At 64.8% G+C, this 52721-nt stretch carries 62 protein-coding genes, 1 tRNA gene, 3 pseudogenes and 1 riboswitch (1 of these 67 running past the window's edge); of the genes and pseudogenes, 29 read left to right on the forward strand and 37 right to left on the reverse strand.

From position 1 onward, the window contains the following. The 5 genes and pseudogenes from WFP44_RS06695 to WFP44_RS06715 form a co-directional block, all read left to right on the forward strand. Positions 1-531 (forward strand): annotated as a pseudogene (locus tag WFP44_RS06695) (zinc ribbon domain-containing protein); the annotation flags it as partial. Further along, positions 528-908 carry a hypothetical protein gene (locus WFP44_RS06700; protein ID WP_336925653.1) on the forward strand — a complete coding sequence of 127 codons (381 nt, stop codon included), beginning with the start codon at positions 528-530 and terminating at the stop codon, positions 906-908. The pseudogene WFP44_RS06695 and the gene WFP44_RS06700, both read left to right, overlap by 4 nt. Before the next feature lie 91 nt (positions 909-999). Next, positions 1000-1974: an arsenic resistance protein gene (locus WFP44_RS06705; protein WP_336925654.1), complete on the forward strand. Its 975-nt coding sequence runs from the start codon at positions 1000-1002 to the stop codon at positions 1972-1974. Beyond that, complete coding sequence (locus WFP44_RS06710) at positions 1971-2699, forward strand: sulfite exporter TauE/SafE family protein (RefSeq protein ID WP_336925655.1); 729 nt, start codon at positions 1971-1973, stop codon at positions 2697-2699. The genes WFP44_RS06705 and WFP44_RS06710 overlap by 4 nt, the downstream gene beginning before the upstream one ends. 39 nt (positions 2700-2738) lie before the next feature. Continuing rightward, a complete protein-coding gene (locus WFP44_RS06715) occupies positions 2739-3407 on the forward strand; it encodes an NADPH-dependent FMN reductase (protein ID WP_336925656.1) in 669 nt (222 codons plus the stop codon). Between the two features lie 296 nt (positions 3408-3703). Here WFP44_RS06715 and WFP44_RS06720 read toward each other — a convergent pair. After that, a tRNA-Ser gene (locus WFP44_RS06720) sits at positions 3704-3794 on the reverse strand. Between the two features lie 80 nt (positions 3795-3874). Here WFP44_RS06720 and WFP44_RS06725 point away from each other — a divergent pair. From WFP44_RS06725 to WFP44_RS06735, 3 genes and pseudogenes are all read left to right on the forward strand, one after another. After that, positions 3875-4279, forward strand: coding sequence for a metallopeptidase family protein (locus WFP44_RS06725; protein WP_336925658.1), 405 nt, complete (start codon positions 3875-3877; stop codon positions 4277-4279). Between the two features lie 4 nt (positions 4280-4283). Next, positions 4284-4460, forward strand: a pseudogene (locus WFP44_RS06730) (peptidylprolyl isomerase); the annotation flags it as partial. Next, positions 4457-4780, forward strand: a pseudogene (locus WFP44_RS06735) (DUF1905 domain-containing protein). The pseudogenes WFP44_RS06730 and WFP44_RS06735, both read left to right, overlap by 4 nt. Here the strand turns inward: WFP44_RS06735 and WFP44_RS06740 are convergent. Further along, positions 4777-6858, reverse strand: a complete 2082-nt coding sequence (locus WFP44_RS06740; RefSeq protein ID WP_336925659.1) for a RelA/SpoT family protein — start codon at positions 6856-6858, stop codon at positions 4777-4779. The pseudogene WFP44_RS06735 and the gene WFP44_RS06740 sit on opposite strands and share 4 nt — an antisense overlap. Positions 6859-6994: 136 nt before the next feature. On the opposite strand from WFP44_RS06740, the gene WFP44_RS06745 reads away from it, so the two are divergent. The 3 genes from WFP44_RS06745 to WFP44_RS06755 are packed head-to-tail and all read left to right on the forward strand — an operon-like array spanning position 6995 to position 8552. Continuing rightward, positions 6995-7288 carry a hypothetical protein gene (locus WFP44_RS06745; RefSeq protein WP_336925660.1) on the forward strand — a complete coding sequence of 98 codons (294 nt, stop codon included), beginning with the start codon at positions 6995-6997 and terminating at the stop codon, positions 7286-7288. Then, the gene (gene gntA, locus WFP44_RS06750; RefSeq protein ID WP_336925661.1) at positions 7285-7968 is read left to right on the forward strand and encodes a guanitoxin biosynthesis heme-dependent pre-guanitoxin N-hydroxylase GntA; all 684 of its coding nucleotides are present in this window, start codon (positions 7285-7287) and stop codon (positions 7966-7968) included. Before WFP44_RS06745 ends, gntA begins: the two co-directional genes overlap by 4 nt. Then, on the forward strand, positions 7968-8552 hold the full coding sequence (locus tag WFP44_RS06755) for an urea carboxylase-associated family protein (RefSeq protein WP_336925662.1): 585 nt from the start codon (positions 7968-7970) through the stop codon (positions 8550-8552). Before gntA ends, WFP44_RS06755 begins: the two co-directional genes overlap by 1 nt. Here the strand turns inward: WFP44_RS06755 and WFP44_RS06760 are convergent. Both WFP44_RS06760 and hemF read right to left on the reverse strand, forming a co-directional pair. Next, positions 8549-10462, reverse strand: coding sequence for a M1 family metallopeptidase (locus tag WFP44_RS06760; RefSeq protein ID WP_336925663.1), 1914 nt, complete (start codon positions 10460-10462; stop codon positions 8549-8551). The genes WFP44_RS06755 and WFP44_RS06760 overlap by 4 nt on opposite strands. A gap of 87 nt (positions 10463-10549) precedes the next feature. Beyond that, positions 10550-11407 (reverse strand): oxygen-dependent coproporphyrinogen oxidase, encoded by an 858-nt coding sequence (gene hemF, locus WFP44_RS06765; RefSeq protein ID WP_336925664.1) that lies wholly within the window; start codon positions 11405-11407, stop codon positions 10550-10552. 45 nt (positions 11408-11452) lie between these two features. On the opposite strand from hemF, the gene pdeM reads away from it, so the two are divergent. The 3 genes from pdeM to WFP44_RS06780 all read left to right on the forward strand — a co-directional run bounded on the left by pdeM (position 11453) and on the right by WFP44_RS06780 (position 14318). Next, positions 11453-12178: a ligase-associated DNA damage response endonuclease PdeM gene (gene pdeM, locus WFP44_RS06770; protein ID WP_336925665.1), complete on the forward strand. Its 726-nt coding sequence runs from the start codon at positions 11453-11455 to the stop codon at positions 12176-12178. Positions 12179-12294: 116 nt separating this feature from the next. Next, positions 12295-12816, forward strand: a complete 522-nt coding sequence (gene infC, locus WFP44_RS06775) for a translation initiation factor IF-3 (protein WP_336925666.1) — start codon at positions 12295-12297, stop codon at positions 12814-12816. Between the two features lie 44 nt (positions 12817-12860). Further along, the gene (locus WFP44_RS06780; protein WP_336925667.1) at positions 12861-14318 is read left to right on the forward strand and encodes an SLC13 family permease; all 1458 of its coding nucleotides are present in this window, start codon (positions 12861-12863) and stop codon (positions 14316-14318) included. A gap of 4 nt (positions 14319-14322) precedes the next feature. On the opposite strand, the gene WFP44_RS06785 is transcribed toward WFP44_RS06780, so the two are convergent. Both WFP44_RS06785 and WFP44_RS06790 read right to left on the reverse strand, forming a co-directional pair. Further along, complete coding sequence (locus WFP44_RS06785; RefSeq protein ID WP_336925668.1) at positions 14323-15174, reverse strand: sensor histidine kinase; 852 nt, start codon at positions 15172-15174, stop codon at positions 14323-14325. Between the two features lie 90 nt (positions 15175-15264). Further along, positions 15265-15798, reverse strand: coding sequence for a J domain-containing protein (locus WFP44_RS06790; protein ID WP_336925669.1), 534 nt, complete (start codon positions 15796-15798; stop codon positions 15265-15267). A 201-nt stretch (positions 15799-15999) separates the two neighbouring features. On the opposite strand from WFP44_RS06790, the gene WFP44_RS06795 reads away from it, so the two are divergent. Next, positions 16000-16188 carry a hypothetical protein gene (locus WFP44_RS06795; protein WP_336925670.1) on the forward strand — a complete coding sequence of 63 codons (189 nt, stop codon included), beginning with the start codon at positions 16000-16002 and terminating at the stop codon, positions 16186-16188. Position 16189: 1 nt separating this feature from the next. Here WFP44_RS06795 and pal read toward each other — a convergent pair whose 3' ends face one another. The 14 genes from pal to hisB form a co-directional block, all read right to left on the reverse strand. Then, positions 16190-16711 carry a peptidoglycan-associated lipoprotein Pal gene (gene pal / locus WFP44_RS06800; RefSeq protein ID WP_336920098.1) on the reverse strand — a complete coding sequence of 174 codons (522 nt, stop codon included), beginning with the start codon at positions 16709-16711 and terminating at the stop codon, positions 16190-16192. 91 nt (positions 16712-16802) lie between these two features. Then, a complete protein-coding gene (gene tolB, locus WFP44_RS06805; RefSeq protein WP_336925671.1) occupies positions 16803-18173 on the reverse strand; it encodes a Tol-Pal system beta propeller repeat protein TolB in 1371 nt (456 codons plus the stop codon). A gap of 3 nt (positions 18174-18176) precedes the next feature. Further along, positions 18177-19070: an energy transducer TonB gene (locus WFP44_RS06810; protein ID WP_419716503.1), complete on the reverse strand. Its 894-nt coding sequence runs from the start codon at positions 19068-19070 to the stop codon at positions 18177-18179. Between the two features lie 25 nt (positions 19071-19095). Further along, positions 19096-19557, reverse strand: a complete 462-nt coding sequence (locus WFP44_RS06815) for an ExbD/TolR family protein (RefSeq protein WP_336925672.1) — start codon at positions 19555-19557, stop codon at positions 19096-19098. 1 nt (position 19558) lies between these two features. After that, positions 19559-20275 (reverse strand): protein TolQ, encoded by a 717-nt coding sequence (gene tolQ / locus WFP44_RS06820; RefSeq protein ID WP_336925673.1) that lies wholly within the window; start codon positions 20273-20275, stop codon positions 19559-19561. Next, positions 20272-20727: a tol-pal system-associated acyl-CoA thioesterase gene (ybgC, locus tag WFP44_RS06825; protein WP_336925674.1), complete on the reverse strand. Its 456-nt coding sequence runs from the start codon at positions 20725-20727 to the stop codon at positions 20272-20274. Before ybgC ends, tolQ begins: the two co-directional genes overlap by 4 nt. Positions 20728-20793: 66 nt before the next feature. Continuing rightward, positions 20794-21174 carry a histidine triad nucleotide-binding protein gene (locus WFP44_RS06830; protein WP_336925675.1) on the reverse strand — a complete coding sequence of 127 codons (381 nt, stop codon included), beginning with the start codon at positions 21172-21174 and terminating at the stop codon, positions 20794-20796. Further along, positions 21174-21491: a phosphoribosyl-ATP diphosphatase gene (locus WFP44_RS06835; protein WP_336925676.1), complete on the reverse strand. Its 318-nt coding sequence runs from the start codon at positions 21489-21491 to the stop codon at positions 21174-21176. Before WFP44_RS06835 ends, WFP44_RS06830 begins: the two co-directional genes overlap by 1 nt. A 58-nt stretch (positions 21492-21549) precedes the next feature. Next, a complete protein-coding gene (locus WFP44_RS06840; RefSeq protein WP_336925677.1) occupies positions 21550-21750 on the reverse strand; it encodes a PEP-CTERM sorting domain-containing protein in 201 nt (66 codons plus the stop codon). Positions 21751-21848: 98 nt separating this feature from the next. Continuing rightward, complete coding sequence (gene hisF / locus WFP44_RS06845; RefSeq protein ID WP_336925678.1) at positions 21849-22607, reverse strand: imidazole glycerol phosphate synthase subunit HisF; 759 nt, start codon at positions 22605-22607, stop codon at positions 21849-21851. Next, complete coding sequence (gene hisA / locus WFP44_RS06850; RefSeq protein ID WP_336925679.1) at positions 22607-23335, reverse strand: 1-(5-phosphoribosyl)-5-[(5-phosphoribosylamino)methylideneamino]imidazole-4-carboxamide isomerase; 729 nt, start codon at positions 23333-23335, stop codon at positions 22607-22609. Before hisA ends, hisF begins: the two co-directional genes overlap by 1 nt. Further along, a complete protein-coding gene (gene hisH / locus WFP44_RS06855) occupies positions 23332-23958 on the reverse strand; it encodes an imidazole glycerol phosphate synthase subunit HisH (RefSeq protein WP_336925680.1) in 627 nt (208 codons plus the stop codon). Before hisH ends, hisA begins: the two co-directional genes overlap by 4 nt. Positions 23959-23968: 10 nt before the next feature. Continuing rightward, entirely contained in the window at positions 23969-24256 is a 288-nt protein-coding gene (locus tag WFP44_RS06860; protein ID WP_336925681.1) for a YciI family protein, read from the reverse strand. Continuing rightward, positions 24257-24850, reverse strand: coding sequence for an imidazoleglycerol-phosphate dehydratase HisB (gene hisB / locus WFP44_RS06865; RefSeq protein WP_336925682.1), 594 nt, complete (start codon positions 24848-24850; stop codon positions 24257-24259). It lies immediately after the preceding gene. A gap of 106 nt (positions 24851-24956) precedes the next feature. Between hisB and WFP44_RS06870 the strand changes: the two genes are divergently transcribed. From WFP44_RS06870 to gmk, 3 genes are read left to right on the forward strand one after another with little or no spacing between them, the layout of a single operon-like run. Next, positions 24957-25451: an SspB family protein gene (locus WFP44_RS06870; protein WP_336925683.1), complete on the forward strand. Its 495-nt coding sequence runs from the start codon at positions 24957-24959 to the stop codon at positions 25449-25451. Between the two features lie 60 nt (positions 25452-25511). Further along, the gene (locus tag WFP44_RS06875; protein WP_336925684.1) at positions 25512-25874 is read left to right on the forward strand and encodes a hypothetical protein; all 363 of its coding nucleotides are present in this window, start codon (positions 25512-25514) and stop codon (positions 25872-25874) included. A gap of 51 nt (positions 25875-25925) precedes the next feature. After that, entirely contained in the window at positions 25926-26588 is a 663-nt protein-coding gene (gmk, locus tag WFP44_RS06880; protein ID WP_336925686.1) for a guanylate kinase, read from the forward strand. A gap of 2 nt (positions 26589-26590) precedes the next feature. On the opposite strand, the gene WFP44_RS06885 is transcribed toward gmk, so the two are convergent. Continuing rightward, on the reverse strand, positions 26591-28975 hold the full coding sequence (locus tag WFP44_RS06885) for a S8 family serine peptidase (protein ID WP_336925688.1): 2385 nt from the start codon (positions 28973-28975) through the stop codon (positions 26591-26593). Between the two features lie 233 nt (positions 28976-29208). Between WFP44_RS06885 and dapD the strand changes: the two genes are divergently transcribed. From dapD to WFP44_RS06900, 3 genes are all read left to right on the forward strand, one after another. Further along, on the forward strand, positions 29209-30048 hold the full coding sequence (gene dapD / locus WFP44_RS06890) for a 2,3,4,5-tetrahydropyridine-2,6-dicarboxylate N-succinyltransferase (protein ID WP_336925689.1): 840 nt from the start codon (positions 29209-29211) through the stop codon (positions 30046-30048). A gap of 31 nt (positions 30049-30079) precedes the next feature. Beyond that, complete coding sequence (locus WFP44_RS06895) at positions 30080-30532, forward strand: ion channel (RefSeq protein ID WP_336925690.1); 453 nt, start codon at positions 30080-30082, stop codon at positions 30530-30532. A 75-nt stretch (positions 30533-30607) separates the two neighbouring features. Continuing rightward, positions 30608-30757 carry a hypothetical protein gene (locus WFP44_RS06900; protein WP_336925691.1) on the forward strand — a complete coding sequence of 50 codons (150 nt, stop codon included), beginning with the start codon at positions 30608-30610 and terminating at the stop codon, positions 30755-30757. On the opposite strand, the gene WFP44_RS06905 is transcribed toward WFP44_RS06900, so the two are convergent. Continuing rightward, a complete protein-coding gene (locus WFP44_RS06905) occupies positions 30750-32015 on the reverse strand; it encodes a dipeptidase (RefSeq protein WP_377923069.1) in 1266 nt (421 codons plus the stop codon). The genes WFP44_RS06900 and WFP44_RS06905 overlap by 8 nt on opposite strands. Before the next feature lie 146 nt (positions 32016-32161). Further along, on the reverse strand, positions 32162-34126 hold the full coding sequence (locus WFP44_RS06910) for a YadA family autotransporter adhesin (RefSeq protein WP_336925693.1): 1965 nt from the start codon (positions 34124-34126) through the stop codon (positions 32162-32164). A gap of 410 nt (positions 34127-34536) precedes the next feature. Here WFP44_RS06910 and WFP44_RS06915 point away from each other — a divergent pair, with 410 nt between their 5' ends. Continuing rightward, entirely contained in the window at positions 34537-34938 is a 402-nt protein-coding gene (locus WFP44_RS06915; protein WP_336925695.1) for a hypothetical protein, read from the forward strand. Between the two features lie 63 nt (positions 34939-35001). Here WFP44_RS06915 and WFP44_RS06920 read toward each other — a convergent pair whose 3' ends face one another. Together WFP44_RS06920 and WFP44_RS06925 are read right to left on the reverse strand one after the other, a co-directional pair. Further along, entirely contained in the window at positions 35002-36270 is a 1269-nt protein-coding gene (locus WFP44_RS06920) for a gallate dioxygenase (protein ID WP_336925697.1), read from the reverse strand. A 160-nt stretch (positions 36271-36430) separates the two neighbouring features. Beyond that, on the reverse strand, positions 36431-37690 hold the full coding sequence (locus tag WFP44_RS06925) for a gallate dioxygenase (protein WP_336925698.1): 1260 nt from the start codon (positions 37688-37690) through the stop codon (positions 36431-36433). A gap of 210 nt (positions 37691-37900) precedes the next feature. Between WFP44_RS06925 and WFP44_RS06930 the strand changes: the two genes are divergently transcribed. After that, positions 37901-38731: a MipA/OmpV family protein gene (locus tag WFP44_RS06930; RefSeq protein WP_336925699.1), complete on the forward strand. Its 831-nt coding sequence runs from the start codon at positions 37901-37903 to the stop codon at positions 38729-38731. A 305-nt stretch (positions 38732-39036) separates the two neighbouring features. Here the strand turns inward: WFP44_RS06930 and WFP44_RS06935 are convergent, their stop codons facing one another. Together WFP44_RS06935 and WFP44_RS06940 are read right to left on the reverse strand one after the other, a co-directional pair. Next, entirely contained in the window at positions 39037-39288 is a 252-nt protein-coding gene (locus tag WFP44_RS06935; RefSeq protein WP_336920063.1) for an SWIB/MDM2 domain-containing protein, read from the reverse strand. 62 nt (positions 39289-39350) lie between these two features. Then, positions 39351-39956, reverse strand: coding sequence for a YbhB/YbcL family Raf kinase inhibitor-like protein (locus WFP44_RS06940; RefSeq protein WP_336925700.1), 606 nt, complete (start codon positions 39954-39956; stop codon positions 39351-39353). A 304-nt stretch (positions 39957-40260) separates the two neighbouring features. On the opposite strand from WFP44_RS06940, the gene WFP44_RS06945 reads away from it, so the two are divergent. Continuing rightward, positions 40261-41721 carry a S41 family peptidase gene (locus WFP44_RS06945; RefSeq protein ID WP_336925701.1) on the forward strand — a complete coding sequence of 487 codons (1461 nt, stop codon included), beginning with the start codon at positions 40261-40263 and terminating at the stop codon, positions 41719-41721. A 12-nt stretch (positions 41722-41733) separates the two neighbouring features. On the opposite strand, the gene WFP44_RS06950 is transcribed toward WFP44_RS06945, so the two are convergent. From WFP44_RS06950 to WFP44_RS06965, 4 genes are all read right to left on the reverse strand, one after another. Beyond that, positions 41734-42168 (reverse strand): COG3650 family protein, encoded by a 435-nt coding sequence (locus tag WFP44_RS06950; RefSeq protein ID WP_336925703.1) that lies wholly within the window; start codon positions 42166-42168, stop codon positions 41734-41736. 189 nt (positions 42169-42357) lie between these two features. Next, positions 42358-42570: a cold-shock protein gene (locus tag WFP44_RS06955; RefSeq protein WP_336925704.1), complete on the reverse strand. Its 213-nt coding sequence runs from the start codon at positions 42568-42570 to the stop codon at positions 42358-42360. Between the two features lie 220 nt (positions 42571-42790). Further along, entirely contained in the window at positions 42791-43249 is a 459-nt protein-coding gene (locus WFP44_RS06960) for a DUF3429 domain-containing protein (protein WP_336925705.1), read from the reverse strand. A 92-nt stretch (positions 43250-43341) separates the two neighbouring features. Further along, positions 43342-43908, reverse strand: coding sequence for a fasciclin domain-containing protein (locus WFP44_RS06965; RefSeq protein WP_336925706.1), 567 nt, complete (start codon positions 43906-43908; stop codon positions 43342-43344). 123 nt (positions 43909-44031) lie between these two features. On the opposite strand from WFP44_RS06965, the gene WFP44_RS06970 reads away from it, so the two are divergent. Continuing rightward, entirely contained in the window at positions 44032-44343 is a 312-nt protein-coding gene (locus WFP44_RS06970; RefSeq protein ID WP_336925707.1) for an alkylphosphonate utilization protein, read from the forward strand. A 75-nt stretch (positions 44344-44418) separates the two neighbouring features. On the opposite strand, the gene WFP44_RS06975 is transcribed toward WFP44_RS06970, so the two are convergent. Next, complete coding sequence (locus tag WFP44_RS06975; RefSeq protein WP_336925708.1) at positions 44419-44769, reverse strand: HPF/RaiA family ribosome-associated protein; 351 nt, start codon at positions 44767-44769, stop codon at positions 44419-44421. Positions 44770-44881: 112 nt separating this feature from the next. Next, positions 44882-45427, reverse strand: a complete 546-nt coding sequence (locus tag WFP44_RS06980) for a DUF3833 family protein (protein WP_336925709.1) — start codon at positions 45425-45427, stop codon at positions 44882-44884. Between the two features lie 238 nt (positions 45428-45665). Between WFP44_RS06980 and WFP44_RS06985 the strand changes: the two genes are divergently transcribed. Continuing rightward, positions 45666-45800, forward strand: coding sequence for a hypothetical protein (locus tag WFP44_RS06985; RefSeq protein ID WP_336925710.1), 135 nt, complete (start codon positions 45666-45668; stop codon positions 45798-45800). 36 nt (positions 45801-45836) lie between these two features. On the opposite strand, the gene WFP44_RS06990 is transcribed toward WFP44_RS06985, so the two are convergent. The 4 genes from WFP44_RS06990 to WFP44_RS07005 form a co-directional block, all read right to left on the reverse strand. Continuing rightward, positions 45837-45992: a hypothetical protein gene (locus tag WFP44_RS06990; protein WP_336925711.1), complete on the reverse strand. Its 156-nt coding sequence runs from the start codon at positions 45990-45992 to the stop codon at positions 45837-45839. Beyond that, complete coding sequence (gene thiC, locus WFP44_RS06995) at positions 45992-47851, reverse strand: phosphomethylpyrimidine synthase ThiC (RefSeq protein ID WP_336925712.1); 1860 nt, start codon at positions 47849-47851, stop codon at positions 45992-45994. The genes WFP44_RS06990 and thiC overlap by 1 nt, the downstream gene beginning before the upstream one ends. 38 nt (positions 47852-47889) lie before the next feature. Further along, a riboswitch (TPP riboswitch) is annotated at positions 47890-47998 on the reverse strand. Positions 47999-48044: 46 nt separating this feature from the next. Then, entirely contained in the window at positions 48045-48443 is a 399-nt protein-coding gene (locus WFP44_RS07000) for a hypothetical protein (RefSeq protein ID WP_336925713.1), read from the reverse strand. A 114-nt stretch (positions 48444-48557) separates the two neighbouring features. Continuing rightward, positions 48558-49694, reverse strand: coding sequence for a glycoside hydrolase family 5 protein (locus WFP44_RS07005; protein ID WP_336925714.1), 1137 nt, complete (start codon positions 49692-49694; stop codon positions 48558-48560). A gap of 109 nt (positions 49695-49803) precedes the next feature. On the opposite strand from WFP44_RS07005, the gene WFP44_RS07010 reads away from it, so the two are divergent. The 3 genes from WFP44_RS07010 to WFP44_RS07020 all read left to right on the forward strand — a co-directional run. Next, positions 49804-50436 (forward strand): SOS response-associated peptidase family protein, encoded by a 633-nt coding sequence (locus WFP44_RS07010; RefSeq protein WP_336925715.1) that lies wholly within the window; start codon positions 49804-49806, stop codon positions 50434-50436. 52 nt (positions 50437-50488) lie between these two features. Then, a complete protein-coding gene (locus WFP44_RS07015) occupies positions 50489-50881 on the forward strand; it encodes a DUF6152 family protein (RefSeq protein ID WP_336925716.1) in 393 nt (130 codons plus the stop codon). A gap of 68 nt (positions 50882-50949) precedes the next feature. Next, positions 50950-52721, forward strand: partial view of a S9 family peptidase gene (locus tag WFP44_RS07020; protein ID WP_336925717.1) — the 5' portion only. The gene runs 292 nt beyond the window's last position; the window shows 1772 of its 2064 coding nt (coding positions 1-1772); the start codon lies at positions 50950-50952; its stop codon lies beyond the right edge, outside the window.

A 52721-nucleotide genomic window follows, 5' to 3' on the forward strand; every position in this document is an offset into this window, starting at 1 on the left:
CAGGTCCATGCCATCCTGAAGGAAAGCCCGCGTCAGCGCGCGGCCAACACCCGCACCCACACCCCGGCGCTGCTCAAAGGTCTGATCTTCACGGATCGCGGCATCGCCATGACGCCAACTGTCACAAAGAAGGGCAGCCGGCATTACCGCTACTACACCTCGATGGATGCGATCCGGAACCGAGCGTGCGAAGGCCGGGAGAGCTTTGTCCGGCTCAATGCCGGCATGGTCGAAGGCGCTGTTGTCCAGCACATCCGGTCGCTGCTGCGCACGCCGGAAATTGCGGCGCGGGCGATGGAGGCAGCGCGCCGGACTGCACCGGACATGGACGAGCAGGATGTGGTCACCGCGCTGACGGGCTTTGATGGGCTGTGGGAGTCTCTGTTCCCGGCCGAACAGGCCCGCATCGCCCGCCTGCTGATCGAGCGGGTCACGGTCAGCGCCGATGGCCTCGCGGTGGATCTGCGGACCGAAGGTCTCGGATCGCTCATCCGCGAGATGGTCACTCCCGAACGGAGACAAGCAGCATGAGCGCGCCCACCACCATACGGGTGTTCATCCCGCTCACCATCCGCAAGCGCAACGGGCGGCCGAAGATCGTGCCGCCAGCCGACATGGCACAGGACACCAACGGGGTGGATCCGCATGTGCTGAAGGCGATTGCCAAGGCGTGGAGCTGGCGGCGGAAGCTGGAATCCGGCGCGGCGGCAACCCTCGCGGACATCGCCATGGCCGAGAATGTTACGCCCGCCTATGCTGGTCGGATGCTGAAACTGGCCTATTTGGCGCCGACCGTGCTCGATAAGCTACTGATTGCACGCGTCCCGCCGGCGGTGTCGGTGAAGGAACTGGCGGCAGCGGCCGAGTTGCAGTGGTACAAGCAAGAGGCAATCGTGTTCGGTAATTGAAAGCTTCAACAGACGGGCGGCAACCGCCGAAACTTACTGCCACTTCAAAACTCCCCTTGTTGCCAAAAGATGCATCTGCGAACTGGAGGGCATGACACGGCAGAAACTGGAGCAACATCAAGTCTGGATCTACCTCGTCGCGATCCTCGCGGGTCTTGGTATCGGCAGCGTTGCGCCCAATACGGCTTCGGCGTTTGAAGCGGTACTGTGGCCGGTGTTGGGTCTACTCCTTTACGCGACCTTCACACAGGTCCCGCTGACCAACCTGCCCGAGGCGTTTCGCGACCGGCGCTTCATGGGCGCCGTTCTGGCTGGCAACTTCCTCCTGATCCCCTTGCTCGTCTGGGCCTTGCTGGTCTTGTTGCCTGACGATCCCGCCATCCGCCTCGGCGTGCTGCTGGTCCTGCTGGTTCCTTGTACTGACTGGTACATCACATTTACCCATCTGGGCGGCGGCGACAGTCGGCGCGCCATTGCCGCAACGCCGGTCAACCTGATTGTCCAACTGTGCCTTCTGCCAGTCTATCTCTGGGTGTTTATGGGCAATGCGTTCCTTGAGCTGCTGGCGGCTGACCGGATCGCATCTGTATTTCTTACCCTTATCGTTCTGCCGCTACTTGCAGCCTGGCTGACCGAGCGCTGGGCTGAGCGGCGACAGGACGGAGAAAAAATCGTCGGGCAGATTGGCTGGCTGCCGGTTCCACTGCTTGGTGTTGTGGTTTTTCTTATCGCAGGGTCACAGGTGCAGGCCGTAGCGGGGGCGCTGCCGGTGCTGGGGCAGGTTACCGGGGTGTTTGTCGTCTTTCTGGTCGCCGCTGCACTGATCGGGCTCGCCCTGTCGAAGATACTCCGCCTGCCGGTTGGCTCCTCGCGCGCGCTGGTGTTCAGTCTTGGCACCCGGAACTCGTTTGTCGTTCTGCCGCTTGCCCTGGCGCTCGCACCGCAATGGCAGACCGCAACCGTGGTCATCGTCTTTCAGTCGCTGGTCGAACTGTTCGGCATGGTCGCCTACCTGTGGTTGGTGCCCAGAATGTTACCGGCAGCACGAACCTCAGTAGCCGCTTGATCGAGCCGCTGCTCTGGATCCCGCTGCTGGCGGTGGCGCTGGTTGCCGGGACAATCGGCGGGGTGGTTGGTTTTGGCAGCGCGGTTATCCTCCTGCCGGTTTGCGCCTATGTTTTCGGAGCCGAACGGGCCGTGCCGATACTCACCGTCGCGGCGCTGATCGGCAACCTGTCCCGCGCGACCTTTTCCTGGCGCGACACGGATTGGGCTGCGGTTCGCATGTACGTGACCGGTGCCGTGCCGTGTGCGGCAATCGGAGCCTTCATATTCATCGAACTCGATGTGCAGCTGATCCAGCGTTTGCTGGGGGCCTTCATTCTGCTGATGATCCCGGCACGGCGTTGGGCCACACGCCGCGAGATGACAATCAAACGATGGCACCTCTTGCCGCTGGGCGCGGTTATGGGATTGCTATCCGGGATTGTGGGCACAGTGGGGCCGATCAACGCACCGTTCTTCCTTGCTTATGGCCTGGCAAAGGGGGCCTATCTGGCGACCGAAGCGCTCGGTGCCGCCGCCGTGCATCTCACCAAGTCTGCTGTCTATGGGCGGTTCGCAGTGCTCGATCTCGAAACGATCATGTACGGCATCGCAATTGGCTTTGCTCTGATCGCAGGGTCATGGGCTGGCAAGCGCATCGTAATGCGCCTCGATACGCCGGCCTTCATCCGCACGGTCGAGGTTCTTCTGGCCGCGTCTGGTCTGGCGATGGTGCTAGGAATCTGAATTTACTCGTCTGAGTCAAAATTGGTGGAGTCGAAGGCTGTGCAGAAATTCCTGATATTCCTCGGGTCAGCCCGTGACAGCGCGCCTCCGCGCCCGGTCAGGCTTGGCCTGCGTGTTGCCCTGCAATGCGAGAAGCATCTTGAAGCAATGGGCCATGCCGTAGAATTGATCGATCCATTGTCGATCGAGCTGCCGACCGTGTTCAAGCCTCACTTTGCGTATGCGAAGAGCGCAGCCCCGGAGGCTCTCGATATCTTGGCTGCCAAGATCGAAGCGGCAGATGGCTATGTTATGGTCAGCCCCGAGTACAACCATTCCATGAGCCCCGCATTGGCGCACCTGCTGAACCATTTCGGGAGCTCGCTCTTTTCGTACAAGCCCAGTGCCATAGTGACCTATTCGGCTGGGCAGTGGGGTGGCGCCCGCGCAGCGGTAAACATGCGCACATTTCTGTCGGAGCTTGGATGTCTGCCGGTCTCGGCAATGATCCACCTGCCGAAAGCACAGGATATCCTGACCGACGCGGGGGATTTTGCCGATGGCGTCGATGCCATGTCCTGGCGGGGCTATGTTGGACGCACCCTTGCCCAGTTGGAATGGTGGGGTGAGGCCGCCCGGGCGCAGCGGACAATGGAAGGCATACCAGCCGCAGCGCCTGCGTTCAGCCGGGACCCTTCACAGCGCAATGCCCCTGAGATATCTCAATAAGGGGAACTGCGATTGCAGCACATAGGTGTATACCTTGCATTCTCACACAATATCGCCGGCCGGATTAAAGCTGAAAAGGCATAACAAGATGCGAGGCAAAAAAGCCCGGAAATCCGTCACTTTCTAGGCCGATACCTTCCACGACAAGGTTTAGGTGAAAAGAGACAAAAGCCGATCAGAGACCGATTTTGGCCGTCCCGGAAGTCTCCGAGGTTTGGTCGCAATTAGCAAAACCGCCCAAAAGCTGGGGTTTTCTGGCCCGTCTGGGCTCATCTCATTGATTCGCATTGAGATGTTGGCGGAGCGGGAGGGATTCGAACCCTCGATACGGTTTTGCCGTATACACACTTTCCAGGCGTGCGCCTTCGACCACTCGGCCACCGCTCCGTTGCCTCTTCAGGCGAGGCGGCTCCCTAGCTGCCCCTGCGGCAGATGACAAGCACAAGCGCCACGCCTATCTGGGCCCCATGACACGTGCTTTCGGGGAAGCCCCCTCTGCCGCCGAGATGGAAGCGCTGGCCCGTGCCGCACTCGCCCGCTTGCCAGCGCAATTCCGCGCGCATCTGCACGATGTGGTGATCGCGGTGGAGGAATTTGCCGAGGACGCGCTGCTGGACGAGATGGGGATCGAAAGCCCCTTCGACCTGACCGGCGTCTACGAAGGCCTGCCAGTGGGCCAGCGCAGCATCGACCATTCGGGCACCCTGCCCGATCGCATCCGCCTGTTCCGCCTGCCCATCCTGCTCGAATGGTGTGAGCGCGGCGACGAGACGCTGGAGCATCTCGTTACCCATGTGCTGATCCACGAGATCGGCCACCACTTCGGCCTGTCCGACGAGGATATGCACGCGCTGGAGGAGATGGCGGGGTAGGGCAAGGCTCGCCAGCGATCTGCCCGATCCGCCCGCGTTCGAATATCTGTCCAGCGAAAGCGCCAGCTTTGCCCGCTATGTCGCCAGCCGCGCCAACCGCAATGATGCCTTCTACACCGTGCCGGCAGGCGGGGTAGACATCTGCAATGTGCAGGTGCCGATCCGCCGTGTGAGCGCGTGAGCGAGACCACCCGTTGCACGGGCCCGCTGTGGCGCTGGGCGGGGGCAGACGGGTCGGGAAGCTGGCATTTCCTCGCCATGGATGGCGCTGTTGCCCAGGCCATTGCCGCGCACGAAGCAAGGCGGCGGTTGGAACTGGGGAGCGGGCGCGGCTTTGGCTCGGTCAGGGTCGAGGCGCGCATCGGGAGCACGCGCTGAGCCACCAGTGCCTGTCCCAGCAAGGAGAGCGGCGGCTGGCTGCTTGTGGTGAAGCAGGCGGTGCGCAGGGCCGAGGATCTGACGGCGGGAGACGAAATTGAGGTGGAACTGGCGCTGCTCTAAACCCGCTCCGCCTCGGCCACGCTGTCACTGGCGCGCAGGGACGACACGATGCGCGTGATATGCGCCAGGTCCTGCACTTCCAGATCGACCGCATAGGTGTGGAACGGATCGTCGCGCTGGGTGAGCACGATGTTCATCACATTGGCGTTGTTGCGGGCAAAGGTGCCCGCCATTTCCGCCAGCGTTCCGGGCCGGTTATACAGCGTGACATTCAGCCGGCCGACAGCTCCGCGTGAATGTTCACCCCATGACAGGTCAACCCAGTCGGCATCCTCGCCATTGGCGAGTTCGCGGCAATCGATGGCGTGCACTTCCACCCCCTGCCCGCGCCGGCGCAGGCCCACGATCCGGTCGCCCGGCAGCGGGTGGCAGCATTCGGCCAGCTGGAACCCCATGCCCGGCGTCAGCCCCTTGATGCTGATCGCGCGGGCCATATGCGGTTCGTCGGGCAGATCGGCGGTGGAGCCGGGGACAAGCGCTTCCATCACTTCGCGGTCGGACAATTTGGCCGAACCGATGGCGACCATCAGGTCTTCCTCGTCCTCCATCTCCAGCCGCTTCACCGCATCCTTGATGCCCTTCTTGCCGACCTTGGCAGGCAGGCGTTCGACGATATCCTCGAACAGCTTGGCGCCGATCTCGGCAATTTCGGCGCGTTCCTTCTGCCGCACCGCGCGGCGGATGGCGGCGCGCGCCTTGCCGGTCACGACAAAGGCCAGCCACGACAATTGCGGGCTCGCCGTGGTGCTCTTGATGATTTCCACCACATCGCCATTGCCCAGCGGGGTGCGCAGCGGCACGTGGCGGCCGTTGATCTTGGCCCCCACGGTCTGCGCGCCCAGATCGGTGTGCACGGCAAAGGCGAAATCGACCGCGGTCGCCCCGCGCGGCAGCTGGAACAGCGCGCCCTTGGGAGTGAAGGCGAAGATGCGATCCTGATAGATCGCCAGCTTGGTATGTTCGAGCAGTTCCTCGGCATCGTGGCTGGCATCGACAATCTCGATCAGGTCGCGCAGCCAGCCCACCTGCCCGTCGGGCCGCCCTTCCTGCTTGTAGGCCCAATGCGCCGCCAGCCCGAATTCGTTGGTGCGGTGCATTTCGCGGGTGCGGATCTGCACCTCCACGCGCATGGACCCGGCATGGATCAGCGTGGTGTGCAGTGATTTGTAACCGTTGGATTTGGGGGTGGAGATGAAATCCTTGAACCGCCCCGGCACCATCTGCCACGTGGTGTGCAGCACCCCCAAAGCGCGGTAGCAGTCCTCCACACTGTCGGCCAGCACACGGAAGGCCATGATATCGGTAATCTGTTCAAAGGAGACATGGCGTTCGGCCATCTTCTTCCAGATCGAATAGGGGTGCTTTTCGCGGCCCCAGACCTCCACCTGCAATCCCGCTTCGGCCAGAGCCTGCTTGATCTTGAGCGCGATGGCATCGACCTGGCCCGTATCGCTTGACCGGATCTGTTCCAGCCGCCCGGTAATGGTGGCATAGGCTTCGGGCTCCAGCTGCTCGAAAGCAAGCAACTGCATCTCGCGCATATATTCATACATCCCCACCCGCTCGGCCAGCGGGGCGTAGATATCCATCGTCTCGCGCGCGATGCGCTGGCGCTTTTCGGGCGATTTGATGAAATGCAGCGTGCGCATATTGTGCAGGCGATCCGCCAGCTTGACCAGCAGCACGCGGATATCCTCGGACATGGCGAGGAGGAACTTGCGCAGGTTTTCCGCGGCGCGTTCATCCTCGGGCATCTGTTCGATCTTGGACAGTTTCGTCACGCCATCGACCAGCCGCGCGACATCAGGGCCGAATTTCAGCTCGATATCCTCGATCGTGGCGAGCGTATCCTCCACCGTATCGTGCAGCAGCGCGGTGACGATGGTTTCCTGATCCAGCTTCAGATCGGTCATCAAGCCGGCCACTTCGACCGGATGGCTGAAATAGGGATCGCCGCTGGCGCGCTTCTGGCTGCCGTGTTTCTGCACCGTGTAGACATAGGCGCGGTTGAGCAGCGCCTCATCCGCATCGGGATCATAGGCCTTCACGCGTTCGACGAGTTCATACTGGCGCAGCATATGGCCCAAGATAGGGGGAAAATCGGGCAATTGCAGCCACGGATTTGCGCGTGGCTGCAAATCGCCCCGGCTGGCTGGAGGGAACCTGCGCGGCGCTGGCGGGTTGCCACCCCATCACGGGGAAGGATTCAGGACCATGCTGACACAGCTAAACCCTCCGCTTCCGGTCCACATCCTTGATCGCGGCGCAGGACAGGCCTTGGCGGTTATCGATTACGGGCCCGAACATCATCTGGTCTGGGTGACCGCGCTCGACAACGGGGGCGAAATCTGGTGCGCACCCAATCCGCGTGTGCGGGTGCAGGCAAACTGGACCCTGGGGCGCACAAAGGGTTCGCCCGGGCACCAGTGGGCGCAGCCCCTTCCCGCCGAAGCGCGTGCCGCAGCAACGCCCTGCTCCTGCGGGCTTGAGGAGGCGGCACTGCCATGAGCCTGACCCTGCTGCAACCGACGGATTCGCTGGACAAGGAACTGCACGACTGGATTGCCGACAGCGGCTTTCCTTGCGTGGGCGCGAAATCGGCACTTGCCAAAGGCACGCTGAAGGTCGTGTCCGCGCTCGACATGACCAGCGCGTGGAATGACGTGCAGATCCATGATGCGCTGCTCAACTGGGCGTGGGAATACCGCGACAATCCGGGCGGCCTGCGCAGCCTGGCGGTAGTGTTCGAAGGGCCGCTCGACCTCACCGAAACGCAGTTCGAGGTGCATTTGTGGGACCGCCTGCAATCGCTGGCGGACAAGGATCACTGGCGCGGCCAGCCCTATGACGGGCGGGTGAGCGCCGATCCCGACAGTCCGCATTTCTCGCTCAGCTTTGGCGGAGAGGCCTTTTTCGTCGTGGGCCTACACCCGCACGCCAGCCGCCCCGCGCGGCGTTTTGGCCGCCCGACACTGGTGTTCAACCTGCACGACCAGTTCGAAAAGCTGCGTGAGGAGGGACGCTACGAAAAGATGCGCGCCGCCATTCTGGAACGCGACCGCAAGCTGGCCGGCGACATCAACCCCATGCTGTCGCGCCATGGCGAGGCGAGCGAGGCGCAGCAATATTCGGGGCGGCAGGTCGATCCCGATTGGTCTCCGCCCTTTTGCGACAAGCGGGCACGCTGATGCTGGAGCGAATCCCGCCGCGCAGCGGCACTGCCTTTCGTCTGGACCAGGGCCAAGTGCTCGAAGTCACCGATCTGGAAGGGTGCCAGGTCGCCGACCTGATCGCCTTTGCCGCCGATGATGTGCGCGAGGCGCTGTCGAACGGGCGCACCTTCGATTACGAGGAGACGCTGAAACTGACCACGGGGAACACGCTGTGGTCGAACCGTTCCAACCCCATGCTCACACTCGTGCATGACGATGTGGGGTGCCACGATTTCCTGCTCACCCCATGCAGCGAGGCGACCTTTCGCCACTTCTATCCCGAACACCCGGTGCATCGCGGCTGCTTCGGCAATCTGGCAGAGGCGCTGGCCCCCTATGGCGTGGAACCCGACAGGATCGGCACCGCCTTCAACCTGTTCATGAATGTGCCGTTCGACGGGGCAAGCGGGCGCATCCGCGTGGAGCCGCCGCCCTCGCGCGCCGGCGATTGCCTGCGGCTGGAGGCGCGGATGGACCTCGTCATCGGCCTCACCGCCTGTTCGGCCTATGCCTCGAACGGGGGCAGCTTCAAGCCGATCGGCTGGCGCATCCTGAGCTAGGACGCGCCACCAACTCCCAACACGCCGTCGACATTGCCGCGCGTCATGGCATGATATCCCGGACGTGTCCGCTCATATAGCGGGCGTGCAATCGCCATCCCCCATTCGCCCTGCCCCTGCATCGCGCGGTAGAGCGGGCTGACGAACTTGTTGCGGCCCACGCGCGTCAGGAACTCCTCGGCTTGGGGAACGGCGGGCTGGTAGCGGTTCTTCAGCGCCAGTTCGAGCCACAGGAAGCGGATCTCGTTATTGCCGGTGGCGGACAGGCCAAAGGCCTCGTCCAAGGCGGCAAGTTGCGCGGCGCTGCGTTGCTGCGGCGCCCTTTGCAGGAAGCGCATCCGTTCCGCCGTGCTCCAGCCGTTCCATGCGGCGGCATTCAGCGTGCCATTGGCCGCGTAGGCATCGGCTGCCGCGTCCACTTCGGCAAAGGCTGCCGGATTGGGCCGCGCGGCATTGGCAGGCAGGCCCGTGCCATACACCCATTCCTCCAGCATCAGCGCCTCGTCCAGCACCGCGTCATCGCCCACCAGCTTTTCGCGCAGATCCGCGATGAACATCTCTGACGTGGCGGGCTGGAAGGCGTGGGTATCGAACCACTGGCGCAGCCACGGATCGAAGCGGTCGCGCCCGATAATGGCCTCCAGCGTGTGCAGGAACAGCGCACCCTTGTCGTAAATGATGGCCGAATCGTATTCGAGCGGGTTCAGCCCGTCGGGCGTGCGCAGCGATGTGATCGGCGCATCCGCCCCGTGGGTGCCCAGCGCGTCCTCGATTGCGGCAAAGGACAGCGCACGCTCCTGCATGGCCCTTTCCGGCCCGAACACCGCCTCGGAAATGCGGCTTTCGATATAGGAGGTGACGCCTTCGTTCAGCCAGCCGTCGCGCCAGCTGGCATAGGTGACCAGATTGCCCGACCAGCTGTGCGCCAGTTCATGCGCAACCAGGCCCGTCAGGCTGCGATCGCCCGCGATGAAAGTGGGTGTGAGGAAGGTCATCACCGGGTTTTCCATGCCCCCATAGGGGAAGGACGGCGGCAGAACGATCATGTCATACCGGCCCCAGCGGTAATCGCCGTAAAGCTCCTCCGCCGCGTCGATCATCGCTTCGGTATCGACCAGTTCGGCCTTTGCCGCCTCAAGCATGGCGGGCTCGGCCCAGACGCCCGAACGCGGGCCCAGCTCGGCAAATTCGATATTCCCTGCCGCAATTGCGATGAGATAGGGGGCGACCGGCTTGTCCATCACAAAGCGGTAGGTGTGCTGCGCGGTGCCATCAGGGGCGGCTTGCGCCTCCTCCGCCTCGCCCTGGATAATGCCGCTCATCACCGCTTTCAGATCGGCGGGAAGCGTGATGCGCGCCTCCCATGTCTGGCGGATGCCGGGGCTGTCCTGCGTGGGGATCCAGCTGCGGTTCAGGATCGCCTGACCCTGACTGAACAGGAAGGGATGCGTCCCGTTCGCGGTCTGCTCCGGGCTCAGCCATTGCAGCGCCTCAGCCCCCGGCGCGGCGGAATAGGTGACCGTGATCTGCCGCACATCGCCAATCGCCACGGTCAGCGGCTCGCCCTTGCCCTCGACCCGCGCGCCCATTTCCCAGTCCAGCGCGCTGCCATCGGGCGCGGTGATGCTGCCGATTTCCAGCCCGTCGGAATCAAGGATGATCTCGTTCGCGTCATTCGCGGCTTCGATGTCCAGCGTGGCGGTGCCCGAAATGTCCTGCGCGGCGAAATCCAGCGTCAGATCAAGCGCCACATGGGTTACGCGCGCCACCTGCGGCTGGGCGAAGGTGTAATCGTCAAACGCCTGCTCTGTCGTCAGGATGGGGGCAACCATCCGCTCTTCCGGCGCGGACGAACAGGCGGCGAGTGTGGCAAGGAAAATGGCGGCGATGGCGACAAACGGGCGCGTCATGATGGCTCCGGACACGAAGGAAAGCGGGCTGGTTACCGTTGCAACGAATTTCGCGCAAGGGTGCGCGCACGGCTCACCTGCGGTCGATCAGCTCCAGGTCACTTCGGGCGGCAGGCTCATCAGGATGGCGTCGATATTGCCGCCGGTCTTCAGGCCGAACAGCGTGCCTCGATCGTACACCAGATTGAATTCGACATAGCGCCCGCGCCATTCCTTCTGCTGGGCCTTTTCCGCCTCGGTCCATTCCTGCCCCATCCGGGCGCGCACCAGACGCGGGAAGACATCCAGAAACGCCTCGCCCACATCGCGGGTGAAGGCGAAGTGGCGTTCGAACGCGGCCACATCCTCGCATTCCAGATGATCGTAGAAGATGCCGCCCACCCCGCGCGCCACATTGCGGTGCGGGATGAAGAAATACTCGTCCGCCCATTTGGAAAAGCGGTCGTAGTAAGTCGGGTTATGCGCCATGCAGGCTGCGCGGAAGCGGGCGTGGAAGGCTTCGGTATCCTCGGCATAGGGGATCGGCGGGTTCAGATCGGCCCCGCCGCCGAACCAGGCGGCCTGCGTGGTGAGGAAACGGGTATTCATGTGCACCGCCGGCACGTGCGGATTGGCCATGTGCGCCACCAGCGAAATGCCGGTGGCGGTAAAGCCGGGATGCGCCTCGCTCGCGCCGTTGATCGTTTTCGCAAATTGCGGCGCGAACTCGCCGGTCACGGTGGAGACATTGACCCCCACCTTCTCGAACACGCGGCCCTTCATCACCCCGCGCACGCCGCCGCCGCCGTCCGAGCCATCCTCGGTCTCGCGATTCCACGGGATATAGTCGAACGCGGCGTCCGAACCCGCCTCGCGCTCGATCGCCTCGAAAGTGGCGCAGATGCGGTCGCGCAGGCTCTCGAACCAGTGGCGGGCAGCAGCGGTCTGGGCGGTCCAATCGGTCATGCAAACTCCCTTGCCAAAGCTGGGCGATCACGGCAAGTGCAGGCCATGGTTCCCGTTTCGTTCACATTCGGATTCTGCGGGGAGGAGTTCGTCCTCCTTCCCTGCGCACAGGGTGGCACGGCAGGGTCGCGGGCGCTGTTCTGGCCGCGCGAGAATGCGCTGCTGGTGGCCGATCTGCATCTGGAAAAGGCCAGCTTCTTTGCCCGCACGGGGCAGTTCCTGCCGCCTTATGACAGCCGCGAAACGCTGGAGCGGCTGGCGGCGGCGATCAAGGCAACCGGCGCACGGCGCGTCTATACGCTGGGCGACAATTTCCACGATGCCGGCGGGCCTGCGCGGCTGGAAAGCCACGCGGCCGGGATGCTGGATGCGCTGACCCGCGCGTGCGAATTCGTCTGGATCACCGGCAACCACGACAAGGGGCCGTCCGCAGGCATTGGCGGCACCTTTGTGGAGGAGCTGGAGATTGCGGGCATGGTGCTGCGGCACGAAGCCAAGGCGGGCGAGGTGCGGCCCGAACTGTCCGGCCATTTCCACCCGCGCCTGCAAATCCGGGTTTCGGGCCGCCACATCCGCCGCCACTGTGCGGTGCAAAGCACGGATGCAATGGGCGCGGGCCGCGTGATCCTGCCTGCTTTTGGCGCGCTGACGGGCGGGATGGATGCGGCCGATCCGGCGATTCTGGCGGCGCTGCAACCCGCCCGGAAGATCGAGGCGCTGGTGCCTGCGGAAAAGAAATTGGCCCGCTTCACCCTGTGGCAGGCCCAATAGGCGCACCAATTGCCGACCCGCCAAGTGGCCACTAGCGCGACGGCCATTTCGCCTCTACATAGCGCGCTTCACACAACCATTTCAGGAGCACGCCCATACCTCGTCCGCCCCGCCGCATGATGGCACCGCCGGTCAAATCCGGCCCGCGTTTCGACCAGCTGATCCAGTCCGACAAAGTTCGCGTCATTGACGAGAACGGTGAGAATATCGGCGTCATGTACACCAATGAAGCCATCGACCAGGCCGCAAGCCTGGGGCTGAACCTGGTGGAGGTGTCGCCCAATGCCGACCCGCCCGTCTGCAAGTTCCTCGATGTCGGCAAATATCGCTACGAAGCGCAGAAGAAGGCCAACCTCGCCCGCAAGAGCCAGAAGACGCAGGAGATCAAGGAGATCAAGGTGCGTCCCAACATCGATGATCACGATTACGATGTGAAGCTCAAGGCGATGCACAAGTTCATCGACAATGGCGACAAGGTGAAGGTGACGCTGCGTTTCCGCGGCCGCGAAATGGCGCACCAGCATCTGGGCGCGGAATTGCTGCGCCGGGTGCAGGACGACATGGCCGAAACCACCAAGGTGGAAAGCTTCCCGCGTCTGGAAGGTCGCCAGATGGTCATGGTGCTGGCGCCCAAATAGGCACCATATTCCGAGGGAATCGCGCGGAAAAGGGGGAGCGCTCAATGACGGCCAGCCGCATCGGTTTCTGGATCGGGCTGGCAGGTTTTGCCGTAACTCTCCTGCTGCCCGCCCCCGGCACCATGCCCGCTTCGGCATGGATCGTGGCCGGCCTTGTCTGGTGGATGGCGGCGTGGTGGATGACAGAGGCGGTGCCGCTGACCGCCACTGCCCTCATCCCCTTCCTCGTCCTGCCCTTTGCCGGAATATCGAGCGCGGCGGAAACCGCCTCCACCTATTATTCGGACATATTGTTCCTGATTTTGGGCGGGGCATTTCTTGCGCTGGCGATCGAACGCACCGGCCTGCACCGCCGCCTGTCGCTGGCTATCCTGCGCGGCGTGGACCGGGGTGGGGAATCCCCGGCAAGGGGAGGCAGCGGCGCGCGGCTGCTGCTCGCCTTCATGGCCAGCGCCGCGCTGCTTTCGATGCTGATATCCAACACCTCCACCGCGCTCATCATGATGCCGATGGCGCTGGCGGTGCTGGCGGCGGGCGGATCGGGCCTGTCTGGCCCCGCTGACGACGCGGAAGGCCCGCCCACCGGGCTGGGCCTCGCGGGCGCGCTGCCCATCGGCATTGCCTTTGCCGCCAGCATTGGCGGGCTCGGCACGATTGTCGGATCGCCAACCAATGCGATTGCGGTGGGCCTGCTCGACACCACGATTGGCCTGCGCATCAGCTTTGCCCAATGGAGCGCGTTCGGCCTGCCCATCGTGCTGCTGGGCGTGCCGCTGGCCGCGTTCATCATCCACAAAGTGTGCCGCGTGGGCGAACACCGTTTCGATGTGCACGCCGCGCGTGCCGCGATCGATACGCACAGCGCCTGGACGACGCCCGAAAAGCGGTTGGTGCCGCTGGTGGCGCTCACCTTCATCGCCTGGCTGGTGCAGCCGCTGCTGACCCCGCTGCTGCCCGCAGGATCGCTGAGCGATGGCACGATTGCGGTGATCGCAGGCCTTACGCTGTTCCTTTTGCCCGATGGCACGGGCCGCCCCCTGCTGGTGTGGAAGGAAGCCGACCGCGCGCCGTGGGGCGTTATCATGATGTTCGGCGGAGGGCTGGCGCTGGCCGCCGGCATGACCAAGAGCGGGCTGGCCGCATGGCTGGGGCAGGCGCTGCTGCCGCTGGCAGGCGTGCCCATGGTGCTGGTGGCCTGTGCGCTGGTGGCGCTGGTAATTCTGGTGACGGAGTTTGCCAGCAATGTCGCCACTGCCAGCGGCATCATGCCGGTGGTGGCCAGTCTGGCGCTGGCGCTGGGCGGCGATCCGATGCTGCTGGCCATGCCCGCCGCGCTGGCGGCCAGCTGGGGCTTCATGCTGCCTGCTGGCACCGGCCCCAATGCAATTGCCTGGGCCACGGGCCAGGTGCGGCTTGCCAATATGGTGCGCGCAGGGGTGCTGCTCGATCTGGCGGGGGTTTTCCTGATCGTGGGCGTGTGCTGGGCGGTCGCCGCGCTTTAGGGCTTCATGCCGCGCGCCGATCAGGGGGCGCGCACAGGCGCTGCGGCGCGGCCGGATGATCCAGCACGCGCACGGGCAGATGCACGATGAAGCTCGATCCCGCGCCTTCGCGCGACACGGCATCGATCCACCCGTCCATCAGCCGCACCAGTTGCGCGCAGATGGCAAGACCCAGCCCCGCGCCGCCATGACTGCGCGCAATTCCGGCATCCGCTTGCCGGTAGCGTTGGAAGATATGCCGCATCGCCGCCGGCGCGATGCCGATGCCGGTATCGGCCACCTCGATCGACAGCTGCGTTGACAGCACGCCGGGTTCCGCACGGGCCTGCACATGGACTTGGCCGCAATCGGTGAACTTTACCGCATTTCCAATGATGTTGAGCAGCACCTGCCGCAGCCGCAGCGCATCGCCCGCGATCAGCACGGGCACGGCGGGATCGATCGTGCAGGTGAGCGCAATCCCCTTTTCCGCAGCGCGCGGGGCGAACATCGCGGTGCAATAGGCAAGTTCGTCATGCAGGCGCACCTCGCCCTGTTCCAGCGTCATCCGGCCCGCCTCGGCACGGGTGAAATCGAGAATGTCGTTGAGCAGACGCACCATCGTCTGCCCGCTTTGCGCGATATGTTCCAGGCTGGCGGCTTGCGCAGGCGTCAGCGCGCCCTGCCGCCGCAGCAGATCGGCAAAGCCGATCACGCCATTGATGGGGGTGCGAATGTCGTGGCTGATGTTGGCGAACAGATCGGCGCGGGCCTCCGCGTGCCGGCGCACCTGCCTGAGCAGCAGGCCGAGCGGGACGCCGGCAGCCGCCATGCCGCCCAGAAACAGCGCGATGGCCAGAAGTGGATCGTCAATCATGCGGAAACTATCCCCAGACGCGGGGCGTGGTAAACGAACAGGGTGAAGCAGGTCTGCCCCGGTGTTTCCGTAATTCTGCCTAAGGCGCGCTCACCCGCGCCATTCGCGGCGCTCCTCGGCCTGGCGCAGCACTTCATAGGCGACCTGCACCGCCTGAAACGCCCTGGCCGCTTCCTCGTCGCCGGGCCGGACATCGGGATGCAATTCCTTGGCGCGCGCGCGCCAGGCCTTCTTCACATCTTCGAAACTGGCATCCACTTCCAGCCCCAGCACGTCGAGCGCGCGCAGCTCGTCGCGGCTGCGCGTGCCATCGCCGCTGCCGCCCCAGCCGTAATGCTGCGCCTCGGCATAACCGGCATTGTCGCGCGCTTCGGCGCGGGCGCGCTGTTCGGCCTCTTCCTTGTCGAGCCCCTGGAAATAGTCCCAATTGCGGTTGTATTCAGCCGCATGCGCCTGGCAGAAATACCAGCGATCGCGGCTGTTGGGGCTTTTGGGCGCGGGGCAATCGCCCTTTTCGGTGCAGCCATGCCGATCGCACAGGCGCACTTCCACCGCCTCGCGCGACGAGCCATAGCCACGCCAGCGGGGAAAACCCCAGTCCATCGACCGGCCGCCGCGCGCCATCAGTTGAGCGATCCTGCTGTCATCCGCTGCCTATAGCCGTCCAGCCCGCGCGATGAAACCGCCCAAAGGCCATGCTGCACCGCACAAAGGACAGGAAGCCGTGCCGGTGTGACTGCGATACAATTGAAGACGCAAATCTGGTTGCAATACGAAACCCAATGCCTATCTGCTGCGGGTCAGAGCAAGGACAAGGTATTTCCCATGAGCAAGCAACTGGCCGTTTCCGCCGCGTTCAGCGTGTTCGCCATGGCTGCTTTTGCCCTGTTTGCCACTCCACTGACAGGATTTGGGCTGACCGGGCTTGGCGGGAACGAAAAGGGCGCGCCAGCCTATGCCAGCGCGCCCCTTGATGGCGCAAGCCAGACAGCTTCCGCCCTGATCAACCGCTAGATCAGTTGACCATGATCGTAACCGCGCGGCGGTTGCGCGCCCAGGCCTGCTCGTTCGAAGCGGTGGCCACCGGGCGTTCCTCGCCATAGCTGACAGTGCGCAGGCGGCTTTCGGGCACGCCCAGGCTGACGAGGTAGTTCTTCGCCGCATTGGCACGGCGCTCACCCAGCGCGAGGTTGTATTCGCGCGTGCCGCGTTCGTCCGCATGGCCTTCGATCGTGGCGCGGGCGGCGGTGTGCTGCAGCAGGTAATCGGCCTGCGCGCGCAGGGCGGCGGCGTCTTCGTTGTCGATGTTGAAGCGGTCGGTATCGAAATAGATCACGTCGCGCCCGTTCATCGCGGCAGCGAAATGCGCCTGAGATCCAGCGGCCGGGCCAGCCGGGGTGACCGGTGCGGGCGTCGGGGTCGGCGTGGTGGGACGCGCCACTTCCTGCGGCGGGGGCAGTTCTTCCACGCGATTCTTGGAGCAGGCCGATACGGTCAAAGCGGCTGCAACAACGCCGAACAGGGCAATCTTTTTCATGTCAGACTCCTCTTTATGCAGTGTTCAAGAATCACTTCGTCGCTCATTAGCAACGGCTTGTCGCCGTTAAGACAGGCTAAATGCGGCAACTTCATGGCAAAACCGGCCCCCAGGCGGGATCGGATGCGCCAACCGGCGTATTCAGCCGGCGTTCGTTGCGCCCGGTCAGGTCAACCTGCCAAATCGCTGTTTCGCCGGAATTTCTTTCGGTACGGAAGAACTGCACGATGCGGCCATTGGGCGCCCAGGTGGGGCCTTCATCATGCCAGGCATCGGTCAGGTGGCGCATATTGCGGCCATTGGTGTCCATCACCGCGATGCGAAAATTGCCGACAATGTGGGTAAAGGCGATCTGATCGCCGCGCGGGCTCCATTCCGGCGTGGCGCAGCGCCCGCCAAAAAAGCTGATGCGCCGCTGGTTCGACCCATCGGCATTCATGATATAGCATTGCTGGCTGCCCGACTGGTCGCTTTCATACACAATGAAACGGCCATCCGGCGAATAGGAGCCGCCCACCTCGATGCTGGGGCTGCTGGTCAGCCGCTGCGGAGTGCCGCCGGTGGAGGGCACACGGTAGATGTCGGTATTGCCCGCCACCGCCATCGAATAGAGGATATAGCGGCCATCCGGGCTCCAGCGCGGGGCGAAGGTGGGGTTGGCGCTCTGCGTCACCAGCGTCTGCCGTCCGGTGCCTAGATCATAGACATAGATGCGCGGGTTGCCATCCGAATAGGAGAGGTAGGCGATGCGCGAATAATCGGGCGAATAGCGCGGGGTCAGCGCGGTGGACTGGCCGTTGGTAATGAAGCGGTGATTGGCCCCGTCGCTGTCCATGATGGCGAGGCGCTTGACCCGGTTATCCTTGGGCCCCGTTTCCGCGATATAGGCGATACGGCTGTCGAAGAAGGGGCTTTCGCCCGACAGGCGCGAATAGATGAGGTCTGAACAGCGATGCGCGGCGCGGCGCCAGTCGGCGGGCTCGACCACCCAGCCATCGCGCACCAGTTCATCCTGCAAGACCACGTCGTACAAGTAACAGCCCACCGTCAGCCGTCCGTCAGAATTGGCACGGACATAGCCTTGTACCAGCATTTCGGCATTGCGCCCCCGCCAGGTGGCCCAGGCCGGATTGGTGATCTGCGGATAGGTCGGGCGCGGCAGCGCATCCGGCCCAACCGGGCGGAACAGGCCATTATTGCGCAGATTGTTGAACACGATGCGCGAAATCTCGTGGCCCAAGGCGGCAGTGCCATTGGCATTGGCCGGCGTCGCCACATCGGCATTGGTGGCAAAGCTGGCGATCGCGATGCCCAGATCCTGCCAATCCGAATCGTCGGTAACGGTGCCGGTCAGCACCTCGTCTTCGGTTTGCGGCGGCGCTGCATCCTGCGCCAGCGCGGGCGCGGGGCCGAATGCCAGCACCAGCAAGGCGGCAAGAAAACCGGAGGCGGGATTACGCATGGGTCATAGCCTTCTGTCGAATGTCCAACGAAGCTTGCGCCACCTGCTGTAATGGTCAGCAGGAAGGCGGAACGGAGCGGCGAGCCGGACCGCGCGCATCGCGCGTTCGGCATGAAGCGAGGCCTGCGGGCGGTTGCTGTCGGTAATGCCCGATTGCTGCACCAGCACCGGGTTGCCGCGCAAGGTGCCATCCTCGTTCAATTCCCATTCGATGATGGTGACAAGCAGTTCCACGTCAACCCCTGACGGGGCGGACCAGTGCGGGCGCAATTGCCGCGTGACGGCGGCATTGAGCGCGGCCTGCTCTGCCGCGCCAAAGGGTGCAGCCTGCCCGCTTGTCCCCGCGCCGTCGCTGACGCCCGACAGGAAATCCTGGCTCACCCGGCTCCCTGCCGCGCGCGTGGCGGTGGCGGTTGGCGCAGGCGTGGCGCGCGGCGTGGCGGTGGGCGCAGGCGTGGCGCGCTGCGTGGGCGCCGGGCTGGGCCGCGGGGTGGAGGTGGGTGTCGGCGTGGGTGTTGCGCGCCGTGTTGGTGTTGCCGTGGGCGTTGGCGTCGGCGTTGCGCGCCGGGTGGGCGTGGCGGTGGGCGTCGGCGTCGGCCGCGCAGTCTGCACCGGGCTGGGCACGGGAGATGGCGGCGGCGCAGGCAGCACTTCGGGCTCGGGCAGGGGCGCGAGTTCCGGGGCAAGCGCGGCGGCGCTTTCGGGTGAGGGATCGCGCGTGGTCGTCACCAGCCCCACATCTTCCGCCAGGCTCACCGTGATACGCTCCGCCGGGCGGATCGGCTCCACCGCCTTGTTATGCAGCGCCAGCGCCAGCGCCAGCGCGATATGCGCCGTGCCCGCCACCAGCAGACCGATGCGTTCTTCGCGCGTAAGGTTGGCGAGTGGTGCCATCACAATCGGGATCCTTGCTCCGGTCAGGCTATGGAGCGTCGGCTGAACCGCTGGTGACCAGCGAAATCGAATTGAAGCCCGCGCGATTGAGTTCGCCCATCACCGCCATCACCCGCCCGTAATCCAGCGCCCGGTCGGCGCGCAGCGTGACCAGCGGCATTTCGGGCGTGGTGCGGCTGGCGGCCACCTGTTCCAGCGCAACCGGCAGATCGCCGGGGACAAGCGCGTTGTCACCCAGATAGATCGTGCCGCCCGCGTCGATGGAGATGGTGATCTGGTCCTGCTCCTGTTCCAGCGCATTGGCGCGGCTTTCGGGCAGTTCCACGGGCACACCGGTTGCCAGCATGGGCGCTGTCACCATGAAGATGATCAGCAGCACCAGCATCACATCGACAAAGGGCGTGACATTGATGTCCGCCATCGGCGCGCGGCGGCTGGAGCGGCCCCGGCGCCGCCCGCCCCCGCCTGCGGTATTGAGGCTCATCGCCATGTCAGCCGGCCTCCATCTCGCGGCTCACCTGCGCGTGCACCTTGTCGGCAAAGCGTTGCAGGCGCGCTTCGAACCGGCCCACATCGGTCGAGAAGCGGTTATACGCGATCACCGCCGGAATGGCCGCGAACAGGCCGATGGCGGTGGCAAACAGCGCCTCCGAAATGCCCGGCGCCACCACGGCAAGCGAGGAATTGTTCTGCTGCCCGATCTGGAAGAAGCTGTTCATAATGCCCCAGACGGTGCCGAACAGGCCCACAAAGGGGGCGACCGCGCCGGTGGAGGCGAGAAAGGTCAGCCGTTCGGACAGCTTGTCCGCCTCGGCCGCGACCTGCCCTTCCATGGCGAGCGCAATGCGCGCCAGCGCGGCGTTCTTGTCGCGAATGCCCTTCTTGGCGCTGCGGCGGAATTCGGCGAGGCCCGCCCCCGCCACCCGGCCCGCCGGAATGTCGCCCTTCGAACGCGCAATCAGCGTTTCGGGATCGTCAGCCTGCCAGAATTCGGTTTCGAACGCGGCCGTCGCCTTGCCCAGTTTGCCCATGCGCATCGAGAAGGAGACGATGATCATCCAGACCCACACCGAAGCCAGCAGCAGGCCCACCATCACCGACTGCACCACGATATCGGCCATGAGGAACAGCTCGATCGGATCAAGCCTTGTGGGCGCGATGGTTCCCGCGTCGGCACTGGCAGCGGCAAGAAGGTCGATCATCGTCATGCAGTCTCTTTCCCAGCAAAACTCTCAAACGCCGCGCGCCAGGCTTCAGGCTGACGGCGGGGGCGGCCATTAGGGCCGACAAAGCCCACACGAATGGTTAAATCTGCCAGCACGTCGCTGCCCCGTGCAACGCGCTGAACCAGCCGGACGCTGGCAGCGCCCATCTCAGCAACGCGTGTTTGAACGGTCAATGAATCGTCCAGCCTTGCAGGCGCGCGAAAATGGATATGCGCCTCGGCCACGGCATAATGCCCCTCGCCCGCTTCCTGCGCCGCGCGCTGATCCACGCCCAGCAGGCGCAGCAGATCAGACCGGGCGCGTTCGGCATATTTCAGGTAATTGGCGTGATAGACGATGCCCGACAGGTCGGTATCCTCGTAATAGACGCGCACCGGGAACAGGTGCCGCGCACCGTCAATAACGCCCGAAACCGGTTGCAATTCCCCGCTCATTCCCCGGCCTTAGCGGGGCAGCGAGTCGCAGGGCAAGCATTTCAGGCCGCAGGGCAAATCTTTAGGTCAGATGGCCGATATCATTCGGCCTAACGGCCTGCCGCCGAACAGATGCACGTGCAGGTGCGGCACTTCCTGCCCGCCATCGCCGCCCAGATTGGCGAGCAGGCGGTAACCCGGCTCCACCAGCCCCAATTCGCGCGCCACATGGCCCACCGCGCGCACGAAGCCGGCGATCTCCTCAGCGCTGGCACGGGCGGAGAAATCGTCCCACGCGACATATTCGCCCTTGGGGATCACCAGCACATGGACGGGCGCCTGCGGGGCGATATCGTGAAAGGCCAGCGCCCATTCGTCCTCATACACCCGCTTGCACGGGATTTCGCCGCGCAGGATTTTCGCAAAAATATTGCCCGGATCATAGGGCAGCGTTGCGTCAATCGCCATCAGTCCTCTCCCCGCGATGCCTTCTCCGCCAACCCCGACACGCCTTCGCGCCGCGCCAGTTCGGCGCGCACATCGTCCAGCGCCAGGCCGCGCGCGTTCAGCGCCACCAGCAGGTGAAACACGATGTCCGCCGCTTCGCCCACCAGTTCCGCATCATCGCCCGACAGCAGCGCGACGGCGGCTTCCACGCCTTCTTCGCCCAGCTTGCGCGCGATCACCGGCAGGCCGCGTGCGTGCAGCTTGGCCACATAGCTTTCATCGGGGGAGGCGTTGCGGCGCTGCGCAATCACCTGTTCGAGGTGGTCGAGAATATCCATGCGGCGCAGGGATGGATTCCCGCGCGGCATCCGTCAACCGGGCAATCGCCCCATGCGCCTAGTCGCGCGGCTCATCCTTCTTGCGCATGGAAAACCGCCGCCCCAGCATCAGGCCCGCAAGGCCCAGCGCAAACAGGGTGAAGCTGGACGCTTCGGGCACCGCAGCCGCCGCGCGGGCCGCCACATTTGCCATGGCATTGACCGGTGCAGCCATCAGAACCAGACCGAAGGACAGGGCAAGAAGGATACGGGCCAGCATGGGCCAAGCCTTGCGCACAGCAGGCGATTCGCCGCAAATGTGCTTGTTTGACCGTCCATTTTTGGGACTTAGGCCGCCAGACTTCCTAATGGCGCGTTCTACCCGCGCGCAGGCAGTCCCGCCGCGCGCAGCGCCGCGTGCGCCTCGGCAATCGTATGCGTGCCGAAATGAAAGATGCTGGCCGCCAGCACCGCGCTGGCATGGCCTTCCACCACCCCGTCGACCAGATGTTGCAGATTGCCCACGCCGCCGCTGGCCACCACCGGCACCGATACGGCATCGGCAATGGTGCGGATGAGTTTGAGGTCATAACCCTTTTGCGTGCCGTCGCCGTCCATGCTGGTGACGAGCAGTTCGCCTGCGCCCAGCTCCGCCAGCCTGATCGCGTGTTCCACCGCGTCGATCCCGGTTTCCCGCCTGCCGCCATGGGTGAAGATTTCCCAATGATCGTGCACCCAGCGCGCATCGACGGATGCGACCACGCACTGGCTGCCCATCTTCTCGGCAATGTCGGTGACGACTTCGGGGCGGCTGACTGCGGCGCTGTTCACCGCCACCTTGTCCGCGCCCGCCAGCAACAGCGCGCGGGCATCCTCTACACTGCGCACTCCGCCACCCACGGTCAGCGGCATGAAGCACACCTGTGCCGTGCGCCGAACAATGTCGAGCAGCGTGCCGCGCCCTTCGTGGCTGGCGGAAATGTCGAGGAAGCAGAGTTCATCCGCGCCCGCCGCGTCATAGGCCTGCGCCTGCTCCACCGGATCGCCGGCGTCCTTCAGATCGACAAAGTTCACGCCCTTGACCACGCGGCCATTGGCCACATCCAGGCAGGGAATGACGCGGATGCGGACGGTCATCAGACCTTCCCCGCCATCGCAATCGCGGTGGCAAGATCAAGCTTGCCTTCGTAGATCGCGCGGCCCGTAATCACGCCCTCGATGCCGTCCTGGGCATGAAGGGCCAGCATCCGGATATCGTCCAGCCCCTTCACCCCGCCGCTGGCGATCACGGGCAGATCCACCCGGCGGGCGAGGTCCACCGTCGCCTCGATATTCACGCCTTTGAGCAGGCCATCGCGGCCGATATCGGTGAACAGCAGGCTGGCAACGCCCGCATCCTCGAACCGGCGGGCCAGATCGACCACGGGCACATCGGACACTTCGGCCCAGCCTTCGGTTGCCACCATGCCGTCCTTCGCGTCCACCGCCACCACGATGCCGCCGGGAAACTCGCGCGCCATGTCCTTCACGAATTCGGGGTCTTTGAGCGCCGCGCTGCCCATCACCACGCGCGCCACGCCAAGGTCGAACCAGCCTTCCACCGCCTCGCGCGTGCGGATGCCGCCGCCCAGTTGCACATAGCCGGGGAAGGCATCGACGATGGCCTCAACGGCCTCGCGGTTCTCCGCGCGTCCGGCAAAGCTGCCATCGAGGTCAACCACGTGCAGATGCTGCGCGCCGGCATCGGCAAACAGCAGCGCCTGTGCCGCCGGATTGTCGCCATAGACAGTCGCGCGGGCCATATCGCCTTCGGACAGGCGCACCACCTGCCCGGCTTTCAGGTCAATCGCGGGAAAGACAATCATTGCGGATTCCAATCGAGGAAGCGGGCGAGCAGATCGAGGCCATAGCGCTGGCTCTTTTCCGGGTGGAACTGCACGCCAAGGATATTGTCGCGCGCCACCGCCGCCACCAGTCCGCCGCCGTGATCGGTCATCGCGGCGACATGGCGGCCTTCATCGGGCTGGAAGTGGTAGGAGTGGAGGAAATAGGCCTCGCCCGCTTCCAGCAATTCCGCGCCGTCATGATGGTTGGTGGGCGCGACATCGTTCCAGCCCATATGCGGCACCTTGATGTGCGCGTCGGTCCGCTCGATCAGCTTTACATCGCCGGCAATCCAGCCAAGCCCCGGCGTCTCGCCATGTTCCAGCCCGCGCGTGGCGAGAAGCTGCATCCCGACGCAAATGCCAAGAAACGGCACGCCCGTGCCGATCACTTGGCTTTCCAGCGCCTCGACCATGCCGGGAATGGCCCACAGCCCCGCCGCGCAGGCCCCGAAGGCGCCGACACCGGGCAGCACGATCCGTTCCGCCCGGTGCACCACGGCGGGATCGGCGGTGACCGCCACATCCACGGCGCCTGCCGCCTTCAGCGCGTTGTGCACCGAATGGAGATTGCCCGCGCCGTAATCGATCAGCGCGATAGTCATTTCAGCCCCATCATTTCAGCAGCGCTTCCAGCCCCGGCGCGGCATGGCTGGCGACAAATTCGATGACTTCCACCGTGGCAACGCCGCCCTTGATGAAGGGATCGGATGCCGCCAGCGCCTCGGCCTCTTCGCGGGAGCCTGCCCTTGCGAAAATCATGCCGCCGCTGCGCGGCCGCTTGCGCCCCCAGGCCAGCAATATGCCCGCTTCGCGCCCCGCATTCAGCCAGGCGAGATGATCGGGCAGCAGCGCGTCCACCTCATCAAGTGGGGCGGCATAGGAGAGCGAGAAGATGAACATTCAGCCTCCCAACTGCCCCTTTGTGCTGGGCACGGCGCTGCCCTTGCGCGCGTCCAGTTCCACCGCGCTGCGCATGGCGCGGGCAAAGCCCTTGAACACGCCTTCGCAGATATGGTGGTTGTTGGTGCCGTAAAGCTGCTGGATATGCAGCGTCAGCCCCGCCGCCTGCGCCACCGAATGGAACCAGTGGTCGATCAGTTCGGTATCAAGCTCGCCCAGCTTTTCCTGCGTGAAGCGCACTTTCCAGACGAGGTATGGGCGGCCCGAAATGTCGAGCACCACGCGCACCAGCGTTTCGTCCATGGGCGAATGCGCCTCGCCATAACGGCCAATGCCCGCCTTGTCGCCCAGCGCGGCGGCAAGCGCCTGGCCCAGCGCAATGCCGCTGTCCTCGGTCGTGTGGTGCTGGTCGACGTGAAGGTCGCCCTTCACCTTCAGCGTCACATCGATCAGCGAATGGCGGCTGAATTGCTCGATCATGTGGTCGAGAAAGCCGATCCCGGTGGAAATGTCATATTTTCCCGTCCCGTCGAGGTTCACCTCGACGAGGATTTCGGTCTCGGCCGTCTTGCGCTCTATCCGTCCGGTTCTCATGGGCAACGCCTATAGGCACGAAAGCGGCCCATGCAAGGATTTGCACATGGCAGAAATGCGCTTTGCGCCTTGACCAAGCGCGCTGTCACAGTCACCTAGCCAGATTATGAGCAATGACACGCCCGACAGCCTGATCCCCTATGACGAAATCGTGCAGGAGGCGCTGCGCGCGGTGGTTGGCCGCGTGCTGGGCGAGGTGGAGGCCGCGGGCGGCGTGCTGCCCGGTGCGCATCATTTCTACATCACCTTCAAGACCCACGCCCCCGGCGTGCAACTGCGCGCCGATCTGAAGGAACGTTTCCCGGACGAGATGACCATCGTGCTGCAGAACAAGTTCTGGGATCTGAAAGTGGGCGACACCGGCTTTTCGGTGGGTCTTTCGTTCAACCAGCGTCCGGCGGAACTTGTCATCCCCTTTGCCGCGATCACCGCTTTCGTCGATCCGGCGGTGGATTTCGGGCTGCAATTCCAGGCGGCGGACGAAGTGGAACCCGCCGATCACGATCCCGGCGAGAACGACAGCAATGGCGGCGATGCCAAGCCCGCCGTGGCCGAAGACGGGTCCAATGTCGTCACGGTCGATTTCGGCCGGAAGAAATAGGGCGGCTGCGGCATGGCCTGGCCACGCACAAAGCGGTCGGCTGCCAAAGGCCCGAAAAAGATGCCGGCAGCTGCTCAGGACAGTGCGACCGACCCTGCCGAAAATCTGGCGTCGAATCCGGTGCTCAAGCTGCTGCTGGCCGATGCGGTGATCATCGCCCTCACCCGCATGATGCGCAGCGAAGTGGCGCACCGGTTCATTGCGCGCAAGCTGGGAATCCTTCCCCCGGCCAAGCCACGCGGCAAGTCCGGCGAACATCCTGCCTCCAAGCCTTCGCTTCCCGCGCGCATTGCCGGGGTGATCGCGCTGCGCATCGCCACGCGATCGGTTCCCGGCGCGGCGCTGGTGGGGGCAGGGATGCTGGCGCATACGCTCTACAAGCGCGGCCGCGCGAAGCGTGCGGGAAAGCAGGCCAGGGACTGAACAGGGCAGAGCGCACTTGAAAAGCACCGCCGAACCACGGCAAGTGCGCGCATGACCGATTCACCCGCTCCTGCCGAACGCGCGCCCCTTGCCCTGCCCCGGCGCGGGCTGATGCTGATCCTCTCCTCCCCCTCGGGCGCAGGGAAAACCACGATCTCGCGCAAATTGCTGGAGGCCGAGGGCGCTTCGCTGACCATGTCGGTATCGGTCACCACCCGCCCGATCCGCCCCGGCGAAGTGGATGGGCGCGACTACCATTTCACCGATGTGCCGTCCTTTCGCCAGATGGTGGATGCCGGCGCCTTCCTCGAATGGGCGGAGGTGTTCGGCAATCTGTATGGCACGCCGCGCGCACAGGTTTCCGCAGGGCTTGGCGAAGGGCAGGATTACCTGTTCGATGTCGATTGGCAGGGCGCGCAGCAATTGGCGCAGGCCGCCGGGTCCGATGTCGTCACCGTATTCCTGCTGCCGCCTTCGCTGGCGGAACTGGAAAGCCGCCTGCGCGGGCGCGGCACCGATGCGGAAGAGGTGGTGCGCGGCCGCATGGAGCGGGCCCGCGCGGAAATGAGCCACTGGAGCGAATATGATTATGTCGTGGTGAACGATGTAATCGACGATTGCTTCGCCAAGGTGCAGACCATCCTTGCCGCCGAACGGCTGAAGCGCACCCGTCAGACCGGCCTTGTGGACTTTACGCGCGGCCTGATGGCCTGATCCTAGAACCCCCGGCTCCAGCGCAGCGCGGCCCCGGCATCGTCGGGCGCATCCGCAATGTGGCCCGGATCGCGTCGCCAGAACAGGCTGGCCGAAGTCCAGCCTCCCGCCAGCCTGCCACGCCATGCCAGTTCGGCATCCCATTCGCGCCCCGAAGGCGCCAGGTTCAGCCATTGCACCTGCCGCGTGGCGCTCAAGCTGGCGTAATCCCAAGCCGTGGGCAGCGCGAGGGCCAGCCGCCCGCTTTCCACCCGCAAGGGCTGCGATAACCGGAAAGCCAGCGCGTCATCCGCCTGAAACAGGCCGCGCCGCTCCACATCCAATGCAAAGCCGCGCGTGACCGCCTGCGATCCGCCCGCCACCACCAGGCTTTGCCGCGCGGTGGTGAAGCCCTGGCGGAAACTGCCGCCCAGCCGCCAGCCGGGGGCCATCTGCCAGCCCAGCGCCAGATCGGCAAACAGGCTGTCGGCCCCCGCCAGCCCCAGACCGGGCTGGAATGTCGCGCCCAAAAGGCCCGCGTCCTCGCCCATCCAGGTGAGGCCCAGCGCGCCTTCCACATCGCCCAGCCGCCGGTCGAGCGAGAGGCCCAGTTGCGCCACCTTGCCCGGCTCGCCCTGCCCCCGCAATGCCGCCGCGTGGCGCGCAGGCGCGCTCACCCATGCCTCGCCATTCTGGGCAGAAACCGTCAGGCCCCACGCGCCCAGCCGGTGGCGCAGCGCAATCGCCGCATGGGTCGCCTGCCAGCCGCCGCTGTCGCCCAGCGTCGATCCGGCGATGAGGAACGCAGGCCGATCCTGCCCCCGCAATTGCGCCACCAGCCCGTCGGCCCCTTGCGCATAGGCAAAGCCTGCCTGTGTATCGGCGGACAGGTTCAGAACCGCGCGCGCGGCCAGCACGCGCGCCTGCTGCGCTTCACCCGGCGTGAGCGAGAGCGCTTCAGGTTGCGCCGCGCCATCCACGGTGAAGGACACCGCCACCGCCGCATTTGCCCCGCCCAGATGGCGGTGCTGCCCTGCCAGCGCGCCGTGCAGCACATTGCGCGCAGGCGAGGAACGGAAGGTGCCGCCAAGATCCGCCTCGAAAGCGCGGGCATATTCGTCCAGAATCAGCGTGGTAAGCGCCGCCGCAGCCGCCGCATCGCCCATGGCGGGCGAGAGCGTGCCGCCCGCCGCGCCCAGTTGCAGCGTGCCCGATCCACCTGCCACGGTGGTCGTGCCCAGCGGCTGGAACGCCCGGTTGATGTCGAGGATACCCCGCCCGAACACTGCATCGGTGCCCGTGGCACCTGCGTCAAATGCGCTGCGCAGCAGAATATCGGCCAGTTGCTGCCCGGTCAGATTGGGAAAGGCCGATGCCAGCAGCGCCGCCGCGCCCGCCACTTGCGGCGCGGCAAAGCTGGTGCCCGATACGACGAACACCGAACTGCCTTCGACCAGCAATTGCCCGTCGACATAGGTGCAGCACACCCGGTCGCCGCGCGCCGCCAGATAGAACGCCCCGTCGCTGCCCGGCTTGTTCGAATAGCTGGCCATGCGGTAGGTTTCCGTCACCGCCCCCACTACCAGCACCGCGCCATCGCCCGCCGCCAGCATCTGCCTGGCGAAATTGTCGAGCGAACTTCGCCCTTCATTGCCCGCCGCGATCACCACCAGCACCCCTGCCGCGGCGGCATCGCGCACCGCCTGTTGCAGCGCGGCGCTGGCGCCGCTGCCGCCGCCCAGCGAGATATTGATGACCTTGGCCCCGCGCGCGACCGCATGGTCAATGCCACGCGCCACATCGTCATCCAGAAAGGCGCAATCATCGGCGGAAGAAGGGTTGTCGGCGGTGCAACTGCCCGGCTCGTCCCCGCGGATCGCCATGATCGTGGCGCCCCAGGCCATGCCCAGAATGCCGGTTCCGTCACGCGCGGCGGCCGCAATCATGGCAACGCTGGTGCCGTGGTCATCCTTGCCGTCGATCGAATTGCGCGAGGCATACAGGTCGATCGAATCGGGCGAAATGCGCCCGGCGAATTCGGGGCTGTCGCTGTCGATCCCGGTATCGATCACCGCGATGGTCACCCCACTGCCGCTGTGCCCGCCCGTCCAGGCGATATGCGCGTTGTGCTGGCGCGGCCCGGTGGACTGGCGGAATTCGGCCGTATTGTAAGCCGTGGGAACGGCGACCTGCGGAAATGCGGTCGGCGTCGGGGTCGGCGTCGGCGTGGGTGCAGGTGTGGGGGTTGGCGTCGGGGTTGGCGTGGGTGTAGGTGTAGGCGTAGGCGCGGGGGGCGGCGGCGGAATGGTGCCGGGCCGCGTCCCTCCCCCGCAGGATGCCAGCATGGCGCAGGCCGTGAGCAGCAACAGGCAGCGATAGCGCAGGGGCCGGGCGGTTGGAGCAGTCATCACTTGTCCTTGGCGGATCGGAACGGATTGTCGCGCATCCGGTGGGCTTATGCCTCATGTCCCAATTTTTCCTGAACCTGTCCATGCGGCAGACCCATCAACAGGCGCCATGGCTGCGCTTCGCCCTTTGCCCCTCCTCCCTTGCCCCTCCTCCCGTGCCCCTCACCCCTTGCCCACCGCCGCCATGCAGGCTAGCCGCGCTGCACACGCGGACAGAGAAGGGAATTGAGGCCATGAGCGGCGATCTGGAACGAGCCATCGAACAGGCATGGGATGCACGCGACAGCGTCACCCCGGCCAGCGCGGATGTGCGCGAAGTGGTGGAGGCGGCGCTGGCGCTGCTCGATTCCGGCGCGGCGCGCGTGGCAGAGCCGGATGGCGCGGGCGGATGGCAGGTGAACCAGTGGCTGAAGAAGGCGGTGCTGCTGTCCTTCCGCCTGAACGACAACGAGGTGATTGCAGGCGGCGCAGCCGGCGCGCCCGCCTTTGACAAGGTGCCATCCAAGTTCGCCGGATGGGGCGCGGAACAGTTCCGCAGCGGCGGTTTCCGTATCGTGCCGGGCGCAGCGGTGCGGCGCGGCAGTTTTATCGGCCGCAATGTGGTAGTGATGCCCAGCTTCATCAATATCGGCGCCTATGTGGGCGAAGGCAGCATGGTCGATACCTGGGCCACGGTCGGTTCCTGCGCGCAAATCGGCAAGAATGTGCATCTCTCGGGCGGCGTGGGCATTGGCGGCGTGCTGGAACCGCTACAGGCCGGCCCCGTGGTGATCGAGGACGGCTGCTTCATCGGCGCGCGCAGCGAAGTGGTGGAAGGCGTGCGCGTGGGGGAAGGCGCGGTGCTGTCGATGGGCGTGTTCATCGGCGCATCGACCAAGATCGTCGACCGCAACACAGGCGAGGTGCATATGGGTTATGTCCCGCCTTATTCGGTGGTGGTGCCCGGCTCCATGCCCGGCAAGCCACTGCCCGATGGCACCCCCGGCCCCAGCCTCTATTGCGCTGTCATCGTCAAGACGGTGGACGCGCAGACCCGTTCCAAGACCGGCATCAACGACCTGCTGCGCGATTGAGCCACGGTATCAGCGGGAGAGAGGAACATATATGCCGACACCGCTGATAACCGATCTGATCAACGATTTTCTGGTCTCTGCGGTCATGGTGGTGCTGTGCGTGGCCGTGCACGGGGCGGGCCTGTTCGGCCTCAGCCGGTGGATGCGCAGCGAAGCATCGACCGAACGGTTCAGGCACATGGACCCGCTATCCCCCCGCGGGGCGCTGTTCACCCTGAGTGTGGTGGTGGCGATCATCGTGCTGCACGGCCTGGAAATCTGGCTCTACGCCTTTGCCTATATCGGCATCGGCGCGGTGACCGGCGGGCTGGAGGAAGCGCTGTATTTTTCCACCATCAGCTATTCCACTGTCGGCTATTCGGATGCGCAGATCCTGCCCGAATGGCGGCTGGTTGGCGCGTTTGAAAGCATATTGGGCGTGATCCTGCTGGGCTGGTCCACGGCCTTCTTCCTGCGGACGCTGTCGCGCATCGATCCGCATTGACCCGCGCCCGCGCGGAACCATCGCCGCTTCTGTCCGTAGGTTTGGTATAACCAAGGCTAATGACAGGAGCGCGCGATGGAACGCCGCGGAGACGAAGTGCATATCGAGACCGAAGAAGCCCGTGCAGGCGAGAGCACCGGCATCATGCGCTGGGTGCTGGGCATCAGCCTGACGCTGGCGGTGGTCGCCATGTCGGTGGTGTGGCTGATCCCGGCGCTCAGTTGATCGGCGTCTCGATCGGGGCCATGCCGCGCTGGCTGGCGGCATAGGCTTCCGCTTCGCGCAGCACGCGCATCATGTTGCGGCTGGCAATCTTTTCCATGTCGGCGCGCGAATATCCGCGGCGCGCCAGCTCGGCAAACAGTGCGGGATAGCCTGAAACATCCTCCATCCCCACCGGCCCGGTCGGCATCCCGTCGTAATCGCCGCCAATGCCGATATGGTCGATGCCGGCCACGCGGCGGATATGGTCGATATGGTCGGCCATTTCCCCGATGGTGGAAAGCGGGGCGGGATTGGCCGCATCCCATGCCGCCAGCTCCTCTGCCGCACGCTGCGGCTGACCTTGCCACAGCGAGGCAAGCTGCGCCCGCTGCGCCGCGCGCGCGGCCAGATGCTGGCGCAGAACCTCGGACAGATAATCGGGATAGCCCACAACCATCACGATACCGCCTTCCTGCGGCAGGCGTTCCAGCACGCTGTCGGGCACGTTGCGTGCATGGCCGTTCACCGCGCGCGCGCCCGAATGGCTGAAGATGACCGGCGCGCCGATCGCGGTCATCGCGTCGTGCATCGCCTCCTCGCTCACATGGGACAGGTCAACCAGCATCCCCATGCGCGCCATTTCGCGCACCACCTGCACGCCGAATTCGTTGAGGCCACCGTGGCGCGGGGTGTCGGTGGCGCTGTCCACCCAGTCCAGCGTGCGCGAATGGGCCAGCGTCAGGTAACGCACGCCCAGATCATACATCTGGCGCAGCACCGCCAGGCTGTTGCCGATCGAACTGCCGCCTTCAGCCCCCAGAAGCGAGGCAATGCGCCCGCGCCGCATGGCCGCCTCCACCTCGTCCGCCGTGGTGGCAAAGGCCAGAATGTCGGGATAGCGGGCGATCAGCCGCTTGGTCACATCAATCTGTTCGATCGTGGCCACCACGGCTTGCGGATCGGGCATACTGGCGGGGACATAGACCGACCAGAACTGCGCCCCCACCCGCCCTTGGCGCAGGCGCGGTGCATCGGTCTGCAGCGGATTGGCGTTCTGCCCGGCAGGGGGCACATTCGTGCCATCGTTGAAATCGAAATTGCCGATCACATTGCGGTAACGCAGCCGCAACTGGAACGGCAGATCGTTATGCCCGTCCCACACAGGCGCGGCGTCCAGCGCGGCATTGGCCCGTGCCTGCTGGGCGGCCGTGGGCGCCTGCGCGGCCACGGGAACGGCCATCAGGGCACCGACCGCGCCAAGAGCGGCGGCCAGAATCATCGAACGCTGCGTCACCTGTCGCCCCCTGTCTGGCTGAGGCGGCAAGGTTATCGCTCTTGCCGCGATGCACAATGGCCAAACGCCGATCGGCGGCCCTGCCGAAGCAAGACCGCCGACCTGTGTTGCATTGTTCCGACAGTTGCGCGTCAGAACTTGATGCTGGCGCCCACGCCGCCGCCCACGGCGTTTTCCGAGAAGCCGACATTGGCGCCCAGACCAAAGCCGCTTTCGGTGACGAACTGCGCGCGGATGGCACCGGCATATTCGCCTTCGAACGTGCCTGCGCCGACCGAGATGCCGCCTTCGCCATTGGCGAGGTTGAGCGGGGCTGCGTTCATCGCAAAGCCCATCGCCACGCCCTGGAAGGCGCGCTGCATATCGCCTTCCAGCACGGTCACGCGGGCATTGGTCAGGTCGATCCGGGCGTTCAGCGTATTCACCGCGCTGGTGAGCTGGCCGAAGGTCGCCACATCGCTTGCCGCGGTGCCGGCTGCCACGCCGGAAATGCGGCCCGCATTGTTCATCACGATGGAGCCGGCCTGAACCTGGCCGTTCACCGTCACGATATCGCCATTGGTGGTGGAGATATCACCCGAAGCCACGACATTGCCGGCCGAGGTGATGTTGCCCGCCACCGCCAGATCCTCGCCAATCGTGGCGCTGCCCGTGGTGGACAGCGTGCCGGTGGCGATATTGCCGGTGTTGGTGATGCCGTTGGTGGTGGTCGCCCCCGTCACCGCCAGCGCGCCGCCAACCGAGGCATTGCCCGTGGTGGACAGCGTAGTGGTGGCGATATTGCCGGTATTGGTGATGCCGTTGGTGGTGGTCGCGCCGCCCACCGACAGCGTGCCGGTCAGCGCCGTATTGCCCGACACCGCCAGATCCTCGCCAATCGTGGCGCTGCCCGTGGTGGACAGCGTGCCGGTATTGGTGGCGTTGGAATTGACCGTGCCGATATTGGCGGTGTTGGCGTTCACGGTGTTGGAATTGACCGTGTTGATATTGGCGGTGGTGCCGTTCACCGTGCCAAAGGTGCCGGTGGTGGCCGACACGCTGTTCGCGCCGATGCTGCCCGCAGTCACTGTGCCGAGATTGGCGGCCGACGCGTTCACCGTCCCCGCGTTCACCGTGTTGGTGTTCACCGCGCCGAAATTGCCCGTCGCGCCGTTCACTGCGCCATCGACATTCACGTCGCCGGAGAAGTTGCCGTCCACCGCGGCGACATTACCCGCGAAGGTGCCGTTGCCTGCATTGTCCAGAACGAAAGTCTGTCCGTTGGTGGAATCTTCCACCAGGATGCCGTTATTGTCGATCGTGACAGTGGTCGATGCGGTGCCGCCATGCAGCACCAGTGCGCCATCCTCGCCAGTGCCGTTGATACGGGCGGTGTTGACTTCACTCGCGGTCACATTGCCCGCCACAACGACATCGCCCGCGAACGAACCGTCGGTTGCAATCACGGCGCCGCCGACAAAGCTGTTGCCTGCCACCACTTCGTCACCGTCGACGAAACTGTTGCCGTTCACCACATTGTCGCCCAGCACGAAATTGTTGCCGGCAACCACTTCATCACCGAATACGAAGCTGTTGCCGCCCACAATGCCGTCACCCACGACGACGCCATTCCCGAAAGCGACCATATCACCGCCGGCCACCACGGCACCGCCGGCAACCACATCGCCGCTGGCGTCGACATCGCCCGCCAGCACATCGCCGCCGCCGGTATTCACATCGCCGCCTTCGGTGCGGATATTGCCGCCTGCGGTAATCACGCCGCCGCCGCCTGTGCGCACTGCGCCGCCGCCGGTGATCAGCGTGCCGCCCGTGGTGGTGATGTCGCCGCCGCCGGTGCGCACGCCGCCGCCACCGGTGAACACCGCCCCGCCTTCGGTGCGGATGATCCCGCCGCCCGTACGGATGATGCCTCCATCGGTGCGGATATTCGCGCCATTCGTGTCGAGCACGCCGCCGTTATTCTCGGTGTCCTGCACGCCGCCATCGGTCACTTCGATCGGATCGCCGCCGATCGTGATCTGGGCCTGAGCCGGCAATGCGAAAGCGATGGCCGAAAGCGCGGTGCCGCACAAAACGGATTTCTTGAAACTAACCATGATATTCTCCAGCAAACCGGGAAGACCTGCCGGCGGACCGTGTTCGCATGGGGCGGCAATGATCACTCCGATCATGCCCCTGACGCAAAAATCCCCGGCACCAACCGAGGCCCGCATCCCCTGCACCAAACCGGAACTGCCGTGCCCTCTTCCCACAATCCCCAAGGCCGATGAAATCGCGGCCAAACGGCAAAACCCGTGCCCCTGTCCCGGACTTGTTCCAGCACAACTACGGGTTAACACTTAGTAGCCTTGTTCGCTTGTCAGAACAACTCAAACCTTGAACATTGCCTGCGCAAAACAGCTTTTGTCGTAAAGCTGCGCGGCTGGATCGGCTGGCAAAGCCGCGCTAGGTTGAATTGAATAGGTGAGGGATGAACACGATGATGGCGGTTACGGCCCAAATTCGAATGCGTATGCGGGCGCTGATGTGCGGCGTGGTTGCAGTCCTGGCGGCAGCCTTGGCCGCGCCCGTCCCGGCCGCGGCGGAGGGCTTCGTCAACACGCGCGGGGGGTGGATGGCGCTGACGGCGGAGGCGAAGGCCGCCTATGTGCAGGGGCTGAATGACAGCCTCAATTTCTTCTATGTCGATGACACGCTGGTCGAGGCCTTGGCCAAGCGCGGGCGCACGCGCTGCCTGGTGGAACAGCGGGTGACCGCCGCGGCGCTTTCCACCATCATCACCAATGCCTATAACGAACCGCAGTTTGCCCGGTCATCGCCGGTAGCGGTCTATGTCCTGAAAATCGGGGAGCTGTGCCGCCCCTATATCAACCGCGAGCGGCAGGAATTCGGCCTGGGGCCGCAATAGGGCAGACCGCCAGAGCAGGCCGCCAGAACAGGTCGGCAGCGGGGCAAGAGCGGGCAGGGCCGATCATTCCGCCGGTTCGGCCTCCACCGAATAATTGATCGCGGCGTTGCGGGTTTTCTGGAAGTCCGCAACGCTCATCCCCTTCATCGCGGCATAGACATCGATATTGCCCAGCCCCACCACCGGCGCGAGCTTTTCCAGATTGAAGAAGATCACCCCGTAACGGATCATGCCGATCCAATCGAGATCGCGGATCAGGGTCTTTTCCTCCTCGGTCAGACCGTATTCGGCGGCCAGCGCTTCGAAATCGGCCTTGAACCGGGCGCGGAAGGCCGGATCGACGATGGAATGCAGGAAATTGTTGATCCGCCAGGCCTTTGCGCTGCGGGTAACGGTAAAGGGATAGGTGCCCTCCAGCCCCAGCGCGGGCGCGACATCGGCATAGATGCGCGTGGCATATTCCTCTCGGCTTTCGGGCGAAGGATCCTCTTCGGCATCCTCGAACACCATGCTGGCGATGCTCGTCATCGAAGGCAGGAAAAAGCTGCGGTGCAACTCGTTCACCTTGGGCGCAAGGCATCCGCGCATCAGCATCCACATCACGATTTCGGCGCCTTCCATGCCGCCCAGCTTCACCAGTTCGCCCACCGGGATATCGATCAGGCTTTCGGGATCCCTGGCGAGCCGGTCCATGAATTCATGGTCCCATGCCACATTGTTGAACCCGCAGCGCTCGCCATGCACCTGGTGCGACAGGCCGCCCGTGCCCGCAATCGCCACCTTGATATCGGCGGGGTAGTTCTGGATCGCGCGGCGCAAGGATCGGCCAAAGTTCCAGAACCGCTTCGCCTTGGGGATCGGCAGTTCGAGCACCCCGCATTGCAGCGGCACGATGCGGCAGGGCCAGCCTTCTGCGTCCGAGTGCGGCAGCAGCACCGAAAGCGGGGAGAACGCCCCGTGATCGAGCCCCATCCCCTGCCAATATGAAAGGTCGAAATCATCCGCCACCATGCCGAAGGCGATATGTTCGGCCAGTTGCGGATCGCCCTTGATCGGCGGCACCTTGCGCGCCCCGCCGCCTTCGTCGGCCGCCGCATATTCCTCGCCAATGCCGATGGCGAAGTGGCTGTAATGCTGCATCCAAAACGATGTCATGTGATCGTTATAGACATAAACGATCACATCGGGCTTCACCCGCGCCAGCCAGTCCTTCACCGGCTGGAACCCGTCGAAGATCGGCTTCCATACCGGGTCGTCCTGCTTGCCCGCATCCTGCGCAAAGGCGATGGTGGGGGTGTGCGAAACGGCGAAACCGCCAACAATCTGGGCCATGCATTCTCTCCCGCCGGGCCGAATCCGTGCGGCCCATCGGAAGGCAGAAATAGGGCAGGCGGCGCAGGCGATCCTTGCGCCGGGTCAAACGCAAAAGGGGCCGGCACGCGGATCGCGGTGCCGGCCCTTTTCTGCGCGCAGAGGAACCCGCAGGAGCGCCTTACTTTTCCTTGCCCGCCACGCCGTAATTGATCGCGGCGTTGCGCGTCTTCTGGAATTCCGGCACGCTCATTCCCTTCATCGCGGCATAGATGTCGATATTGCCGATGCCGGTAACCGCGCCCAGCTTTTCCAGCATGAAGAAGATCACGCCGTAACGGATCATGCCGATCCAGTCGCGGCGGCGCACCAGATCGCGCTCCTCCTCGGTCAGCCCGCCCTTTTCGTAGGCGGCTTCCTCGTCCTCACGGAAAACTTTCCGCATTTCGGGCTGGGTCAGCGAATGGAGGAAATGGTTGAGGCGAAAGCCCTTCACGCTGCGTTCGATGGTGAAGGGATAGGTGCCTTCCATCTCCTCGGCCCCGACATACTCACGATCCGCGCGGGCGCGGGTTGCTTCGGGTGCTTCCTCGGGAGCATCGGGGGTGCGTTCCTCCAGGATCATCGTGGCAATCGGGCACATGGAGGGCAGGAAATAGGTCTTGTGGATACATTCCACATCGGCCGACAGCGCCCCGCGCATCATCAGCCACATGACGACTTCCGCGCCTTCCCAGCCGCCCAGCTTGGCAAGTTCGGCCACGGTCATATCGAGCAGGCTTTCGGGATCCTTTTCCAGCCGCTCCATGAATTCGTGGTCCCATGCCGGATTGTTGAACCCGCAGCCTTCGCCGTGCACCTGATGGCTGAGGCCGCCCGTGCCCGCAATCGCCACCTTGATGTCCTCAGGATAGGACAGGATCGCCTGCCGCAGGCTCTTGCCGAACTTGTAGAAGCGGCGCGCGGAAGGCAGCGGCACGGTCAGCACGCCGCATACCACCGGCAGCAGCTTCACCGCCCAGCCGCCATCGTCGTAATCGACCATCACCGACAGCGGCGAGAAGGCCCCGTGATCCAGCCCCTTTCCCTGGAAATAGGACAGGTCGAATTCGTTCGCCACCATCACGCGGGCGACGTGTTCGGCAAACTTCGGGTCACCCTTGATCGCGGGAATGTCGCGCGGGCCGCCGCCTTCATCCGCCGCGCGGAACTCCTCGCCCACGCCCAGCGCAAAGTGGCTGTAATGGTCAAAGAACGAGGTCATGTGATCGTTGTAGATATAGATCAGGACATCGGGCTTCTTGGCGCGGAACCAGTCCTGCACCGGCTTGTAGCCATCGAAGATCGGCTTCCACACCGGGTCCTCGAACTTGCCCGCATCCTTGGCAAAGGCGATGGTGGGGGTATGCGACGTGGCAACGCCGCCAACGATGGTAGCCATGGGTTTTTGTCCTGTCCTCTCGCGCCGGGCGGGCCATACCGCCAACGCATATTCGTCATATGGTGGGCGCGATTGTGCCAGCCAAGGCGGACGGCGGCAAGGCGCTTCTCCGCATGGATGAAGTTTTCACATGGACGAATTTTGCGCGTGCAAGGAACCGAGGCAAAAGGTCCGGCTTTCATGCAGCATACATCCCGGTATGGCCATCGCATGAACATGATCCGATATGCTGCCGCTTTCGCCCTCCCCGCCCTCGCTTTTGCATCCCCGGCCCAGGCGCAGGGCGGCCCGCCGCCACAGCGCGATACCTTCACCATCGGGGTCGGGATCGGCGTCACCTCCGATTATGACGGGGCGGACGAATACCGCCTGATCCCCGGCGGCGTGGTGCAGGGCACGGTAAAGGGCCACGATTTCCGCCTGAACGGGCCGCAATTGTTCATCGATGCCATCGCCAACAATCCGGTGCGCCGCGTGGAGCTGGAACTGGGGCCGGTGGTGGGCCTGCGATTCAACCGCAGCGGCGGGATCAAGGATGCGCAGGTGGCCGCGCTGGGAAAACTGGACAGGGCAGTCGAACTGGGCCTGCGCGGCGGCATTGGCCTTAACGGCGTGGGCAGCCGGACGGGCAAGCTGTCGCTGGGCGCAACCTTTGTGCACGATGTCGCCGGCGCGCATGACAGTTGGCGGATCAGCCCCTCGGTCGATTATTCCACGCTGGTGGGCCGCCGCACCTTCGTGCGCGCATCGGTGGGCGCCGATTTCGCGTCGAACCGCTATGCCGACTATTATTTCAGCATCAGCCCGGCGGGCGCGGCGGCCAGCGGGCTTGCCCCTTTCGCGGCGAAGGGCGGGCTGGAAAGCGTGGGCGCCAATGTGCTGGCCACCCATTCGCTTTCGGGCGGTCGCACGGGCTGGTCGCTGTTCGCCATCGGCAGCGCCAGCCGGTTGCAGGGCGATTTTGCCGCCAGCCCGATCGTGCGCGATGCAGGCAACGCGACACAGTTCTTCGGATCGGCGGGGCTTGCCTACACCTTCTAGGCGATTTTTCGGAGTGCCGCAGGGCAAACCGGCTTTCCTACAGCGCAACAAGCCGCCAGCCTGCGGGCGGCTCTTTCCCACCGTCGATCCCCCACACAACACGAAAGCGATGCGGCGTGGTGTCAACTTTGCAATTCACCCGCAAGCCCCTGCTTTTGCATCAGAAATGGCGGAAATCGGGCATCGTCACGATGTCAACTTCGTCATCTTCAGGCCAAGGCCGCCGAGCACGCTGCATATGAAAACGGGCGGGAAGCACCCAACTGCTTCCCGCCCGCCTGCATATCAAACCCGAAGGCCGGATTTTAGCTGAGGTGCTTGGACACCGCAGCCGTCATCTTGAACATCGAGATCTGGTCATTGCCGATCACCGCGCCGAGCTTGGCATCGGGGTTGATCTGGCGCTTGTCCTTGCTGTCCTGCAGGCTGTTGGCCTTGATGTATTCCCACACCTTGCTGGTCACTTCGGCGCGGGTCATCGGGCCCTTGCCCACCACGTTTTCCAGCGCACCCGACAGGGTCACCGGCTTGTTGAGAGCGTTGTTCTTGGCAGCCATGATAATGTCCTTCCCTTCAATAGATCGCCAGAGCGGCGGTTTTCCAATTCAAAACGTCAACATCAATCCGCGTCGTCATCGTCCCAGTCGTCATCGCCCTCTTCTGCGCGGGCGTAAAGCCCCGTCAGCAAAGCAACCGCCGTGACATGGCCCGACATGGCCTTCACCAGATCCTCGCGCGTGGCGCCGGGCATCAGCACCAGCGGCAGGTCAAGCGCGAAAAGCTGGAATACGTAGTGGTGCGGGGCGTCGCCATGCGGCGGCGCGGGCAGCAGCCATTCGGAATTGCCGCGCCCGTTCTTGCCCACGCGCGGCGGCGTTTCGCCTTCCAGCAGCTTGCCGCGCTGGCCGGGCAGGCCCCACACGGCCCAATGGCACAGTGCGCCCGCCTGCGGGTCTTCCACGATCAGCACGAGTTCGGCCGTGCCGGGCGGCGGCGCGGACCATTCCAGCGGCGGGGCAACAGAGTCTTCCTCGTCCGCGGTGAAGCTGGGGTCCAGCTCCTCCCCGTTGGCGAAGGCGGCACTGGTCAGGGCAAAGCCGCCTTTGCCCAGCATCGCGTCCGACACCAGCCCCTGATGCGCCAGGCGCGCCACGGCGAGATCCGCATGAGCCGCGCCGGGAGCGACAAGCCCCTTGGCCAACCAGGATGGCACAGGATCAGACATGAAAAACCGCTACTTCCTCCAAAGGCCCCGCGCGAAAAACTGCGCGAGGGACTTGCGCAGACTTGCGCGATTCAGCCCTCTCCCCCCGGGCCGGAAGGGCCGATGTGCCGCGCAAGACGCCCCTTGGCAAGGGCACTTGGCCCGCAACCGGTCCACTATGGCGCAATTGCACACAACTTTTGGGCCCGAACACCGGTTTATCGTGCTTGCCAGTGCACCAAGGCGCCGATAGCCTTGGACAAATTCAAGGCCTTGGCTGCGCATTACCCTGCGGCGCCGAGGCAACCGGACTGGATGACTTCTCATGAAAGTGGCCCGCCCCGCCCTTGTTCTTGCCTGTGCGGCGATGCTGGCATCGTGCGGGGGATCGGGCAGTTCGGGCGGCGGCGGAACCGGGGTTGTTCCCACGCCGACGCCCACCGCCACGCCGACGCCGACGCCGACGCCCACCAGCGCCACCTGCGCGCTTTCCGCGCGGCAGGACTGGGTGGCGGCGCAACTGACCGAATGGTATCTCTTCCCCGATCTGCTCGCCACCAATGTGAACAAGGCATCCTACCCCAGCGTGCAATCCTATATCGATGCGCTGGTGGCCCCGGCCCGCGCGCAATCGCGCGACCGGTTCTTCACCTACATCACCTCGATTGCAGAGGAGAACGCCTTTTTCGAGCAGGGCTCCAGCGCCGGGTTCGGCTTCCGCCTCGCCTATGATGTCGCCGCGCGGCGCGTGGCGGTGATCGAGGCCTTCGAAGGCGCGCCGGCGCTGGCGCAGAATATCGACCGTGGCAGCGAATTGCTGGCCATCGGCACCAGCGCCAGCACGCTGCAAACGGTCAGCGCGCTGATGGCGAGCGGCGGGCCAAACGCGGTGGTCAACGCGCTTGGCCCCTCCGATCCGGGCATTTCACGGGTGCTGCGTGTGCGCGACCAGACCGGGGTGGAGCGGCAGGTGACGCTCACCAAGACCGAATTCGCGCTCGATCCGGTGTCCGACCGTTTCGGCACAAAGATCATCAACGATGGCGGCAAGCAGGTTGGCTATCTCAATCTGCGCACCTTCATCGACACCGCCGATCCCGATCTGCGCGCGGCCTACCTCTCCTTCCGCAATGCAGGCGTGACCGAGCTGGTGATCGACCTGCGCTACAATGGCGGCGGGCTGATCAGCATCGCCGAACTGATGGGCGACCTGATGGGCCGCAATCTGGGCGGGCAGGTGTTCGATTACATCACCTTCCGCCCGTCCAAGGCATCGAACAACAGCACCTACCGTTTCAGCCCCACGCCGCAATCGATCCAGCCGACCCGAATCGCGTTCATCACCACCGGCGGCAGCGCCTCGGCGAGCGAGATGATCATCAATTCGATGCAGCCCTATCTGCCCAATACCGCGCTGGCGATTGTGGGGGAGAACACCTTTGGCAAGCCCGTGGGCCAGATCGCGCTCGATCGCGCGGCGTGTGACGACCGTCTGCGGGTGGTGGCCCTGCGGGTGGAGAACGCCAATCGCCAGGGCGATTATTACACCGGGCTTGCCAGCACGGTTCCCAACTCCTGCCGCGCCTTTGACGATATCAGCCGCCCGCTGGGCGATCCGGCGGAAAATATGCTGGCCACCGCGCTGACATTCCTGCGCGGGGGCACCTGCACGCCGATCACGGCCACGGGGGAGGCGCGCACAACGGCCCGCCTGCCAGATGAAAGAGGGATGCTGCGCCGGCCCGTGCCCGATGCGGTGCAGGAATATGTGCCCGGCCTGTTCTGAGACCCAAAGGCGCTATTCACTGCCGCCGGTATAGGGCTGCCGGTCACTCCAGCCGCAGCCGTTCAACTGCTCCGCGCGCTTTTGCACGGTCACGGCAAAGGGGTAGGTGCGGTCGCTCATTCCGTCGCTGCACGGCGCGGGGGTTACCACGATGTCGATCGCGCCGCCGTCCAGCGTGCCGCTGAAGGACAGGCCGCCTCGCCCGGCAAAGCGTTCCACGCTGATCGCCTGCCCATCGATATTTTCAGGGGTCGACCAGCGCAGCACATCGCCCGCGATCTCGCCGCCCCAGAACGGTTCTGTCCCGACAAGGCGGATCACCTCGTCCGGGGCAATCGCGGAAAAGGGCTGATCGTCCTGCACATTGCCGGGCAATTGCCCGTCGGGCTGCGACGAGCACGCCGCAAGGGCGAGGCAGAGGGCGAGCGGAAGACAAGTCTGACGCATGGGGGCAGTGTAACCCGAAACCGGATTTGCGGCCAGTGCCCAACACCGGGCTGGAAGGGGCGATTGTTACGCCACCGGGACGCGCGCCCCGACCCTGCTGAACAAAGGAAAGGGGCGGAGCGACATGGTCACCCCGCCCCCGAAATTGCCAGATCAACCGCCAGTTCAACCGGCAGATTGATCGTCAGATCAATCCGCCATCGTCAGATTGATGGCGCTTTCCTTGCCGTTACGGCCGCGCTCAACTTCAAAGTTGACGCGCTGTTCCTTGTCCAGCGTGGCCCAGCCCGCTGCCTGCACGGCAGTGATGTGGACGAAGCTGTCCGACGAGCCGTCATCGGGCTGGATGAAGCCATAGCCCTTGTCGGCGTTGAAAAACTTTACGGTGCCAGTCTTGGCCATGCGATGTTCCTTTCATTGGAAACAGAGTGGTGGCCGCGCAGCATTGCGCAGCCGGTCGTGCGTCAGTCTCGTCCAGAGAAAGGAAGTCGTCGTCCAAGTACGCCGTCCCTGCTTGGCAGGGCAAAAGCGGTCGTCAAAAGCCGAAGTCCGTCGCAATATTCGACGTCAGCAAGGGGCTTGTAGCACGCCTTGGCCCAATCACCTAATGCTCATCTGCGGATCAGGCGGCCATTGCCAGCAGCAGCGTGATCGTGCCGAGGCCCAGCGACAGCGCCAGCCGCATCCGCAGCCACCATTGCGGCACCAGATCGCCGATCCGTGCATCGACCAGCGGGCTGGCCAGCAGCAGCAGCGTCAGCACCGCAAGGGAAGGCGCGGGCCAGGGGTAGCCCAGCACCCACGGCATGAAGCTCGCCAGCGCAATCAGGCTGGGCGCAACCGCTGCCAGCCACAGCCAGCCCGGAACCCCTTTGCCATCGTTCACCCGTGCAGCGGCAATGCCCCACCACATCCCGCCCAGAAAGCTGAAGATCAGCGCGGCATAAGCCCAGGCCGCCGCCAGCGCAGTCCAGCGCCATTCGCCCACCCCGCTCCACACCGCCAGCAGGCAGGCCGCCTGCGGCAAAAGGCCGGCAAGCCCCAGCCAGCGCGGGAATGGCGGAACGCGGCTCAGCAACATCGTGGCCTAAGTCTCCGCATACAAACAGGGCCGGTTCCCTGCCTCGCCCCTCGGCAAAAACAGTGAACCGGCCCGGCCAATCACAAGGCGTTTCAGCCCGGCATCACCACGGTGTCGATCACGTGGATCACACCGTTGGATGCGGGCACATCGGTGGCGGTCACGGTCGAGCTATTGCCCGCCGCATCGGTCAGCACCACGGCACCGTCCAAAACGCGCGCGGTCAGCGTCGCGCCGTTGACCGTGGTGATGGCGTAACCGGCATCGCCCGCGCCTTCGATTGCAGCCAGCAGATCGGCGGCCATCACATTGCCCGCCACCACATGATAGGTGAGGATGCCGCCCAGCGTTTCGGTCTCGGTGGTGGTCAGCGTTTCGACCGTGCCGGCGGGCAGCTTGGCAAAGGCGGCATTGGTCGGCGCGAACACGGTGAAGGGCCCGGTGCCCGACAGGGTTTCCACCAGGCCTGCGGCCTGCACGGCGGCAACCAGCGTGGAGAAATCGGGGTTGCCAACGGCCACATCAACGATGGTGCCGGTGGTGGCGGGAGCCGCTTCCATCGCGGTATCGGCGGCAGCTTCGCTTTCAGCGGCCTGGCCGCAACCGGGAAGAGCCAGCGCGCACGTCGCCAGCAGGGGAAGGATAATGCGCTTGGTCATGGTGATCCTTTCAGTGTTCCCCCCGTCCGGAACGACCTCCGCCACCACATATGGGCGCATCCCAGCGCGATACGACCTGTCCCAAAGGGCAGGTGCGGAGAATGCCGAGGCGATTTTGCACCAATGACATATGCACATGATGACGATTACACCTATGACGAGGACAGCGGCGAATGGCTGCCCGACTCGGAACTGGCGGCGCGCCGGGCGCAGGAAAATGCGGTGGAAGTGCGCGACGCGGTGGGCAATCTGCTTGCCACGGGCGATTCGGTCACGCTGGTGAAAGACCTCACCGTCAAGGGCGCGGGACAGACGCTGAAGCAGGGCGCTGTCATCCCCTCGATCCGCCTGACAGGAGACGCGCAGGAGATCGACTGCAAATATCCCGGCATCAAGGGGCTGGTGCTGCGCGCCGAATTCGTGCGCAAGAGATAGCCCAAAGGGCCGGGACGCGTAACGCATCCCGGCCCATTCGTGATATGCTGCCGGATTGTCAGACCCGATCGCGGATCAGACGCCGCCTGCCGGAATCGAGCGGTCGGGCCGGGGGTGCCGATCGGCCTTGCCGAAATGCGTTTCGAGCACGGTCACCAGCTTGGACGAGGCCGCCCGCGCCGCGCTGTCGACATCCCCTTCGTGCGCGGTGGCAGAGAGCGGATCGCCGCCGCGTGGCCGCGCTTCGATCAGGCAGCGCACATCGTCACCGCCGCCCTTGCGCCCGTTGGTGTCGCTGATGTGCACCTCGATGCGGGTCAGCCGTTCGGCAAAGCGGGACAAGCGGTCGCGCACCTGCGCTTCCACCCGCTCCGCCACGTTCTCGGTGCCCATGACCGAACTGTCGGTGTTGAAATGGAATTCCATTGCTGTCTCCTCTCGCCTGTGGGGTATTCTCCAACCCAATGGGCCAAAGGTGCCCGGGTTCCCCGGAACCGCAAGCCATGCGCGCGGCGGGGGCCAGATGGAGGAGCGCGTTTCAGTCTGCCCGACGGATCGTTTCGGTCAGCCGTGCCACGGTGATGCCGAAACGGCGGATACGCATCACATTCTGCGCGCTCTGCCCGCCGGGATTGGCAGTGATGACCTGATGCACGTTCAGATTGTTGTCCATCGTATATGTCAGCGTCAGCGTATTGCCTGCCAGCGTGCCGGTGAGGTCGTTCGCCGCATCCGAAATCGTGCCGGTAAAGCGGCCCGACGTTGTCTCGCGCAGGCGCCAGGTGCGGTTGCGCACCGGCTGTTCGCCGATCTGCACCTGCTGGTCGAGCACCATGTCGCCGCTTGCCTGCCGCGTGCCGAAAGTGGTGACGCGGGTCACCTTGTCCGACGCAAAGATCTGCGTCAGCGTGCCTTCGCTGGTGGTGCGGCCGGTAAAGAAGGCCGCCGGATCGAACCGGGCAGGAGAGGCGGCCGGCTGCGCGTTGAGCGTGGCAGAACCCGCCAGCAGCGCCAGCGCCAAAGCCGGAGCGGCGCCTGCACGAATGCGCGCAGGCAGCCCTGCCCCTGAGTGATACGAAATCAATTGCGACCCTCCCTTCGTCTGGCCCAAGCGTGCAGCCTGTGCCCTGTTTCGCGGCAGTCTGGGCGATCCGCCGCCGATTCTCCAGCACAACAGCAAGATTACAGGAAAAAAGGGAAGGCAGCCGGGCAGTCCCGCCCTGCTTCGGGCAAAGCCTTAGGCAGCCCGGTGCGGGCGTGCTATAGCAAGCCAGGTCGCCTCGCACTTCCTGCGGCACCCCCGAACAGATCGGAACCACGGCATGGCCAAAGGCCAGAAGAAATCGAACAAGGAAATCCGCAAGCCCAAGGCAGCCAAGGCTCCCAAACCGCTGGCCGGGCTGACGGTGGACAAGCCCGGCACGGTCAAGGGGCTGGAGAATATGCGCAACAGCTAAAGGCTGCGGCGCATCTTCCCAAGCCTCAAACCCCCTTCACCCTGCCTGCTTTGCCTTGTGCGCCGCAATCGCCGTGTCCAGCGCGGCGATGCGCTGGCGTTCGGGCGTATCCTTGGCCAGCCCCTTCAACCGGCAGGTGGCCCACAGCGCCTTGCGTTCGGATTCGAGGTTCCTGAGGTAAAGATCGGCCATCAATCGTGCTCGCGCCCGCCTGCGCCAAGATACAGCTCGCGGCCCAGCTCGTCATATTTGCGGCTCATTTCCGCCATGCCCTTCTCCGCCTCCTCAGCCGCGATGAAGGTATCGGGCGCGGCGTTCTGCTTGGCGGCAAAGTCGCGCACTTCCTGCGTGATCTTCATCGAACAGAACTTCGGCCCGCACATCGAACAGAAATGCGCTGTCTTGGCACCTTCGGCGGGCAGCGTCTGGTCGTGATACTGCTCGGCCGTATCGGGATCGAGGCTGAGGTTGAACTGGTCGCGCCAGCGGAATTCGAACCGCGCACGGGACAACGCATCGTCGCGCAGCTTGGCCGCGGGATGCCCCTTGGCAAGGTCGGCCGCGTGGGCGGCCAGCTTGTAAGTGACAACGCCCACTTTCACATCGTCACGGTCGGGCAGGCCCAGATGTTCCTTGGGCGTGACATAGCAGAGCATGGCGGTGCCATACCAGCCGATCATCGCGGCACCGATGCCGCTGGTGATGTGGTCGTATCCGGGCGCAATATCGGTGACGAGCGGTCCGAGCGTGTAGAACGGGGCTTCGCCGCAGGCGGCGAGCTGCTTGTCCATGTTCTCCTTGATCTTGTGCATGGGCACATGGCCCGGCCCTTCGATCATCACCTGCACGTCCTGTTCCCAGGCGCGCCTGGTCAGCTCGCCCAGCGTGTAAAGCTCGGCAAACTGCGCCTCGTCATTGGCGTCGGCAATGCTGCCGGGCCGCAGGCCGTCGCCCAGCGAATAGGCGATGTCATAGGCCTTCATGATCTCGGTGATCTCGTCGAACTTCTCGTAGAGGAAACTCTCCTTGTGGTGCGCCAGGCACCACTTCGCCATGATGCTGCCGCCGCGCGACACGATGCCGGTCACGCGCTTTGCCGTCAGCGGGATATAGGGCAGGCGCACGCCGGCATGGATGGTGAAATAATCCACGCCCTGTTCGGCCTGTTCGATCAGCGTGTCGCGGAAGATCTCCCAGGTCAGATCCTCGGCCACGCCGCCGACCTTTTCCAGCGCCTGATAGATCGGCACGGTGCCGATGGGCACGGGGCTGTTGCGGATGATCCATTCGCGGGTGTCGTGGATGTTGCGCCCGGTGGACAAGTCCATGACCGTGTCCGCGCCCCAGCGGATCGACCAGACCATCTTGTCCACTTCGCTCGCCACGTCCGAGGCGACCGCGGAATTGCCGATATTGGCGTTGATCTTGACGAGGAAATTGCGCCCGATCGCCATCGGTTCGCATTCCGGGTGGTTGACATTGCTGGGGATGATCGCCCGGCCGCGCGCCACTTCGTCACGCACGAATTCTGCCGTCACATGGTCGGGGATGCTGGCACCCCAGTCATTCCCGTCGCGCACATGATCGCGCAGCATTTCGCGGCCCAGATTTTCGCGCGCGGCGACATATTCCATTTCGGGCGTGATGATGCCGCGGCGGGCGTAATGCATCTGGGAAAGGTTTGCGCCCGGCTTGGCGCGCAGCACGCGCCGCCGCACATTGGGGAAAGGCGGCACGCCGCCGCTGCGATCCGGCCCCAACTGGCCGTTATCTTCGGGCTTGGTTTCGCGCGCGTCATATTCCTCCACATCGCCGCGCGCCAATTGCCATTGGCGGCGCAGTTCGGGCAGGCCAGCGGCAATGTCGATAGTGGCGGCGGGATCGGTATAGGGGCCGGAGGTGTCATAGACGCGCAGCGGCGGTTCCCCGCTTGACGGTTCCAGATCGATCTCGCGCATGGCCACGCGAAGCGGGCCGACATACACCTTGCGGCTGCCCCGGATGGGCCCGGTGGTGACGCCAATTTCGAGCTTGCTGTTGATATCGGCCATCGAAACGCTCTCCTTGATGGACGGGAGAGGGTTTTGCGGCATATGCAACCGGCCCTCCCTCCGCCCGTGCTAACGGGTTCAGGTTCAACGGGTCGGGCAGAGCTTACCTGCCCCTCTCAGCCGCAGCAGGCTCCCCGGGGATGGCGATGATGTAGTCCTTTTCCCCTCCGCCGGGAAGCCCTTTACCGCCCGGTCAGAACCGCAGGGCAGCAAGGCAGATCGCCACGATGCCAAAGCCTGCACCCAGCAGCGCCCAGACGCGGTTCACCCCGCCAAGGTAGCGGTTGAAGAAATGCAGATAGGCCCGGCCAAAGGCGAGCATCACCATCCCTTCCACCACCATCCCCGCACCCATGATCGTTACCGCGACCGACAGCCAGTCTGCCGGATTCCAGGGATTGACGAGGTAAACCGCCGCGCCCAGCGCCAGCAGAAACAGCCCGGTCAGGAACCGCAGGCCTTCGCGCTTCTCAAACTCGTCCAGCATGGCGGCCCAGCTTCCCGGCTGGCGCAATTCGCCCACACTGGCGGCCAGCGCGTAAAGCCCGGTGAACAGGGTAATCCATGCGGTGATCGTCGCGGCAGTGGCCATGGCAGTTGTCTCCCTTCCCTTCCCCGCCCGGCGGCAACGCAACGCGCTGCCGGGCCTCCTCAAACGGCAGGCTAGGCCCGGCAATGCGCCAAGTCCACTGGGGAGAGGCCGCGCTTACAACCCCAGCGCCGCCACCAGATCCTCGTGCCAGACGCCGGTCGTCTGGTCGCGGATGGCGAAGCTGTTGGTATAGCCCCAGGCGCAGGCATCGACATTGATGCTCGCATATGCCTCGCGCATGGTGCGGTAGTAGTGCACGCGTTCCGGCATCGAAATCCCTTCAATCGCGCCATATTCGCCCAGGAATACAGGCCGCCCGGTGCGCGCGGTGAAGTTCTGCACCGTCACCAGATGGCCTTGCAGCGCGTTAAGGTCAGCCGGGCTTCCGAATGTCGCGCCCATCGGCGGCGAGGGATTGACCCAGCTTGCCCCCTGATGCGTGAAATTGAACGGGTCATACGAATGGATCGTGGCGATGATATAGGCATCATTGGGAAGCGGCAGCGTGTCGAGCGTGGCTACCCCGCTCCAGTTCTCGCCCCCGATCACCACCGGCCGCGTGGGATTGGTGGCGCGCACTTCGGCGAGCGACGGGCCAAGCACGCTGAGGAGATTGGCATGGGTCAGCCGGTTGTGCGGCTCGTTCAGAAGTTCAAACCACACCATATCATCCGGCTCGTCCTTGAACTGATTGGCTATCTGCTTCCACAATCCCGCCAGCCGCGCGGTCTGCCCGGCGGGATCGCTGAAGATGTTGCCCCCCGCATCCTCGTAATGGTGGACATTCAGAATCACGCGCAGACCCGCCGCGCGCGCCTGCCCCACCACCTGCACCACGCGCGCCATGAAGGCAGGATCGATCGTATAGGGCGCGGTGTAGCTCGCATGGTTCGACCAGCGCACCGGCAGGCGCACCGTTTCGAACCCCTTGGCCGCGATATCGGCAAAGTCGGTAGCGTTGATTGCACGGCCCCAATCGCCTTCGCGGGGAGGTTCGAGCATATTGGCCATGTTGATGCAGGCGCCGATGCGCGCATCCTGTTGGCTGAGCGCGGAAGGCACCAGCACGGCAGGCGGCGTAGGGGTCGGCGTGGGTGTGGGGGCAGGAGTGGGCGCGGGCGTTGCCACCGGCGGCGGCGTGGGGGTTGCCGAACTGCCGCTGCCCCCGCAGGCGGCCAGCGCCATCGCCAGTGCCGCCATGCTCGCCCTACCGATTGCCGCGCCTCGCAAATGCCCTGCACCCGCGCCCATCGTCCAATCCTTTCCCGTTCAAGTGTTTGCGCGCGATGGTAGCGCTCCCAAAACAGGAGTCCAGTGGGCATTTGCCTTGTCGTGATCGCGGCTCCATGCTGGCGGGGCAATGACCATGCTCTACCGCCTCGACGCGCCTTCCGGCACGGTTGCGCGCACCTTTGGCGCAGCCGCGGGGGATGATCCCTGGGCCGGCGGCTATGCCGCGCCGGGGCGCTTTGCCCCCGTCATCACCGCCGGGCGCGAGGCGGTGGCGGGGCCGCGCCCGCCGCGCACGCCGCGCCGCATGGTGCCGCGCCTGTGGGGCGTGCCGCCTCCGCCCTCCGCCCACGATCCCACGCGGCTGGTATCCCATGTCGCCAAGGCGGACAGCCCGTTCTGGATCGGCAATTTGCGCAACAGCGAGTTCCGCTGCCTTGTGCCTGCGACCTGTTTCATCGAATGGGGCGCGGGCACCGATGTGGAGGGACGGCGGGAACGCTATGCCATCACTTGCACCGATCAGCCGATCATGGCGCTGGCGGGCGTGTGGAAAGACAGCGAAGTGCCCTCCTTCGCGCTGCTCACCTGCCCCGCCAATCCCCGGCTCAAGGGACTGGGCCGGGCGCGGATGCCGGTTATCCTGCGAGGGGACGAGGCGCAGCAATGCTGGCTGCGCAGCGAATGGCGCGCGGCAGAGGCGCTGCTGAAACCTGCCCCGGATGACAGCCTGCACGCCCGCCTGCTCGACGATTTTGCCTGACGCGCCGCCTGTGTTACCTTCCCGTGCAGAGGGGACATAAGGAGATACGGCAATGGCACGGCACACCGTTTTCACCCTTGGCGCAACAGCAGCGCTGCTGACCCCGCTGGGCGCAGCGGCGCATCACGGCTGGGCGTGGACACAGGCCGAGGAAAGCCGCCTGTCGGGCGAGATTCTCGCCATCAGCTTTACCAATCCGCACCTGCAATTGCGGCTGCGCGATGCAGCGGGGGCGACATGGGTGGTGGATCTCTCCCCGCCGATACAGGCCGCGCCATCGGGCTTTGGCCCCGATCATGCGCGCGCTGGCGACCGGGCGATCGTAACCGGCCACCGCGCCCGCGACATGGAACAGCGCACCTTCAAGGGCGAGACGATCACGGTGCGCGGGCGCACATTCGATGTCTATCCCAACCGCGAAAAGTCGCTGCGTCCGGCAGGCTGAGAGTCTTGTCTTCGGCGAATTGCTTGCTATTGCGGTTGCACGAGTAACCATTCCCGGATCCGATATTCATGACGACCTCAAGCCGCGCAGGCCTTGCCGGTGCCTTCGTCCTTTCGCTTTTGCTGTCCAATACTGCGCTGGCGCGGCCCATGACGCCGGAGGACGTAGCGCGGGTGCGCGCGGCGGTGAGCCTTGCCGTATCGCCCGATGGCACCGGCATTGCCTATACCACCGGATCGCGCCCCGATGTGACGCAAGGGGAACCGGACGGCACCTTGCGCCAGCAATTGTTTCTGGCGGATGGCCCGATGCAGGCGCGCGCCTATCTGCCCGAAGGCGTGAATGCCGGGCAGATCGCCTTTTCGCCCGATGGCAGCCTGATCACCTATCTGTGGGCGCAAGGGGACGAGAAACGCAGCCTGTGGGGCGTTCCGGTTCATGGCGGCGCGCCGCGCAAGCTGGCCGGTGTGGCGGATGCCAATGTCAGCGCCTATGCCCTCAGCCCCGATGGCCGCACGGCCTATCTGCTCGCCGGCCCCGCCCCCGACAGCGCGCGCGAGGCGGAAGCGGGCAAGGGCTTCACCGCAATTGTTTACGAGGAAGAGCAGCGCTTCAACCGCCTGTTCGCCGCCACTGTCGGCACATCGGTGGACACTGCCCCGCGCGAAATCGCCGTGCCCGGCCATGTGGACGAGATGCGCCTTGCACCCGATGGCAGCTTTCTGGTGGTCAAATCCGCCCCCACCACGCTGGTGGACGACAATCTGATGCGCCGCCGCCCGCATATCATCGACCTTGACACCGGCACCACCCGCGCGGTGGAAACCACCGGCAAGATCGAGGATCTGGAAATTGCCCCCGACGGGCGCACGCTGTCGCTGATCGCGGGCGTGGACCAGCACGATCCCGCCGCCACCACGCTGTATATGGTCGATGTCGCCACGCTTGCCCTCACCCCGGTGAACGAAGGCGCGGCCGAAGCGGCGGTGGATGCCGAATGGATGGCCGATGGCCGCCTTGCCGCCACCGTCCATGTGGGCGCGCAGAGCGTGCTGCGCTTCTATGACCCCCGCGGGCGGATGCTGCGCGAAGTGGAGACGGGCGACCTGATCGTCACCGCGCTGGAACAGGGCGGCAACCGGTTGGCGGTGCTGGCCGACAGCCCCGCGCATCCCAATGAACTCTTCGTCTATTCGGGCGGCGGGTTCGACCGCTGGACCGAGCATAATCCGTGGCTGTCCGAAATCACTTTCGGCCCGCAGCGCACGCTGACCTATACCGCGCGCGACGGGCAACAGATTGAAGGCGTGCTGATCGAGCCGGTGGGCGGCATCCCCTTTGGCGGGGCACCGCTGATCCTGGATGTGCATGGCGGGCCAGAGGCGCATGAGAGCAATGGCTGGCAGACCGGCTATGCCAGTCCGGGGCAGGTGGCAGCGGGGCGCGGTTATGCCGTATTCCTGCCCAATTACCGCGGCTCCACCGCTTACGGCGTGGCCTTTTCGATGCAGCATCAGGGCGATTACGCGGGCAAGGAATTCGACGATCTGGTCGATGCCAAGGCCGCGCTGGTCGAAATGGGACTGGTCGATGGAAGCCGCGTGGGCATTACCGGCGGGTCCTATGGCGGCTTTGCCAGCGCGTGGGGTGCAACCTATTACAGCGCCGAATTTGCCGCAGCGGTGATGTCTGTTGGCATTTCCAACAATATCAGCAAGTTCGGCACCACCGACATTCCCAACGAAATGTATCTGGTGCACGAACGCAAATGGCCGTGGGAGGAATGGGATCATCTGCTCGAACGCAGCCCGATCTATCATGTCGACAAGGCGGAAACGCC

The organism is Alteraurantiacibacter palmitatis (assembly GCF_037154115.1).
Classification (GTDB): Bacteria; Pseudomonadota; Alphaproteobacteria; order Sphingomonadales; family Sphingomonadaceae; genus Alteraurantiacibacter; species Alteraurantiacibacter palmitatis.

Bases quoted from the DNA above. Each gene is read 5' to 3' on its own strand.
- WFP44_RS06700 (WP_336925653.1), top strand. From the start codon at position 528: ATGAGCGCGCCCACCACCATACGGGTGTTCATCCCGCTCACCATCCGC.
- WFP44_RS06705 (WP_336925654.1), top strand. From the start codon at position 1,000: ATGACACGGCAGAAACTGGAGCAACATCAAGTCTGGATCTACCTCGTC.
- WFP44_RS06725 (WP_336925658.1), top strand. From the start codon at position 3,875: ATGACACGTGCTTTCGGGGAAGCCCCCTCTGCCGCCGAGATGGAAGCG.
- WFP44_RS06740 (WP_336925659.1), bottom strand. From the start codon at position 6,858: ATGCTGCGCCAGTATGAACTCGTCGAACGCGTGAAGGCCTATGATCCC.
- WFP44_RS06745 (WP_336925660.1), top strand. From the start codon at position 6,995: ATGCTGACACAGCTAAACCCTCCGCTTCCGGTCCACATCCTTGATCGC.
- gntA (WP_336925661.1), top strand. From the start codon at position 7,285: ATGAGCCTGACCCTGCTGCAACCGACGGATTCGCTGGACAAGGAACTG.
- WFP44_RS06755 (WP_336925662.1), top strand. From the start codon at position 7,968: ATGCTGGAGCGAATCCCGCCGCGCAGCGGCACTGCCTTTCGTCTGGAC.
- WFP44_RS06760 (WP_336925663.1), bottom strand. From the start codon at position 10,462: ATGACGCGCCCGTTTGTCGCCATCGCCGCCATTTTCCTTGCCACACTC.
- hemF (WP_336925664.1), bottom strand. From the start codon at position 11,407: ATGACCGATTGGACCGCCCAGACCGCTGCTGCCCGCCACTGGTTCGAG.
- pdeM (WP_336925665.1), top strand. From the start codon at position 11,453: ATGGTTCCCGTTTCGTTCACATTCGGATTCTGCGGGGAGGAGTTCGTC.
- infC (WP_336925666.1), top strand. From the start codon at position 12,295: ATGATGGCACCGCCGGTCAAATCCGGCCCGCGTTTCGACCAGCTGATC.
- WFP44_RS06780 (WP_336925667.1), top strand. From the start codon at position 12,861: ATGACGGCCAGCCGCATCGGTTTCTGGATCGGGCTGGCAGGTTTTGCC.
- WFP44_RS06785 (WP_336925668.1), bottom strand. From the start codon at position 15,174: ATGATTGACGATCCACTTCTGGCCATCGCGCTGTTTCTGGGCGGCATG.
- WFP44_RS06790 (WP_336925669.1), bottom strand. From the start codon at position 15,798: ATGGCGCGCGGCGGCCGGTCGATGGACTGGGGTTTTCCCCGCTGGCGT.
- WFP44_RS06795 (WP_336925670.1), top strand. From the start codon at position 16,000: ATGAGCAAGCAACTGGCCGTTTCCGCCGCGTTCAGCGTGTTCGCCATG.
- pal (WP_336920098.1), bottom strand. From the start codon at position 16,711: ATGAAAAAGATTGCCCTGTTCGGCGTTGTTGCAGCCGCTTTGACCGTA.
- tolB (WP_336925671.1), bottom strand. From the start codon at position 18,173: ATGCGTAATCCCGCCTCCGGTTTTCTTGCCGCCTTGCTGGTGCTGGCA.
- WFP44_RS06815 (WP_336925672.1), bottom strand. From the start codon at position 19,557: ATGGCGATGAGCCTCAATACCGCAGGCGGGGGCGGGCGGCGCCGGGGC.
- tolQ (WP_336925673.1), bottom strand. From the start codon at position 20,275: ATGACGATGATCGACCTTCTTGCCGCTGCCAGTGCCGACGCGGGAACC.
- ybgC (WP_336925674.1), bottom strand. From the start codon at position 20,727: ATGAGCGGGGAATTGCAACCGGTTTCGGGCGTTATTGACGGTGCGCGG.
- WFP44_RS06830 (WP_336925675.1), bottom strand. From the start codon at position 21,174: ATGGCGATTGACGCAACGCTGCCCTATGATCCGGGCAATATTTTTGCG.
- WFP44_RS06835 (WP_336925676.1), bottom strand. From the start codon at position 21,491: ATGGATATTCTCGACCACCTCGAACAGGTGATTGCGCAGCGCCGCAAC.
- WFP44_RS06840 (WP_336925677.1), bottom strand. From the start codon at position 21,750: ATGCTGGCCCGTATCCTTCTTGCCCTGTCCTTCGGTCTGGTTCTGATG.
- hisF (WP_336925678.1), bottom strand. From the start codon at position 22,607: ATGACCGTCCGCATCCGCGTCATTCCCTGCCTGGATGTGGCCAATGGC.
- hisA (WP_336925679.1), bottom strand. From the start codon at position 23,335: ATGATTGTCTTTCCCGCGATTGACCTGAAAGCCGGGCAGGTGGTGCGC.
- hisH (WP_336925680.1), bottom strand. From the start codon at position 23,958: ATGACTATCGCGCTGATCGATTACGGCGCGGGCAATCTCCATTCGGTG.
- WFP44_RS06860 (WP_336925681.1), bottom strand. From the start codon at position 24,256: ATGTTCATCTTCTCGCTCTCCTATGCCGCCCCACTTGATGAGGTGGAC.
- hisB (WP_336925682.1), bottom strand. From the start codon at position 24,850: ATGAGAACCGGACGGATAGAGCGCAAGACGGCCGAGACCGAAATCCTC.
- WFP44_RS06870 (WP_336925683.1), top strand. From the start codon at position 24,957: ATGAGCAATGACACGCCCGACAGCCTGATCCCCTATGACGAAATCGTG.
- WFP44_RS06875 (WP_336925684.1), top strand. From the start codon at position 25,512: ATGCCGGCAGCTGCTCAGGACAGTGCGACCGACCCTGCCGAAAATCTG.
- gmk (WP_336925686.1), top strand. From the start codon at position 25,926: ATGACCGATTCACCCGCTCCTGCCGAACGCGCGCCCCTTGCCCTGCCC.
- WFP44_RS06885 (WP_336925688.1), bottom strand. From the start codon at position 28,975: ATGACTGCTCCAACCGCCCGGCCCCTGCGCTATCGCTGCCTGTTGCTG.
- dapD (WP_336925689.1), top strand. From the start codon at position 29,209: ATGAGCGGCGATCTGGAACGAGCCATCGAACAGGCATGGGATGCACGC.
- WFP44_RS06895 (WP_336925690.1), top strand. From the start codon at position 30,080: ATGCCGACACCGCTGATAACCGATCTGATCAACGATTTTCTGGTCTCT.
- WFP44_RS06900 (WP_336925691.1), top strand. From the start codon at position 30,608: ATGGAACGCCGCGGAGACGAAGTGCATATCGAGACCGAAGAAGCCCGT.
- WFP44_RS06905 (WP_377923069.1), bottom strand. From the start codon at position 32,015: ATGATTCTGGCCGCCGCTCTTGGCGCGGTCGGTGCCCTGATGGCCGTT.
- WFP44_RS06910 (WP_336925693.1), bottom strand. From the start codon at position 34,126: ATGGTTAGTTTCAAGAAATCCGTTTTGTGCGGCACCGCGCTTTCGGCC.
- WFP44_RS06915 (WP_336925695.1), top strand. From the start codon at position 34,537: ATGCGTATGCGGGCGCTGATGTGCGGCGTGGTTGCAGTCCTGGCGGCA.
- WFP44_RS06920 (WP_336925697.1), bottom strand. From the start codon at position 36,270: ATGGCCCAGATTGTTGGCGGTTTCGCCGTTTCGCACACCCCCACCATC.
- WFP44_RS06925 (WP_336925698.1), bottom strand. From the start codon at position 37,690: ATGGCTACCATCGTTGGCGGCGTTGCCACGTCGCATACCCCCACCATC.
- WFP44_RS06930 (WP_336925699.1), top strand. From the start codon at position 37,901: ATGAACATGATCCGATATGCTGCCGCTTTCGCCCTCCCCGCCCTCGCT.
- WFP44_RS06935 (WP_336920063.1), bottom strand. From the start codon at position 39,288: ATGGCTGCCAAGAACAACGCTCTCAACAAGCCGGTGACCCTGTCGGGT.
- WFP44_RS06940 (WP_336925700.1), bottom strand. From the start codon at position 39,956: ATGTCTGATCCTGTGCCATCCTGGTTGGCCAAGGGGCTTGTCGCTCCC.
- WFP44_RS06945 (WP_336925701.1), top strand. From the start codon at position 40,261: ATGAAAGTGGCCCGCCCCGCCCTTGTTCTTGCCTGTGCGGCGATGCTG.
- WFP44_RS06950 (WP_336925703.1), bottom strand. From the start codon at position 42,168: ATGCGTCAGACTTGTCTTCCGCTCGCCCTCTGCCTCGCCCTTGCGGCG.
- WFP44_RS06955 (WP_336925704.1), bottom strand. From the start codon at position 42,570: ATGGCCAAGACTGGCACCGTAAAGTTTTTCAACGCCGACAAGGGCTAT.
- WFP44_RS06960 (WP_336925705.1), bottom strand. From the start codon at position 43,249: ATGTTGCTGAGCCGCGTTCCGCCATTCCCGCGCTGGCTGGGGCTTGCC.
- WFP44_RS06965 (WP_336925706.1), bottom strand. From the start codon at position 43,908: ATGACCAAGCGCATTATCCTTCCCCTGCTGGCGACGTGCGCGCTGGCT.
- WFP44_RS06970 (WP_336925707.1), top strand. From the start codon at position 44,032: ATGACATATGCACATGATGACGATTACACCTATGACGAGGACAGCGGC.
- WFP44_RS06975 (WP_336925708.1), bottom strand. From the start codon at position 44,769: ATGGAATTCCATTTCAACACCGACAGTTCGGTCATGGGCACCGAGAAC.
- WFP44_RS06985 (WP_336925710.1), top strand. From the start codon at position 45,666: ATGGCCAAAGGCCAGAAGAAATCGAACAAGGAAATCCGCAAGCCCAAG.
- WFP44_RS06990 (WP_336925711.1), bottom strand. From the start codon at position 45,992: ATGGCCGATCTTTACCTCAGGAACCTCGAATCCGAACGCAAGGCGCTG.
- thiC (WP_336925712.1), bottom strand. From the start codon at position 47,851: ATGGCCGATATCAACAGCAAGCTCGAAATTGGCGTCACCACCGGGCCC.
- WFP44_RS07000 (WP_336925713.1), bottom strand. From the start codon at position 48,443: ATGGCCACTGCCGCGACGATCACCGCATGGATTACCCTGTTCACCGGG.
- WFP44_RS07005 (WP_336925714.1), bottom strand. From the start codon at position 49,694: ATGGGCGCGGGTGCAGGGCATTTGCGAGGCGCGGCAATCGGTAGGGCG.
- WFP44_RS07010 (WP_336925715.1), top strand. From the start codon at position 49,804: ATGACCATGCTCTACCGCCTCGACGCGCCTTCCGGCACGGTTGCGCGC.
- WFP44_RS07015 (WP_336925716.1), top strand. From the start codon at position 50,489: ATGGCACGGCACACCGTTTTCACCCTTGGCGCAACAGCAGCGCTGCTG.